Origin of the sequence: Lelliottia wanjuensis (genome assembly GCF_030238365.1) — a bacterium.
Lineage (GTDB): Bacteria > Pseudomonadota > Gammaproteobacteria > Enterobacterales > Enterobacteriaceae > Enterobacter > Enterobacter wanjuensis.
Genome location: NZ_JASSOT010000073.1, coordinates 1 through 44,345 on the forward strand (window position 1 = coordinate 1; position 44,345 = coordinate 44,345).

Genomic DNA, 44,345 nt, shown 5'->3' on the forward strand with positions numbered 1-44,345 from the left:
GGGAAGGAACGCGTATGTGCCGGGATGAGAAAACTGCTCCAGCTGGCCTATGGCGTGGTGAAATCCGGACGAGAATTTAATGCTGAAATACCGCTTGCCGGATAACCGACAAGACGGTATCTCTCCCTGTGGGAGAGGGAGTCCGAGTCCCCTCTCCCTGTGGGAGAGGGTTAGGGTGAGGGCAACAGCGCGCACTTACCCCAAAATCCCCTTCAACACCGGCCCAATCTGCTCGAACGCCTGCGGCGAAATAATGTCCACGTGGGCGCAATCCTGAGAATAGACCTCTAACTCTCCCACCCACGGGGCCCACGCCTGATGCGGGTCCATGGTTCGCGTGCGTTCGGCGACGAACAGCGTCGCTTTGCCGCCAAACCGCGAGCTGTGCGCCGTGGTCAGCAGGCGCACCGCATCGGCGTAGTTCCCTTCGATGGCGGTAAACAGCTCGCCCGACGCCTGCCCCTGCTGGGCCGCCATGAAAGCTTCCCGCTCGCGTTCGATCTCCGCCAGCACTTCCGGGTCCAGCCCGTTGGCCTCTTTTTCCGCCCAGTTTTGTGTCTCCGGCGGCCAGGTATCCAGCAGGCCGAGGAACGCAACCTCTTCACCCTGCTCGCGCAGCCGCGCGGCGATGCCCTGCGCTAAGGTCCCGCCAAGCGAATAACCAAACAGATAGTACGGCCCCTGCGCCTGCTGCGCGCGAAGGGTGTGCAGATGATGTTTGATCACCGCATCCAGCGTCGCGCCCTGCGCCATCGGGCCTTCCGGGCGAGGAGACTGAATCCCGGTAATCGACCAGCGCGGGCTGAGATAGCGCGCCAACACGCTGAACTGCCAGGCAAAACCGGACGCCGGATGGAAGCAGAACAGCGTCGGTCCGTTGCTTTGACGCAGGGGGAGGATCGCTTCATAACCCAGACGCAGCGCCTGTTCGTCGCTCATTGAAGAATCCAGCAGCGTGCTCAGTTGGTTCACCGTCGAAGCGACCATGATCTGCCCCGGCGTGACTTTGCGGGAGAACGCGCGGCTAAGCTGCGCCGCGAGACGCATCGCCAGCAGCGAGTGGCCGCCGAGGGCGAAGAAATCCGCTTCAATGTCGTTCACCTCGCAGCCAAGCAGCGCCGAGAACGCCTGCGCCACCGCGATTTCGGTTTCGGTTTCCGGCGCGCGGCCCGAGGCTTTGCTGGAAAGTATAGGCAGCGGCAGCGCTTTGCGATCCAGCTTGCCGTTGGCGCTCAGCGGCAGCTCGCTGATTTGCAGCAGCACCACCGGCACCATGTGCGGCGGAAGCTGTGCTTTCAGGGCGTCGAGCAGCGCATCGCGGTCCAGCGGTAAACCGGAGTCCGACACCACGTAGCCCACCAGCTGGCGCGCATCGCCGCCGGTCGCTGCCGCCTGATTGAAGACACAGGCATGGGCCACCGCCTGCGCCACGTCAGGCAAGGCCTGCATCGCGCGGTCGATTTCGCCAAGCTCTATGCGCTGACCGCGAATTTTGAGCTGATCGTCGCTGCGACCGAGATACTCCACCGCGCCGTTGTCCAGCCAGCGGGCGACGTCGCCGGTGCGATACATGCGCTCACCCGGCGCAAAAGGATCGGCGATAAAGCGGCTGGCGGTCAGATCCGGTCGGCCCAGATACCCCTGCGCCAGCTGAATGCCGGTCAGATAGAGATCGCCCGCCACGCCAAACGGCACCGGGCGCATCATTGCGTCCAGAATACGCAGCCCGGTATTCCACACCGGGAAACCAATCGGCACGCTGTTGCCGGACACCGCCGCCAGCGCGTCGCCGAAGGCCGGATACCAGCTCACGTCTACCGCCGCTTCCGTCGGGCCATATAAATTGTGTAGCGGCGCGTGAGTAAGCACTTCCCACTCGCGGCACAGCTCGGTTGGCAGCGCCTCGCCGCTACAGAACACCTGTTTCAGGCTGGTGCAGCAGTGGGCGTTTTCCGGCGTTAAGGAGGCGACAAACGCCGCCAGCATCGACGGGACAAAGTGCGTGGTGGTGACGCCGTAGCGGGCGAAGAACTGCTGCATCGCCAGCGGATCGCGATGGGCGTCCGGCTCGGCCATCACCAGTTTTGCCCCGGCGATAAACGGCCACCAGAACTCCCACACCGAGACGTCAAAACTGCACGGCGTTTTCTGCGCCACCACGTCGCGCGCATCCAGCGGATAGTGGTTTTGCATCCACAGCAGGCGGTTGACGATGGCGGTTTGCCCGACCATCACCCCTTTCGGGCGCCCGGTCGAGCCGGAGGTAAAGATGATGTAGGCGGTCTGCTCAGGCGTGCTCAGATTCAGCGGTTCGCTGCCATGTGCAGGCAGCAGTTCGCCGTAGCACAGGGTCGTAAGATCCGGCACGTCGCTAAAGCGCGGGAGCTGATCGTCGGTGGTAATGAGTAAAGAAGGACGCGCATCTTCCAGCATCATGTGCAGGCGATCGTCGGGATAGCCCGTATCGAGCGGCAGCCAGGCGGCTCCGGCTTCGACAATCGCGTGGAGCGCCAGGGTCAGGAACACCGAGCGCGGCAATGCCACCGCCACGCTGTCGCCGGGTTTGACGCCGCGTTCGCGCAGGAGATTTGCCAGAGCGATCACCTGCTCGCGCATCTGGCGATAGGTCAGTTCAATATGCGCATCTGCCAGCGCCGGGGCGTCCGGCGTTTTGTGCGCCTGCTCCGCCACCAGCGCGCTCAGGGTAGTCGCTTCGAGCATCACGCCGGTGTCGTTGATCTGCGCCAGCTGGTCATACTCCTCTTCGGAGACGGTTTCCGCCTCGCCGCAGGCCAGCGCAGGATTGGCGGCAAACTGCGCCAGCAGCGCGTTCAGGCGCGCCACGTGGCGGGTGAGCGTCGCCTCATCGTAGCGCTGTTTGTTCGCCAGAATTTCAATGCTCAGCCCGCCCTGCTCGTCCGGGAACAGAGCCAGTTCGAGATCGTTCACCGGGCCGGTCGCCAGGGTATGCGTTATCGCCTCGACGCCGTCAATATCCAGCTGATAATCAAAGACCTTCACGTTCAGCACCGGGCCAAACAGCGCTTCGTCTCCGGCCACACGGCCGCTGTCACGCACAATCTGCTCGGCGTCGTAACGCTGGTGACGGCGCATCTTTTTCAGCTGATTTGCCAGGCGCAGGGCCAGCTCCGGCAAGGTCTCCTGCGGGCTGATGTTAACCGCCATCGGCAGGACGTTGAGCACCGGGCCGGTGGCGGTGAGCGCCGCCGATCCCATGCGACGCATGAAGATAAAGCCCGCCGCGAAGTCCAGCCGACCAGTTAAGCGGCCCAGCCACAGGGCCACCAGCGCGAGGGCCAGATCCGTGCGCTGCACCTGCGCGCAGGCGGCGGTCAGCTGGCTGAACACGCGGCGATCGGCCACCAGCTTGAGACGCAAAATATCGGTGGTCGCGGCGCGACCCGGCAGCGGCGCGGGTGACAGTGAAACCGGAGGCGGGAGCTGTTTGCGCTGCTCGGCCCAGAACGCGCCGTCGCGCTGATACGCCTCGCTGTCGCGATAGCGCTGATACTCTTCCACCACCTCCGCAAACGGCGTAAACGGCGACGCGGGCGTCGGTTCGCCTTTCGCCCACGCGGCATAAATGGCGGCGATCTGGCGGGTAATGGCCGGGAAACTAAAGCCATCGACCACTAAATGGTGATAGCGCTGATACCAGTACCAGCGATTGTCTTCGACCTGAATCAGGAGCTGAAATGCCAGCGGCTGACCGCTGTCGACGCGCAGGTTTTGCGCAAGATCGGCCTCCATCAGCGCCACGGCGGCGGCGTGCGGATCGGCGCTGTCGCGCAGATCGACACGCTTTGGCTCGGCGAGCGTCATCGATTCGTCGATCCACTGCCACACCTCGCCGTTGTCTTCGCTAAAGCGCGTGCGCAGCGTGTCGGCCTGCATCATGCCTTCGACGATGGCTTTCGCCAGCAGCGGGGCGTTGATTTCGCCTTTCAGTTCAACGTAGTGCGCCACGCTCCAGGCGTTCGGCAGGGTCGAGAGCTGTTCTGCCATCCAGATTCCCGGCTGGGCGGCGACGAGAGGAAGATGTGCGCTCATGCGTTCTCCCCCGCGAAATGTGAAGGGAGAAGCGTCTGCCAGTTTTCGCTAAGCCACTGCTGGCAGGCTTCCTGAGACTGCGGCTCGCAGACCTGTCGCCAGCCCGCAGGCTGCGCGCACTGGGCGGGCCATAGGCTGTACTGACCGTTTTCGTTTTGCAAAATGGCGAATCGCCCTTGCGGATTGTCGAAGGGATTACTGAATTCCATACCTAACTCCTGTCGAAAAAAATCGCCTGCCTGGCGTTAGTGAATGAGTGGCTGCCAGAGGGTAATAAGCCCCTGCGTCAGCCCGCCACGCCAGCAAAGCGCATCATGTCCGCCGTCAACCTGACGCCAGAAAATCGACTGCTGTGTGTGTTGTAGTTGGGCGTAAATGGCCTGATTGGCCCGGAAAATCAGCGGCTCGCGCTGGCCCGCTTCAAGAACGATGCGAAGGTGTTCGGCGGATTTTTCACCCGCTTTGAGTTGTTCGATCAGCAGCCCGTCCTGCTGCGCGCCGCGGTGCGGCCACCAGTAGGAGCCCGACTGACTGAGCACGCAGCCAAAGCGCTGCGGCCAGTTGAGACCGGCGTACAGAGACGCCAGACCGCCGAAGCTTTGCCCGGCGACAACCGTGCGATCGGGCTGAGAGCTAAAAGGCGTAACGGCGTGGATCTGCGGGAGTAATTCCTCCTGCACCGCCTGCCAGAAATCGGGATTGCAGGGCAGCTCGCGGCTGCGATGGGCGGTGTCGATCACATCAATGAGTACGTAGACCGCAGGCGGCAGCTGCCCCTCGTTGGTGAGCGCCGTCAGCGCGGGCCAGACGGGCATACTTTCAGCCCAGAACTGCCCGTCGAGGAGGATCGCCAGCGGGCGCTCGGTCGGGTTTTCCTCGCCAGTGGTAAAGACCCATACCCGGCGCGAATTCCCCAGCCGCGGGCTGTGCCACTCAATGCAGTGTGGCGGTAAATGTGGCGTATCGGGATGATTCCAGCCCGGCTGCACCGGCGCATTCGGCATCTCAAGTGCAGAGACCGGATGGCCGCGTCCGCCGCGCCAGCTCTGGCGGTTTAGCGGATCGGCGATCGCTTTCGGCAGCAGTTTGCGCCAGCCCTCGCGCAGGGCCATGCGGTCCGGCGCGTCGGCGGTGAAGACGATCTCGTCGAAATCCTGAGGATTATCGGAGGGGATAAAACAGTAGCTGCCGCGCCACTCGGGGCTGAACTCCCCCTGCCATTGCCAGACGTCGGTGCCGGGAAGGCGGGTTAAGGATTGTGGTCGGGCATTTTGATGGTGGTCGGTCACGCCGGTGATGTAGATCCACACCCGCTGTACCGGCGATGTGCGCTCTGTCCCTGCCGGATCGCGCCACCAGAACGTGACACGATATTGTTCGCCTTCGCGGACCCATTCCGGACCTGTTTTGGACTGCCACCAGGCTTCACTTCCCGTTGTTAGCGCCGTCACCCGTTTAACCTCATGTTTTTCGCGTCTTTTTTGATACACGGTAAAAATTATTGATAATATTATTGATAACTATTTGCATTTGCAATAGCGTAGTGCCCGCGCTGTGGGAAGCGCGCTCATAAAATAACCATGCCACGCATTGTGTGCGCTCGAGGACAGGGCTGCTTACGCAACGTGCCGGTGATAAGTCATGCCGCCTCCTCTCCCGTTAGGGAATGGAGCCAAGGGGACGCGGCAACGAAAAGCAGGACGTACAATGAATAAGAAGATTCACTCCCTGGCCTTGCTGGTCAATCTGGGGATTTACGGCGTAGCCATGCCAGCGATGGCAGAGGACAAAACCACCAGCAGCGCCGCGCACGAAGACACCATGGTGATCACCGCCGCCGAGCAGAACCTGCAGGCGCCGGGCGTTTCCACCATCACTGCCGATGAAATCCGTAAAAATCCTCCCGCTCGCGACGTGGCCGAAATCATTCGTACCATGCCGGGCGTGAACCTCACCGGGAACTCCACCAGCGGCCAGCGCGGCAACAACCGCCAGATCGACATTCGCGGCATGGGCCCGGAAAACACCCTGATTCTGATCGACGGCAAACCGGTCACCAGCCGCAACTCCATCCGTCTGGGCTGGCGCGGCGAGCGTGATACCCGCGGCGACACCGGCTGGGTGCCGCCAGAGATGATCGAGCGCATCGAAGTGATTCGTGGCCCGGCGGCGGCACGCTACGGTAACGGCGCGGCGGGCGGCGTGGTGAACATCATCACCAAGAAATTCGACAACCAGTGGCATGGTTCGTGGAACACCTATCTGAACGCGCCGGAGCATAAAGACGAAGGCTCCACCAAGCGCACCAACTTCAGCCTGAGCGGGCCGCTGGGCGGCGATTTCAGCTTCCGCATGTTCGGTAATCTGGACAAAACCCAGGCCGACGCATGGGACATCAACCAGGGCCATCAGTCTGAGCGTACCGGGATGTATTCCAGCACCCTGCCTGCGGGCCGTGAGGGGGTGGAAAACAAAGACATCAACGGCGTCGTGCGCTGGGACTTTGCCCCGATGCAGTCCCTGGAGTTTGAAGCGGGCTACAGCCGCCAGAACAACCTCTACGCGGGCGATACGCAGAACACCAACAACGACGACAGCTCCAATGGGCTGGTGAAGAAGAACTACGGCAAAGAGACCAACCGTATCTACCGCCAGAACTGGGCGGTAACCTGGAACGGCGGCTGGGATAACGGCGTGACCACCAGCAACTGGGCGCAGTACGAGCACACCCGCAACTCGCGTCTCGGCGAAGGGCTGGCGGGCGGTCTGGAAGGGCTGTTCAACAGCGACAAGTTTACCGATACGGATCTGTCCGACGTCACGCTGCACAGCGAAGTCAGCCTGCCGTTCGACTTCCTCGTCAATCAGAACCTGACGCTGGGCACCGAGTGGAACCAGCAGCGCATGAAGGATTACGCCTCGAATTCCCAGACCCAACAGGGCGGCGCGATCCCGGGCATGAGCGACGACCGTAGCCCGTACTCTCAGGCGGAAATCTTCTCCCTGTTCGCTGAAAACAACATGGAGCTGACCGACAGCACCATGCTGACCCCGGCGCTGCGCTTCGATCATCACACTATCGTCGGCAACAACTGGAGCCCGTCCCTGAACCTGTCGCAAGGTCTGGGTGATGACTTCACGCTGAAAATGGGTATCGCCCGGGCGTACAAAGCACCGAGCCTGTACCAGACCAACCCGAACTATCTGCTCTACAGCAAAGGTCAGGGTTGTTACGCCAGCGGTGACGGCGTCGGCTGTTACATGATGGGTAACGACGACCTGAAAGCCGAAACCAGCATCAACAAAGAGATCGGCCTCGAGTGGAAACGCGACGGCTGGCTGGCGGGCGCGACCTGGTTCCGTAACGACTACCGCGACAAAATCGAAGCAGGCTATGCGCCAATCGGCCAGACCTCTTCCGGCAAAGTCACCACCGATATTTATCAGTGGGAAAACGTGCCGAAAGCCGTGGTAGAAGGGCTGGAAGGGACACTGAACGTGCCGGTGACGGATGCGGTCAACTGGACCAACAACATCACCTACATGCTGCAAAGTAAGAACAAAGAGACCGGCGACCGTCTGTCGATCATCCCGGAGTACACGCTGAACTCAACCCTGAGCTGGCAGGTACAGCAGGATGTTTCTGTGCAGTCGACCTTCACCTGGTACGGCAAGCAGCAGCCGAAGAAATACAACTACAAAGGTCAGCCGGTGACCGGGTCTGAGAAAGACGAAGTCAGCCCGTACAGCATCGTCGGCCTGAGCGCGACCTGGGACGTGACTAAGTACGTCAGCCTGACCGGCGGCGTGGACAACGTCTTCGACAAACGCCAGTGGCGCGCGGGTAATGCCCAGACCACCGGGAACGCCACCACCGGCGCGTACATGTACGGTGCAGGTGCTTACACCTACAACGAACCGGGACGCACCTGGTACATGAGCGTAAACACCCACTTCTGATAGACTGTAAGCCCCCTTCCACCGAAGGGGGCTTTGTTCAATCAGGGGGACCGATGCAAACCACTCACAGCCTGCTGACACTCGGCGGCGTCTCGCTTCACCGCATTGATTTCGATCCCACCACGTTCGACAACGCCGATCTCCTCTGGCTACCCCATCACGCCGCCCTGAGCCATGCCGCCACTAAACGTAAAGCCGACCATCTGGCCGGACGCATCGCCGCCGCGCATGCGCTACAGGATTTGGCGATCGCGACAGTGCCGGGTATTGGCCCTAACGGCGAACCCCTGTGGCCAGAAGGAATAGCAGGCAGTATTTCTCACAGCGACACCCAGGCATTCGCCCTGGCGGTGCGTGGCGATAGCACGCTGGTGGGCATCGACGGCGAGCAGCTTATCGATGAACAGGAAGCCGTGGAGATTCAGGACGGGATCATCTGTGCAGAGGAAAAATCTGTGCTGCTCAGCACGGGATATCCGTTTGCCCTCGCCCTGACGCTGGCTTTCAGCGCCAAAGAGAGCCTGTTTAAAGCCCTTTTCCCGCGCGAGAACGCCTTTATGGGCTTTGACAGCGCCTGCGTAACAGCGATATCAGACAGCACGCTGACCCTCTCTCTTACCCGCCCTCTGGCCGGTTTTTCGCAAAACCACGCTTTTATTCTTCACTGGTGTCAACAAAACAACAGCGTAATAACCCTGCTCTGCGAATAAATCGTCATACCATTAAGCTTCTCTGCGGATTAATCTTAAAAAACCGCTCTGTTTTATTTTCCCGCTCTTTAATGATTTATTTCGTTTATTTTCGTTTATTTTCGTTAATTTTCGTTAATTATCTGTAATCGATTACTTTGAATTATCCATAAAGCACCCACGATTATTAATGTAGACAAAGTCAAAACCATCTATAAAAAACAACAACTGGATAACAACGCGGATGACGAAAGTTTTTATTCTTTAAATTCATACAAATAAAACAACAGATAACACCAGGTCGGACCTCTTTATTTTAGTTTCAGAACTCCCTATGATGCTTTCACGGACAGATAATCCCCGTTGAAAATGCCGCTTGAGTAAGGAACCCGACTATTTAAAACGGAATAATACTGCGGCTAATGAAATGCATAACCCCAAGACAGGAATACCGGAATGAATAAAGTTCTTATGGCACTCACTATTGCTGGCGCAACGCTGATGTTATCCGGCTGTATTATTGCCCCGCCGAGAAATGAACATCATCACCACAATAAAGATCACATGATTACCCGCGACGGCGTTTCCCTGCCGGATTGTGAAACCTTAGCAGACGCCAGCCAGGCCGATAACGGCTCACGCTGCTGGTATCGTTAACAGAGCAGATGATCATGAAAACAAACTATTGGATCTTACTCGCCGTGATTGGCGGCATATTTTCTCAGCCTGTGTTTGCTATCAGCGAAGCCTATCGCGCACAGCTGGAACAATCGGGCTGTACACAGGTTGATGAAGCTAACGGAACGTGCCACGTCGGACATACCCGGCATCACCATCGGGACGATGAGTCTACGGGTAACATAGCGCGTGAAATCGATTCCAACATCGCGGGCAAATACCAGGGTGAAGCCGTTGATTATATGGAAGATGCAGGATGGCACTCCACCAACGGCGAGCGCACCCGCTGGCGTAAAAACGGTTACACCGCCGAGTTTGACATGACGTCGTCCGGCAAGCTGGAAGGCGTGTCGGTCCGCTAATGATAAAGGAGTGATGACAGCAGACAGGGATGTCTCCCCCACGGGTCAAAAACAGCGCGCCGGATGCGCGCGCAAAAAAAATTTTATTTTTCCTGCATCCAGTTCCCCCCCTCCCTCGTATATCAGTACGTGAGCAAATCCTGAGCTCCCTACTACGAGGATGTATGATGAAAAAGTTCATTAAGATCGCATTCGTATCCAGCGCCTTACTCTTCACCGCAGGCTCATTTGCCGCCATGGATTCCGGTTCGGTCATGGTCGGCGGCGCGGCGATGTTCCCGCAAAAAAATATCGTCGAAAATGCCATGAACTCAAAAGATCACACCACCCTGGTCGCCGCCGTTAAGGCTGCCGGTCTGGTGGATACGTTGCAGAGCAAAGGGCCGTTCACCGTCTTCGCCCCGACCGATGCGGCGTTCGCCAAGCTGCCTGCCGGAACGGTCGACAACCTGGTGAAACCGGAGAACAAAGCGACGCTCACCAGCATCCTGACCTATCACGTGGTGGCCGGGAATTACGATATGAAAGCCCTGGAAGCGAAAATTAAACAGGGCGGCGGCCACGCGGAACTCAAAACTGTCAACGGCCAGCCCCTGTGGATCATGAGCAATGGCCCGCACAACATTCAGCTTAAAGACGGCAAAGGCAACGTGGCGAACATCAGCACCTACGACGTCCACCAGAAAAACGGCGTGATTGACGTGATCGACACCGTTCTGATGCCTAAGTAATTGTCTATACTTCGGATGGGAAAATAAGCATCCGGAAAACAGATGGATAATGCGCTGGCAGAACAGCACCTTAGATTAATGCAGGCGGTCGCCACGGGCGATCGCCGCGCATTTGAACAGCTCTACCGACTGACGTCACCGCATCTTTTTGCCGTTGCCCTGCGCATGTTGCGCCAGCACGCCTGGGCGGAAGAGGTGCTGCACGACTGCTTCATCACCGTCTGGAGCAAGGCCGACGCTTATGATCCTGCCCTCAGCTCCCCCATGACCTGGCTGACACATATTGTCCGTAACCGCTGCATTGACTGGCTCCGGGGTGGGCAAGCCCGCGCGGCCAGCCGTGAAGAGGAGTACACCGACTTACTCCAGGTTGCCGACGGCGACGATCGCAATAACTGGCATGATGAAGACCAGGCGGAGCGTTTGCGCCACTGCCTCGGTCATCTCAGCCACGATCAGCGCCAGAGCATTACGCTCGCGTATTATCAGGGAATGTCTCATAGCGATATCGCCGACTGGCTCAAACAGCCGGTTGGCTCGGTCAAAAGCTGGATCCGCCGCGCGATGGAACATCTCCGGGAATGTATAGGCCTATGAACGATAACGAAAAACGCGATGATGCGCTGGCAGCAGAGTACGCCCTCGGTACGCTGCGGGGCAACGCGCGGCTCCGTTTCCAGAAGAGGCTTTTGCATGAACGCGAGTTGGCCGAGCGGGTTGCGCGCTGGGAAACCACGTTCAGTACCCTCGACAGCCATCTGGCCCCGATTTTGCCGCCCGAAAAAGTGTGGAAAAAAATCCTGCTCGACCTCCCGGCGCAAACCCCGGCGCGCCGCACCCGCCCTTATCTCGGCTGGATGGTGGCGGCAGGTTTAGCGGCCATCACGCTGACGACCTGGTATGCCGTGCGTGAACCTGAACTTTCTCCGCTGGTGGTGCTGAACGATGCACAGCAGCAGGGACAATGGCTGGTGAGTGCAGACAGCCAGCGCCAGCAGCTGAGCATCTCCCCGCTGCGCCCTGCCGCGCTGACCACTAATAACAGCCTGCAGCTGTGGCTGATCCCCGCCGGGAAAACGCCGGTGTCGCTGGGCCTGGTCAACAGCCAGGCGCCGACTCAGGTGAGGCTCAACAAACTGACCCTCGCCGCCGACGCCGTGATTGCGATAAGCCTCGAACCGAAAGGTGGATCGCCAACCGGACAACCGACCGGACCGGTGCTGTTCAGCGGCAAGATCTAGCGCGCTATCGGAAAGATTGCAGGCGAAAAGCGGTGGTTTGCGCCGCCGCTTAATAGCCAATCTGCATGCGTTATATCCTGAGGGCATAAGCAAAGCAGAATTTAGACTTTGAGGATTTTCCCGCCCGGCCTAACGTAGCGATGCCAAAAACAATCACAACACATTTCATTTTCAGGGATCGCTATGACGAAAAAACTGCTGCCGTTACTGGTATTGGCCGTGCTGTCCGCCGCCGCCAACGCCACTACTCCGCCGAATACGCTGGTTGTCGCTCAGGGGCTGGATGATATCGTGAGCCTCGATCCCGCCGAAGCCAACGAGCTTTCCAGCATCCAGACCGTGCCGAGCCTGTACCAGCGCCTGGTGCAGCCGGACCGCGATAACCCGGCCAAAATCTCGCCGATTCTGGCAGAAAGCTGGGAAGCCAACGCAGCAGCGAAAACCCTGACGATCAAACTCAAGCCTGACGCCAAATTTGCCTCCGGCAATCCGCTGCGCCCGGAAGATGTGATTTTCTCTTACACCCGCGCCATCACCCTCAACAAATCACCGGCCTTTATTCTCAACGTGCTGGGCTGGGAGCCGGGCAATATCGCCAGCCAGCTGAAAAAAGTGGATGACCACACGCTGGAACTGCGCTGGACCGCTGACGTCAGCCCGGCGGTGGCGCTGAATATTCTCTCCACGCCTATCGCCTCCATCGTCGATGAAAAGCTGGTTGCGGCGAATGTGAAAGACAACGACTTCGGTAACGCCTGGCTAAAAATGCACTCGGCGGGCAGCGGCGCGTACAAAATGCGCGTCTATCAGTCGCATCAGGCGATTGTGCTGGAAGCCAACGACAGCGCCCCTGGCGGCGCGCCGAAGCTTAAAAGCATCATTATTAAAAACGTCCCGGACCCGGCCTCTCGCCGCCTGCTGATCCAGCAGGGTGACGCCGACGTGGCCCGCGATCTGGGCGCGGACCAAATCAGCGCCCTCGAAGGCAAAGCGGGTGTGAAAGTGCTGAGCATTCCGTCGGCCGAACAGAACTACCTGGTGTTTAACGCCGGAAACAGCGCCAACCCACTGCTGAACAACCCGGCGTTCTGGGAAGCATCGCGCTGGCTGGTGGATTACGAGGGCATTACCAAAGATCTGCTGAAGGGCCAGTATTTTGTCCATCAGAGCTTCCTGCCGGTCGGTCTGCCGGGCGCGCTGGAAGAGAATCCGTTTAAATTCGATCCGGCCAAAGCGAAAGAGATCCTCGCCAAAGCGGGCATTAAAGACGCACATTTCACGCTGGACGTGGAGAACAAACCGCCGTTTATCACCATCGCTCAGTCGATGCAGGCAAGCTTCGCCCAGGGCGGTGTGAAGGTCGATCTGCTGCCAGCCGCGGGCAGCCAGGTGTACGCTCGCGTGCGTGCCAAGCAGCATCAGGCGGCGATTCGCCTGTGGATCCCGGACTACTTTGACGCGCACTCTAACGCCAGCGCCTTTGCGTGGAATGACGGTAAATCCAGCACGGTGGCGGGTCTTAACGGCTGGAAAATCCCGGAGCTGAATAAAGCGACGCTGGCCGCCGTGGCCGAGCCAGACCCGGCCAAACGCCTGGATCTGTACACCAAAATGCAGCAGGAGTTACAGCACAACTCGCCTTACGTGTTCGTCGATCAGGGCAAAACCCAGATCGTGGTGCGCGATAACGTGAAGGGTTACCAGCAGGGGCTGAACGCCGATATGGTCTGGTACGATAAAGTGACGAAATAATTCACCCTGACTGCCGGGTGGCGCTGCGCTTACCCGGCCTACATTTACGGTTTTGTAGGCCGGGTAAGGCGTAGCCGCCACCCGGCATTGAAGGCCAGCTCAGGAATAACGCTCTCCCCATGCCACATCTATCCACCCACGTGATGCGTGTTTTACAGGGGCTTCTCACCCTGCTGCTCACCCTGTTCGGGCTCCTGCTCGTCACCTTTGCGCTCTCTGCTTTCTCCCCCGTCGATCGCGTTCTGCAGATCGTCGGCGATCACGCCAGCCAGTCGACCTACGATCAGGTCCGCCACCAGCTCGGGCTGGATCAGCCTGTCGCCGTCCAGTTCTGGCACTACCTGCTGAACCTGTTCCACGGCGATCTCGGTACCGCCAGCGCCACCGGGCAGCCCGTATTGCAGGATCTGCTGCACGCCTTTCCGGCCACGCTGGAACTCGCCACGCTGGCGCTGATCATCGGCTCCGTACTCGGGGTGATCGCAGGCGTACTCTGCGCACGCTTTGCCGGTTCGCCGCTGGATCTGATCATCCGCACCCTCACCCTGCTGGGTAACTCGGTGCCCATTTTCTGGCTCGGACTGTTAATGCTAGCGCTGTTCTACGCCAAGCTGCAGTGGAGCGCCGGGCCGGGGCGGCTGGATGATATCTGGCAATACACCGTTGAACCGCGCACCGGTTTTGCGCTGATCGACACCTGGCTTTCCGGCGACCGGGAGGCGTTTAAAAACGCCGTCAGCCATCTGGTGCTGCCGGTGCTGCTGCTGGCCTACTATTCGCTGGCGAGCATCACCCGCCTGACGCGTTCGGCATGCCTGAGCGAAATGAACAAAGAGTACATCCTGCTCGCCCGCGCCAAGGGTGCCGGAGAGATGACGATCCTGCTGCGTCACGTGCTGCCGAACATTCGCAGCACGCTGCTGACGGTGATCGCCCTGGCCTACACCAGCATGCTCGAAGGGGCGGTGCTGACCGAAACCGTCTTCTCATGGCCGGGCATTGGCCGCTACCTCACCACCGCGCTGTTTGCGGGCGATACCACCGCCATCATGGGCGGTACACTGGTGATTGGCGTCTGTTTTGTGCTGATTAATAATCTGACCGACCTGCTTGTGCGGGCCACCGACCCCAGGGTGCGCTGATGCCTTTTTCTCTTTTCCTGCGCCGACTGCGCCGCTCTCCCGCTGCGTTCTGCGGGCTTATTGCCATCAGCCTGTTGCTGCTGATCGCCCTGTTTGCCCCGTGGCTCGCCCCGCTCGATCCCAACTGGCAGAACGCCGCGGCACGTTTGCAGGCCCCGAACGCCGAACACTGGCTGGGCACCGACAGCTATGGTCGCGACCTACTCTCGCGCCTGATCTACGGCAGCCGCCCCGCCCTTGGGCTGGTGGCTCTGGTCACCGTCATTACGCTGCCCGCCGGGCTTGCGATCGGGATTTTATCCGGGTATTACGGCGGCTGGCTGGAGCGCGTGTTGATGCGTTTTACCGACGTGGTGATGTCGATGCCACGCCTGATCCTCGCCTTTGCCTTTGTCGCCATGCTCGGTCCGGGACTGGTGAACGGCGCGCTGGCCCTGGCGCTCACCACCTGGCCGGCCTATGCGCGTCAGGCCCGGAGTGAAATTCAGCGTCTGCGCCACAGCGATTATCTCGCTGCCGCCGAGATGATGGGCATTCGCGGCGGGCGGCTGTTGCTCGGACATATTCTGCCGCTCTGTCTGCCGTCAGCCATTGTGCGCCTGGCGCTGGATCTGGCGGGGATTATTCTGGCCGCCGCCGGGCTTGGGTTCCTCGGTCTCGGGGCGCGTCCGCCGATGGCCGAATGGGGCGCGATGATCGCCGACGGGATGCAGGTGATTTTCGATCAGTGGTGGATTGCCGCCATTCCCGGCGGGGCGATTCTGTTCGCCAGCCTGGCCTTTAACCTGCTGGGCGACGGCCTGCGCGACATTCTGGAGCCACAGCATGACTAAACCTCGCGTCATCGTCGATGCGCTGAATATCGACTACCCCGCCGCGCGCGTGGTGAACAACCTGAGCTTTACGCTCGGCAACGAACGGCTGGCGCTGGTGGGCGAATCCGGCTCCGGTAAATCCATGTCCGCCCGCGCGCTGATGGGCCTGGTACGCAAGCCCGGCACGGTGAGCGCCCGCCAGCTTAATGTGCTGGGCAACGATCTGCTGACGATGAACAACCGCGGCTGGCAACAGCTTCGCGGCAACGGAATTGCGATGGTGCTTCAGGATCCGCGCTATGCGCTCAATCCGGTCAACAGCGTTTCCGCGCAGCTCGAGGAGTCGCTCACCCTGCATCAGTCCCTTCCTCGTAAGGAGCGCGTTGAGCGTATCCGCGACATCATCCACGCCGTCGGGCTGGAGCAGAGCGTGCTGACGCGCTATCCCGGCGAACTCTCCGGCGGGATGGGCCAGCGGGTGATGATCGCCATTGCACTGATTAACAATCCGCAGGTGCTGATTGCCGATGAGCCCACGTCGGCTCTCGACGCCCGTCTGCGCAACCAAATCCTCGAACTGCTGGTGCAGCAGTGTGAAGAACGCCAGATGGCGATGTTACTGATTAGCCACGATTTGCCCCTGGTGGCGGAGCATTGCGACCGCGTGCTGGTGATGTATCAGGGCGAAAAAGTTGATGAAATGGCCGCGCGCGATCTGCCGCAGGCCACCCATCCCTACACCCGTACGCTCTGGACCTGTCGCCCGAAAGCCAGCACTTACGGGCAGATGTTACCGACGCTGGATCGCAAGGAGTTACAGCATGGCCCTCGTTGAAGTCCGTCAGCTACAGGTGGCATTTGGCGAGAAAACGGCGGTGTCAGCGGCCAGTTTTGCCATCGAAAAAGGGGAAACGTTCAGCCTGATTGGTGAATCCGGCTGCGGGAAATCGACCATTCTGCGCGTGCTGGCCGGGCTGCAGCGTCAGTGGCGCGGCGAGGTATCGCTGCTGGGGGAAAAACTTTCCTCCGGGGAGCGATTCACCGGTGCGCTACGGCGCAACGTGCAGATGGTGTTTCAGGATCCGTGGGCGTCCCTGCATCCGAACCATACCATCTCACGCACGCTGACCGAGCCGCTCAAAATCCACGGCGCAACGCAGGTCACGCAGAAAGTGGCCGATGCGTTGCAGCAGGTGGGATTGTCGGCGGACGCGGGCCAGCGCTATCCGCATCAGCTTTCCGGCGGCCAGCGTCAGCGCGTGGCGATTGCCCGCGCGTTGCTGCTGCGCCCGCAGCTTCTGTTGCTCGACGAGCCGACCTCGGCGCTGGATATGTCGGTGCAGGCGGAGATCCTCAACCTGCTCAACCGCCTGAAACAGCAGCACGGTATGACCTATCTGCTGGTGAGCCACGACGCAGACGTGATTGCGCATATGTCGGATCGCGCGGCGTTTATGGCGCATGGACAGATTCAGCGGGTGTTTGACCGGGAAGCGATGCAACACGGCGAGCACCGGATGGGGTAGGTTTTTTTGCAGCATAGGTATCGCTTTTGTAGGCCGGGTAAGGCGCAGCCGCCACCCGGCGGGCCTTTTCTGGAAAGCGCCTCGCAAAACGAAAAGTAACCTCGTGAAACTCAGGGTTAAGACTTTTATTTGCCATTTCTCAGTCGTAAAGTGCGTCCGTTGCGGCACATCCGCAACCGGGCGTAGGAACCCGTTGGCATAAAGCGATTACTTTTGTCGCGACAGCGCATATCCCGTTACTATCACGGTGGCGCTGGCGGAGCAGCCGAAAAGCTGGCCGTTTTCTTTGTGCACGGTATTCCTACCTCCGTCAGCGCTACCCCCCCTGAGCGTAGGAACTCACAGGGTGGTTAATTCATTTATCGCATAAAGAGGATGCCAAATGGCTACTATCCCTACCCTGTCTTACGCGCAATCTGAAGAAAGCGTTATTCAGCAACTCCTTAACGCCCCACTCCCCCAAAAGGCGGATTTATTCCAGGTGGCCGATCTCTGCGCGACCTTTGTCTGCGTACTGGTCGAGACCGACGACAGCAAAACGCGCGCGGCCCTGTGTGAACGCCTGTTGCAAACGCTCAACCAGTTGCGCGCGCTCTGTGATAAAGACCTTCCGCCGTACCTGATTGAGCAGCTGATAAAAGGCGAAAAAATCAGCTCAAACGTGCCGGATCTGTGGCAGGAAACCGCCACGCTGGTGGACTATGCTCAGGCGCTGGCGCAAGCCGTGCAGGGAGAAACGCTCCCGCCAGTTGTAGCGAAAGAGTTGACGGGACTGCTGCATGATATGGTCTGGTTGCTGGCGGATTTCGTGAAGGAGCCGTATATCACGGCGCACTGAGGCAGCCGAGAGGCCGAAATTCTGCTGAGGATGGCGCAGAATTTCGGCACAAGATCACTTGAGGAGTTTAACCGTCGCCTCGATGTCGATCTCGTCTTCTGTGAAGATCAGCGTCGCCCCCTGGAAGGTGGTGATCGCCAGTTTCTTCATCGAGCGCATTTCGCCCGGTTTGGTCGCGGATTTCGGACGGATATTGCTCAGCAGAGCACCCACTGACAGCACGGCATTTTCTTTATCGATACCGGCATCCGCAGGCACTTCTTCGCTGTACACCAGGAAAGATTTAATCGATGTCAGCTTCAGGCGCTCGCCCGCGATATAGATATACTTGCTTTCCGGCACGACTTTCACCGCATAAGCGGACAAGCCTTTGTTGTTGGTCGTCGGTTCAAAAGTGACCGCCGCATCTTTCTTAATCAGCTCAGGATTAGCAACCTTGATCACATGAAAATAGCGGTTATCGCCGTTCTCATCTTTGATAAATCCAAAGCCTTTATCTTTAAACCACGTTGTGATCGTTCCGTTCATCGCCATTACCGCCTGGTTAATCGTTTATCAACTCAAATTTTGCAGCGCGCAGTGTAAATCACAATCCCTGCGCAGACTATGCCTTTGGGTTAAGTCTGGACGATAAATTTGCCAGATGCGAGGTCATCGCCCGGCGGCGCTAACGCTTGCACGGTCCTGGAAAGAGCCTGACCGTAGGCCGGGTAAGGCGCAGCCGCCACCCGGAATCTCATAGACTCCGCAGCATGTCTATACTCAACACATCCCCGCAACCGGAGCGCGCCATGCCCCTACCTGACTTCCATGTATCCGACCCTTTCACGCTGGGTATTGAACTCGAACTGCAGGTGGTGAATCCGCCGGGGTACGATCTCAGCCAGGACTCTTCGGCGCTGATTGCCGCGGTCAAAAACGAGATCAAAGCCGGTGAGGTGAAGCACGACATCACCGAGAGCATGCTCGAAATCGCCACTGGCGTGTGTCAGGACATCCACCAGGCGGCAGCGCAGTTTTCGGCGATGCAGCAGGCGATCCTGCACGCGGCGGCGGATCAGCATATTCAGATCTGCGGCGGCGGCACGCATCCGTTTCAGAAGTGGCAGCGTCAGGAGGTGTGCGACGACGAGCGCTACAACCGCACGCTGCAGATGTTCGGCTACCTGATTTTGCAGGCGACGGTCTTCGGCCAACACGTGCACGTCGGCTGCCGCAACGGTGATGAGGCGATTTATCTTCTGCACGGCCTGTCGCGCTTTGTCCCGCACTTTATCGCCCTCTCCGCCTCGTCGCCCTACATGCAGGGCAGCGATACCCAGTTTGCCTCCTCGCGGCTCAATATTTTCTCGGCGTTCCCGGATAACGGCAAAATGCCGTGGGTGAGCAACTGGCAGGAGTTCGAAGGGCTGTTTCGCCGCCTGAGCTACACCAGCACCATCGACAGCATCAAAGATCTGCACTGGGATATTCGACCGAGCCCGCATTTTGGCACCGTCGAGGTGCGGGTGATGGATACGCCCCTGACCCTCGCGCATGCGATTAATATCGCCGGGCTGATTCAGGCGACTTCGCACTGGCTGCTGACCGAGCGACCCTACAAACACCAGCCGCAGGATACGCTGCTGTACAACTTCAACCGTTTTCAGGCGTGTCGTTACGGGCTGGACGGTCTGCTGACCGACGTCAACACCGGAGAGCAAAAAACCATTGCCGAGGATCTTGCGTGGCTGCTTGAGCGGGTTGCGCCCTCCGCGGAAAAACTGGGTGCAGAAAGCGCGATTGTGGAAATTGGCCTGATGTTGAAACAGGGCAAAAGCGAGGCGCAGCGCATGCGGGATTTTATCGCCGACGGCGGTTCGCTGACCTCGCTGGTGCAAAAACACTGCGAACTGTGGACTACTCACCCGTAAGTGAGTGCCCCCACTCGCGCAGACGCTGGAACAGCACAAACAGCGCCGGAATAAACACGATGCCAATCACGGTAGCGACCAGCATCCCGCTGAACACCGTGGTCCCGATGATGCGACGGCTCTGCGCCCCCGCACCGGAGGCTAGCATCATCGGCAGGACGCCGATAATAAAGGAGACAGCGGTCATCATCACAGCCCGGAATCGTCGCGAAGCGCCTTCACGGGCGGCATCGATAATCTCCATTCCGTCGATGCGCCGCGCGCGGGCAAACTCGACGATCAGAATGGCGTTTTTGGCCGCCAGCGCGATGAGCAACACCAGTCCGATCTGCACATACACATCGTTGGCGAAGCCCGCCACCCACAGCCAGACCAGCGCGCCGCCGATGGCAAACAGCACCGAGAGCATCACGCTCGCCGGCAGCGTCCAGCTTTCGTACTGCGCCACGAGGAACAGCCACGCCATCACCACCGCCGCCAGCACGATCCACACCGCCTGGTTGCCCGTCTGCTGCTCCTGATAGGACATGCCGCTCCACGCGTAGTCATATCCGGCAGGCAGATTTTCGCTCAGCAGTTCGCCCATCGCCGCCATCGCCGTGCTGCTGCTCACGCCCGGTGCCGCCGATCCGCTGACCGACACGGACGGGAACTGGTTGTACTGCTGCAAAAACGGCGCGCCGACGGTTGGGGTGATGGTCACCAGATTGCTCAGGCGCACGCGCTCCCCGTTGTTGCTGCGCACGTACAGCTCTGAAATCTGCTCCGCGCGCTCACGCCACTGCATCTCGTTTTGCATCACCACGTGGTAAACGCGGTTGTTGATGCTGAAATCCCCGGCGCGCGTGCCGCCAAAGGCGGTTTGCAGGCTGCTGAAGATGCGGCTCACGGGCACGTCCAGCCGTGCCGCGCGCTCGCGATCGACCTCAAGCGTCAGCTGTGGCACGTTGCTGCTCCAGGTAGTAAACACGCGGTTAAGCTGCGGATGCTGGTTGGCTTTCGCCAGCACCTCGCGGGTAACGCGCTCCAGCTCCGCCGGGCTTTGCCCCGCCTGCGCCTGAATGCGCAGATCGAAACCGGAGGCGTTGCCGAGGCCCGGTAGCGTCGGCGGCGCGAAGGTCATGATGGTCGCTTCCGGCAGGGCCAAAAGCTGGCGTTGCAGCACGCCCATCACCTCATCCAGCGGGGGACGCTCGCTCCAGTCTTTCAGCATCACCGAGATAAACCCGCCGTTCGAGGCGCTGGTGCCGTTGAGAATATTAAACCCGGAGACCTGAATCACATCCGCCACCGCCGGATTAGCGGCAATCAGCTCGCGCGCCGTCGTCATTACCGCTTCGGTGCGCTCCAGCGAAGCCGCCTCCGGCAGTTGGACGCTGGCGAAGAAGTAGCCCTGATCTTCCTGCGGCAGGAAGCCTTTCGGCATGGCGGTAAAACTCAGCGCGACCACAGCCGCCGCGCCCGCGGTTGCCAGCAATGCCACCAGCGGACGGCGGTTAAAGACGTCGACCAGCTTTGTATAGCCGTTGCGCGTGGCGTCCAGCCCACGGTTAAATCCGCGGAAGATCGCCGCCGGGCGACCCACGCGTGGGCGCAACAACAGGGCGCACAGCGCGGGAGTGAGCGTCAGCGCCACGAGGCTTGAGAGCGTCACGGCGGTGGAAAGTGTTACTGCAAACTGGCGATACAGCTCGCCGACAATTCCCGGCAGCAGCGCCACCGGCACGAACACCGCCAGCAGCACCAGGGTGGTGGCGATCACCGGCCCGGCAATCTGGCGCAGGGCGTTGGCCGTCGCCTCGGTGCGGCTCTGCCCTTCTGCCATCAGGGTTTCGACGCTTTCGACCACGACGATCGCGTCATCCACTACCATGGTCAGCGCCAGAATAATGGCGAACAGACTCAGGGTATTGGCGGAATAACCCAGCGTGTAGAGCACCGCAAAGGTGCCGATCAACGACACCGGGATCGCCAGCGCCACGATCAGCGTCGCGCGCCAGCTTTGCAGGAACAGAGACACCACCACCACGACGGCGAGCAGCGTCAGGGCCAGCGAGGTGCCGATCTCTTTGATGGTCGCCGCCACGAACTCGGTGGTGTCGAACTTCACTTCCCAGGTCAGGTCCGCCGGGAAACGGGTGGAGAGGCGCTCAAGCTCGCCGCGCACCGCGTCGGCCACGCGCAGGGCGTTGGCGGATGGCGTCGGGTAGATCCCTAAGTAGGCGGAATCGTGACCGTTAAGCTGCGCGCCGGAACTGTAGCTGCGCGAACCCAGCTCAATCGTCGCCACGTCTTTCAGCCGCACCAGTTGCCCCATTTCCCCGGCGCGAATAATGATATCGCCGAAAGCTTCGGCCTCGTTGAGACGACCCAGTCCGTTGATCGTGAGCGTTTGCTGTTGTCCGCTGAAGACCGGCGGCGTGCCGACCTGGCCCGCCGCGCCCTGCACGTTTTGCTCGCGCAGCGCCTGGGCGACATCGTCCGTGGTCACATTCAGGGCGTTCATGCGATCCGGTCGCAGCCAGATGCGCATGCTGTAGTCGCGTGCGCCAAACAGCTGGACCTGCCCGACGCCCGGCAGACGCGCCAGCGCCTCGCGCACCTGGGTGCTCGCATAGTTGCTGACAAACAGCGGCGAGTGAGTGCCTTCGGGTGAGTAAAGACTTACCCCCATCATCAGGTTGGTGGCGCGCTTGCGTACCTGGACGCCATTCTGCTGCGCCTCGGCGGGCAGCTGGGCGACGGCCTGCGCCACGCGGTTTTGCACGTCGATCGCCGCCAGATCCGCGTCGGTGCCGGCGGCAAAGGTGATGTTCAGGCTGTACGCCCCTTCATCGGAGCTGGTGGATTCCATGTAGAGCATGTGGTCCACGCCGTTGAGCTGCGTTTCCAGCGGGGTTGCGATGGCTTCCGCCACGTCACCTGCGCTCGCACCCGGCCAGCTGGCGCTCACATTCACCACCGGGGGGGTGATCTGCGGGTACTGCTCCACCGGGATCAGCTTCAGGGCGATGGCCCCGAGCATAGTGATCACCAGGGCAATGACCATCGCAAAGCGCGGGCGTTTAATAAACAACGTCAGCATGATGGCTCCTTAATTGAGGATCTGGACAGTCGCACCGGGCTGTAAGCGTGGCGCACCGTCGGTGACCACGCGCTCGTTGGCTTTGATGCCGCTTTTTACCGCCAGCATTTGGCCGACCTGACCGCCGAGCGTCAGGGTGCGTTTTTCCGCTTTTCCGTCGTCATTCACTACCCAGGTGAAAAACCCGAAGCCGTTTTGCTGAACCGCCGCGGCCGGGATCACCAGCGCCTCGTGTTCACTCTGCGGACGCAGCCAGAGATTTACATTCCCGCCCGGCAGCAGGCGGTGCTGAGGATTGGCAAACTCGGCGCGCAGCATGACGCTGGCGGTGCGGGGATCGATGCGGTTATCCACCGAGACCAGAGTGCCGTTTTCCCGCTGTTCCCCGTTCTGAATTTGCGGAAGCCAGGCCTGTTTCAGGGAGGTGATATCCGCATGCAGCCCGGCTTTGGCGGCAAACGCCCGCTCTTCGAGAGCGAACGCGATACGGATCGGGTCGAGTTGCACCACTTCCACCAGCGTGCCGCTGGCTGGATTCACCACGCTGCCTTCGTGGAAGTTGCTGTGCCCCATGCGGCCCGTGATGGGGGATGTGATGCGGGTAAACCCGAGTGTGACGTTGCGCGCCTCGAGGCGGGCGTTGGCCTGGGCCAGCGCGGCGCGGGCCACGTCGCGTTGCATCTGGGCGTTGTCCACGTCGTTGCGGCTGATAGCGTTTCCGGTTTTCAGGCTTTGAAAGCGCGTGAGCTGCTGCTGCGCCTGGCGCAGGGTGGCTTCGGCGCTTTTCACTTCGGCCTCGGCCAGACGCACCGCCGCGCGCGCTTCGGCGTCATCGAGTTCGAACAGCAGGTCGCCCTGTTTGACATATTGCCCGTCGCGGAAATGGATTTTGGCGATGGCCCCTTCCGTGCGCGCCCGCAGTTCTACCGTGTGGATCGCCTCAACGCGACCAGGGATCTGGCGCTCGGCGGCGTGGGTGGTCTCTTCAATCACGGCGACACGCACCGGAATAGCGGCAGCCATGGCGGTTTGCAGGGTGCAGGTAAGGAGTGCGACCGCCAGAGCGGTGCGCAGGAAGGTGGATTTCATGGGGGATCCTCGGTGTTTGTGCCCCTCACCCCGGCCCTCTCCCCAGGGGAGAGGGAGGTCAGAGTCCCTTCCCCAAGTGAGAAGGAGGTTAGAGTCCCCTCTCCCTGTGGGAGAGGGTTAGGGTGAGGGCAAAAGTTATGCAGCCTTACGGAACCTGCGAGTCAGTCGCTTCTCAATCTCGACGATGAAGAACATCACGCCAGCCATCGCCAGGGTAATCCCCCAGTAGCGCAGCGGCAGGGCTTCGGTGCCGAACAGCATCTGCATAAACGGCAGGTAGATGATCGCCACCTGCAGCAGGAACAGCACGCCCGTCACCAGCCAGATGCCTTTGTTCGCCAGCAGACCACGGTTCAGGGAGAAGCCGTTGCTGTTGCGGCAGTTAATCATGTAGACCCACTGGGCACACACCAGCATCTGCAGCAGCACGGTGCGGATGAACTCGGCGCTGTGGCCGCGCGGCGCGAGCCAGGCTTCGAGCGCAAAGGCCGCAATCGCAATCATGGTGCCGACGAAGGCCACGCGCCAGACGGCGAAGGCATCCATCACGTGCTGGCCGGTCTGACGCGGCGGACGCTTCATGATGTTGCGCTCGGCGGCTTCAAAGGCCAGGCCGAAGGAGAGCGTGGCGGAGGTCGCCATGTTCATCCACAGAATCAGCACCGGCGTCAGCGGAATAATGTTCCCCGCCAGCAGCGCAATCACAATCAGCAAACCCTGCGCCAGGTTGGTTGGCATGATGAACAGAATCGTTTTCTTCAGGTTGTCGTAGACGCGACGCCCCTCTTTCACCGAACTCGCGATAGTGGCGAAGTTGTCGTCCGTCAGAACCATATCGGCGGCTTCTTTGGTCACTTCCGTGCCTTTGATGCCCATCGCGATCCCGACATCCGCCTGACGCAGCGCGGGTGCGTCGTTCACGCCGTCGCCGGTCATGCCGACGATCTCGCCCTTCTCCTGCAAGGCTTTCACCAGGCGCAGCTTATGCTCCGGGCTGGTACGGGCAAAGATGTCGAACTCGACTGCCGCCTCTGCCAGCTCGGCGTCGTCCATCTTCTCCAGCTGATAGCCGGTGACGGCCTGGGCGCTGTTAGTGATGCCCAGCATCTGACCGATGCTCATTGCGGTCTGCGGGTGATCCCCGGTGATCATCTTCACGCGGATCCCGGCCTGCTGACAGGCGTGGATGGCGTCGATGGCCTCCGGACGCGGTGGGTCCATCATCCCGGCGATACCGAGGAAGATCAGCCCGCTGCTCAGGTCGTCGTGGCTCAGACCCTGCTGATCCGCAGCCGCAGGTTTGAAGGCGGCAGCGACCATGCGCAGGCCCTGACGCGCATAGCGCTCCATCTCGGCTTCCCAGTACGCGCGGTCAAAGGCGGCGGTACCGTGGCGGGTCTCCTGCTGGTCGCACAGGGCGAAAATCACGTCCGGCGCACCGGTGACCAGGATCTGCTCCTCACTGCCAATCTGATAGTGGGTGCTCATGTACTTGTACTGCGAGTCGAACGGGATCTTGTTAACCAGAGTGGTCATGACCGGCGCGAGATTCGCTTTGGCGGCCAGCACTTTCAGCGCCCCTTCCGTCGGCCCGCCGGTGATGCCCCACAGGCCGCGCTCGTCCTGAATAATCTGGCTGTCGTTGCACAGGTCGATGGTGCGCAGGTAGTGCTCCAGCACCGTACCCTGCTGAATGTGCACCGGCTCGTCGCTGCCCTCCAGATAGATGTGGCCCACTGGCTCATAGCTGTTGCCTTCCACGCGGTAGCAGCTGTCGGCGGTGATGATCGCTTTGACCGTCATTTCGTTCATGGTCAGGGTGCCGGTTTTATCCGAGCAGACCACGGTCATCGCCCCCAGGGTTTCAACGGTGGGCAGCTTGCGGATAATCGCTTTTTTGCGCGCCATCGCCTGAACGCCCAGCGACAGGATAATCGAGATAATCGCTGGCAGACCTTCCGGCACGGAGGCCACCGCCAGGCTAATCAGGGAGAGCAGCAGCTCGCCCATCGGAATGTCGCGGAACACCAGGCTGAAGATAAACAGCGCCGCCATCATCGCCAGAATAATGGCGAAGATCGCTTTACCGAGCTTGTCCATCTGCACCAGCAGCGGCGTGCGGTGCTTTTCAATCCCGGCCATCATCTGGTTGATGTGGCCCAGCTCCGTATCCTGACCGGTGGCAATAACCACGCCCACGCCACTACCGGCGCTCACGGTGGTCCCTGAGAACACCAGGTTGGTGCGATCGCCCAGCGATAAGTCGCCGGATAACGGATTGGTGTGTTTATCCACGACGGTGGATTCACCGGTCAGAATCGCCTCTTCGACGCGTAAATTATGTGCCTCAATCAGACGCATATCCGCCGGAATACGATCCCCGGCGCGCAGGACAATAATATCGCCCGGTACAATATCCGTCGTTGGAATCGTCTCATGGGCACCGTTACGAATGACGCGCGCATCGCTTGAGAGCATATTGCGAATACTCTGCAGTGATTTTTCCGCATTACTTTCCTGAACGTGACCAATTAAGGCATTGATAACGGCCACGCCGAGAATGACCAGCGTATCGACCCAGTGGCCCATCACGGCGGTTAATACCGCGGCGGCGAGCAGAACATAAATCAGCACATCGTTAAAATGGGCGAGAAAACGTAACCAGGCCGGTTTGCCTTTTTTCTCAGGAAGGGCGTTGGGGCCATACTGCTGCAAACGGGCCTGCGCTTCGGCACGGTCCAGCCCGTTAGCCTGGCTCTTTTTTTGCGCCAGTACCTGCTCGACGGTCTGCTGGTATGGCCGGTTCTGGGAGTGAGTCATTTTGGTCATGGAGGCATTTCCTTCAATTTCCGGTGGACGGAAGCCTGAATTCCTTTCTGGCTTTAATAAATTCGTTTTTGCTGGTGTTAATTCTTGCGGTGGAAATATTTCTACCGCAATATAATTAGCGCCGGGTGATTCAAAACAGATATTCAATATTTCGATGAGATGATTTTTACAAAATATTTCTAAACGCAATCTAAACGAGGAGAGAGCATGTTTGGGATTTATCGCGGGCGCCGCCTGGCTTTGTACATAGTTGTTGCCATTGTTATTGCGACGTTAATTGGATATAGCACTTATACATTTGTAAAATTACTTGCCTGATGATGACAGTTATTTACATAACCAGAGAATAATTGAATTCATTCATTGCAGGTTTAATTAAACACGGAATATTCCCGGAATATTTATTGTTTTGTTCTCCGGGAAGTCTATTTCGGGATGATATTGCTTTACGTTGCAGGATGCCGGACAATAACTTTTTTAACTGACAATTAACATTGATATGAAACACCCACTGGAATCGCTGTTGACGGCAGGAGGCATTTTGCTGATGGCGCTGCTCTCCTGCCTGCTGCTGCCCGCGCCGTCGTTTGGACTGGCGCTGGCGCAAAAACTGGTCGCGCTGTTTCACCTCATGGATCTGAACCAGCTCTACACTCTGGTGTTCTGCCTGTGGTTTATCCTGCTCGGCGCTATTGAATTTTTCGTCCTGCGTTTCATCTGGCGCCGCTGGTTCTCACTTGCTGCGTAAGCCCGTGAAATCGCGCATCCCGTGAATGAGCGCTTCGCACCAGGCCGCGTAATCGTGGCCGCTCGACCACGGGTGGAAGCTCACGCGGTAACCTTTCTCGCGTAACACCTGCTCGAACGTTTCGGTGTTGCGATAGATCCCGCCCCCCGGCCCGGAGGTTTCGAACCGACCGGCCTGTAGCCAGAAGTGAATCGGATACGACGGCGAGTGCTGATACTGACGCGTGAGCCAGCCCGGCGCCTCCTCTTTCGGTGCCCACCAGTAGGATCCCGACAAACTCAGCACGTTGCCGAACAGGTGCGGATAGCGCAGCGCCACCCACGACGACGCAATCCCGCCGTAGCTCGACCCCGCCAGCACCGTCTTTTTCCGCTGCAGCGCTATCCCCTGCCCGCGCAGCCACGGCAATAATTCCTGCCCCATAAAATCGGCGTAATCCGGGTTCGGCGGCAGCTCTTTGCCGCGACGGGGGTGATCGAGGCTGTCGATAAACACCACGTTGATCGGCGGAAGATGGTGACGGGCAATCAGTCCGTCGAGCACGTTGGCAAAATGGTACTCATCCTGATAAATCTGCCCGTCAAACAGGATCAGCGTCCAGCGCGCGGGCTGTGCGCCGCGCGGTTTGTAAATCATCACTTCCCGGGAGTTACCGAGGATCTTGCTGGCAAAGGGCTGACGCGTGAGCGAACCGTGGGTCAGCGGCTGCGCAGCGGCCTGGGCCATGCAATAGCGCGCCGGGCTGAGATCGAGCAGCGAATAGCGGTTCCAGCGATCGGCCTGTTGATTGCCGTAGGTTTGCGGATTGAGCGGATCGGCCTGGGCGCTCACCAGAATGGCGCGGCGCTGATCGCGCGAGCTGCCTTCCACGCGCGGCACGTCCGGGGCCAGTTTGTACTGCATGAGCGTGTCCGCAGGCACCACGTAGCTGCGGAACCAGACGTCGGTTTTGCCGAGGCGAAACAGCGGATCGTGATCGCCCGCGGGCGAGCCGAGAAGAAAGACGTTATCCCGCGCGCCGCGCCACAAAAAAGTGACGCGCTTGTGGCCAGCATCGACCGGCTCCACCATCGGCGTTCCCTGCCGAATTTGCGTCTGCCAGAACGCATCAGTACTCCCACCGGCAGCAATCGTCTGAGCCAGTTTTTGCAGCGTCGGGCTTTCGGGCTCGAGCATCTGCGTGCGTGCGAGCGGCGAGGTCTCTTTCATCCGCCACGTAAAGCGCCACGGTTTGCCCTCTTCCCCGTGCAACACCAGCGAGGTGCTTTGCTGCACCGGGAGCGCAAACAGCAGTGAGTGCTCGCCATCGCTGGGGCCCTTATCAATCAGCGTGCGAATCCGGCGGTTTTGTCCGTCCAGCAGCTTCGCATCCGTTACGCCGCTGAGCGTCGCAGAGACGTAGTTTTCATCGAGCGCAGGCAGGACAAAACAGACCTCGCCGCTGGCATCAAATTTCCCGTTCTGTTCACCCTGAATGGAAGGATGCTCGCACGTTGCCGCCAGCGCTGGCAGCGTACTTATCCCTAACAGCAACCCACTCCACGCCCTTTTCATGCCGACTCGTTCCCTTGCGAAATTTGTTAACAACGCTAATGCAAATGGTAATAATTTGCAATATCATCTACGCCGTTATTAGGGTGTTTTTATGGCGATAGCAATTAAGGGATTTTAATAAAAATGTTTAAAAAGAATAAGATAATGCAACTCTGGCTGCTGAGCCTTGCTACCGTCAGCGTGGCGGCTCAGGCAGAAACAAAAGAAGAAACCGTGGTGGTGACGGCGAGTGCCAGTCAGGAACCGACCGCACCGGTGAAGGGGATCGTGGCGACGAAAACCCTTTCCGCGACCAAAACCAGCGCCGAGCTCGTGAAAACGCCGCAGTCGGTTTCGGTGATCACCCGCGATCAGATGGAGCAGCTCGATGTCACGTCCGTGTCACAGGCGCTACGCTACTCCGCCGGGGTGTTTACGGAATACCGCGGGTCGTCGAACCGTAACGATGAAGTGTTCGTCCGCGGCTTTAGCTACGTGCCGAAATTCCTCGACGGGCTGAGCTTCGGCGCGACCGCCTCCTCGCAAACCGGCACGGTCGATCCCTGGCTGCTGGAGCGCGTCGAACTGGTGCGCGGCCCGGCCTCGGTGCTGTTTGGTCAGGTGAATCCTGGCGGATTGATCAGCATGACCAGCAAGCGCCCGACCAGCGAGCCGATTCACAACGTGCAGTTCCGCACCGGGAATCACGATTTGGCCGAAGGGGCATTTGATTTCGGCGGGCCGCTGAGCGACGACGGCCGCGTGCTGTACCGCGTGAACGGGATTGCACGCACCCAGCACAACCAGGTGGAAGATTACAAAGAGACGCGGATGGCGATTGCCCCGGCGATCACCTGGTATCCGAACGATCAGACGCGCTTCACCCTGCTGACCAGCTACCAGAAAGATCCTGACGCGGGCTATCGCAACTTCCTGCCCGCCTACGGCACCGTGACCAGCGCCAACGGGCGTTACATCCCGCGCGACTTTAACGTCAGCGACCCGAATTACAACCAGTCCTGGCGCGAACAGACCATGATCGGCTACGAGCTGGAGCATCAGCTTGCCGATAACCTCACCTTCCGCCAGAACGCCCGTTACGCCTCTATTAAACAGAAATATCGTTATCTGGTGTACGCCAACAGCGCCGCTGACAGCACGGTGCTGACCCGTCGCGCCCAGCACGAAGAGCGCACCACCAACGAGTTTGGCATTGATAACCAGCTGGAATCCCTGTTTGCGACCGGCGAGGTGAACCACACGCTGCTCGGCGGACTGGATTACAAGACCAGCAAAGACAAACAGCTGCTGGAGCGCGGGATGGGGACGCAGTATGACCTCGACTGGACGAAGCCGGTGTATGGCATCAACGTCGATGAGAGTACCTTCAGTAAAGCGACGGACGAGCAGCAAAACCTTGACCAGATGGGCGTCTATTTACAGGATCAGCTGAGCTGGAATAACTGGGAGTGGCTGGTGTCCGGGCGTTACGACTGGGCCGAAGTGCGTACCACTGATTTCACCGGCGGCGCGCCAACGCAGCAGAACGATAATAAGTTCACCTGGCGTACCGGCCTGCTGTACGCGTTCGATTTTGGTCTGTCGCCGTACGTCAGCTACAGCACCTCTTTCGAGCCGAGCCTGCAAACCAACCGCGCGCCGGGCGTGGCACCGTTTAAACCGACCACCGGGAAACAGACCGAAATCGGCCTGAAGTATCAGCCGGTGGATTCGACGCTGATGACCCTGGCGCTGTACGATCTGACCCAGAGCAACGTGGCGACCTACAACAGCGCCCAGGGCTGGTTCGAAAACGCGGGCGAAGTGCGCTCCAAAGGGGTGGAGGCGGAGATTCATTCGACGCTGATGGAGAGCATCAACCTGATTGGTTCTTATACCTACACCGACGCGGAAACCCAGAGCACCACGGTGGCGGGCACCGAAGGTAAGACCCCGGCGCGCATTCCGGCGCACATGGCGTCGGCCTTCGCCAGCTATACGGTACCGGGCGGCGCGCTGAAAAGCCTGACCGCTGGCGTGGGGATGCGCTACATCGGCACCAGCTATGGCGATGCGAAAAATACCTTTAAGGTGGCGTCGGTGGATCTGTATGACGCGATGATGAGCTATGAGCTGGGCGAACTGAGCAGCAGCCTGAAAGGGGCGAGCGTGCAGTTCAACGTCAATAACGTGGCAGATACCAAGTATGTGGCGTCCTGCGCCAGCGATACGGCGTGCTTCTACGGGATTGGTCGTACGGTGACGGCGACGGTGAATTATCGCTGGTAGTGAGTGATTGCCGGGTGGCGGCTTCGCCTTACCCGGCCTACGATGCAGGCAGTTGTAGGCCCGGTAAGCGCAGCGCCACCGGGCATGAGGCCGCACCCCGGCCGCAAAAATCAATGCGTCCGACTATGATTCTCTTTGCGGTACGCACCCGGCGGCTGATTGAACGTGCGGGTAAAAATCCGCGTAAAGGTCTGCTGGGAATCAAACCCGTAGCGCAGACAAATGTCATACACCCGCTCGTCCGACTCACGCAGATCCTTCGCCGCCAGCAGCAGTTTGCGCTCGCGAATATACCGTCCCAGACTTTCTCCTTTGTACTGCATAAACAACCGCTGCAGATGCCATTTGGAATACCCCGCGTGGCGAGCGATCTCCTCGATGCGCAGCGGCTGATGAAGATTGTCGTCGATCCACTCGACGATGGTGTCGATGACCTGAGCGGAAATAGTCATGCTGCTCTCCCCCTCTGATACCTGTCGGTTAAACATTATTTCCACCACTCACGAAATTGCTGCGTCGCATCATTCACCCGGACCGGCTCGCCCAGCTCCGGCGTCAGCAGACGGTAATTTTTATCGGCACTCGCGCGCGTCAGCTGTATCACCGGGTCGTTCCAGCTGTGTTTCGCCAGCACAAAACGTCCGTAATGACCCGGCACCACCGCTTTCGCATTGATATCCGCGGCGGCCTGAGCGGTCTCTTCCGGCAACATATGAATGTATTTCCAGTCCTGGTCGTACTGACCGTTCTCCATGATCGCCAGATCCACCTCGCCGAACTGCTCGCCAATCGCTTTGAAGTGCGGACCATAGCCGGAATCACCGCTGTAGTAGACCTTCTGCTCCGGCGTGACGAACATAAAACTGCCCCACAGGGTCTGATTACGTTTCAGGCCCCGGCCCGAGAAATGACGCGCGGGTAACACATGCACGGTCAGGCCATCGCTGATGCGTACCGACTGATTCCAGTCGCGTTCGTCGATGATCTCCGGGTTCATGCCCCAGTAGCGCAGGTGCGATCCGACACCGAGCGGCGTCACCACGCGTTTCACTTTCGGCATCAGCGCTTTGATGGTGGCGTAATCGAGGTGATCGTAGTGATCGTGCGAAATGATCAGCAGGTCGATCTCCGGCATCGTTTCCGCGCGCCACGGGTATTCCCCGGCAAAGGCTTTGTTGAGGAATGAAAACGGTGCGGCGAAGTTGCTAAAGACCGGATCGATCAGAATGCGTTTTCCCGCCAGCTGCAAATACCAGGACGAGTGCCCGAGCCAGACCAGCGTGTCCTGCTCCAGCGGAATCGCCGCCAGATCGGTTTTCACCAGCGGCAGGGGCTGAGCGGGACGGGCGTTTTCCGTTTTACTGACCAGAAACTCCCACATCGCCACCAGCATATTTTTGTCGCCGTTATAGCCCGGCGTCGGCAGCGTATTGTGGAACTGACCGTCGCGATAATGAGGAGAGGCCTCCACTTCACTGAGCTGCGCGCCCTGCGGCGGCTGGCCAAAACCGGCGTTTAAAACAAAGGGCAAACTGGCAGCTGTTGCGATAATCATGACAAACACCACGCTAAGAAAAAGAGGCTTCTTCATATCCTGACCCGAATACGCGCCCCCTTCCGATGGTTTGCGCGGGTTGAACTTGATTATGAGTGAGTAAGCACTCATTATAGATATGATGATAAAGTCGTCAAGACGTTTTCGATCTTTGACATTCCGCGTTGCAGCGTGGCAAAGAGCATGTTTCAATCAGGGTTTTACACATTGACAGGAGGGGAATTTTAGTGGCACGTCCGAAGAGTGAAGATAAAAGACAGGCGTTACTGGAAGCAGCAACCGCTGCATTTGCGCAGTCAGGGATTGCGGCATCGACGGCGTTGATCGCCCGTAACGCGGGCGTCGCGGAAGGGACCCTGTTTCGTTATTTTGCCACCAAAGACGACCTGCTGAACGCCCTCTATCTGCACCTGAAACAGGATCTTTGCCAGACCATGCTGGCGAACCTGGACCGCGCCATTAGCACCCCGAAAGAACATACCCGCAATATCTGGAACAGCTACGTGGACTGGGGCATTCGCAACCCCGTTGCCCACGGCGCGATCCGCCAGCTCGGCGTGAGCGAGAAGATCAACGCCGAAACCGAACAGGCGGTACATGAGATGTTCCCGGAACTGCACGAGCTGTGCCGCCGATCCGTGCGTCAGGTGTTTATGTCCGATGAGTTTCGCACCTTCGGCGATGCGATTTTCTTATCGCTGGCCGAAACGACGATGGAATTCGCCACCCGCGATCCGTCCCGCGCCGCGGATTTTAAATCTCTCGGCTTTGAATCCATGTGGCGCGCGCTCGCCATTGAGGACGTGAATGGACAGTAAATCATTGCAGGAGCACGCAAAAAGCGTCGCGCTGGAGTTGCCTTTCACCGAGCACTGCTGGCCGTTTGGCCCGGAGTACGACGTGTTTAAGGTCAACGGCAAGATGTTCATGATTATGGCGGTCGCCCACGGGCGGGCGCACGTCAGCCTGAAATCCGATCCGGAAAAATCGCTGCTCAACCAGCAGATCTATCGCGGCATCGAACCGGGCTATCACCTGAATAAGAAGCACTGGATTTCCCTCTACGCCGCCGACGATATCACGCCAGAACTGGTGGCGGATCTGGTGCTCGACTCGTGGAATCTGGTGGTGGACAAGCTGCCGAAAAAAAATCAGAAGCGTATCCGCCCGGTCTGATTGTTCGTCTCAGACGAACGGTTTAAGCGCATTAATGGCACTTATCTTTTCCCATTCTCCCTTGTAATCTGCTTCCCTTTCTCGCCTGTGAACGGCGATTTTATTCACCAGGAGTCGTTATGGATATTATTGAAGTTGCCCTGAAGCGTCACTCGACCAAGGCATTCGATCCCGCTAAAAAACTGACCGCAGAGCAGGCCGAAAAAATCAAAACCCTGCTGCAGTTCAGCCCGTCCAGCACCAACTCACAGCCATGGCATTTCATCGTGGCCAGCACCGAAGAGGGCAAAGCGCGCGTGGCGAAATCCGCGTCAGGCACTTATGTCTTTAACGAACGCAAAATGCTGGATGCCTCCCACGTGGTGGTGTTCTGCGCGAAAACGGCGATGGACGATGCGTGGCTGGAGCGCGTGGTGGATCAGGAAGAAGCCGATGGCCGTTTTGCGACGCCAGAAGCGAAAGCCGCGAACCACAAGGGCCGCTGCTACTTTGCCGACATGCACCGCGTCGATCTGAAAGATGACGATCAGTGGATGGCGAAACAGGTTTACCTGAACGTCGGTAACTTCCTGCTCGGCGTGGGTGCGCTGGGTCTGGATGCGGTGCCGATCGAAGGCTTTGACGCCGCGATCCTCGACGAAGAGTTCGGCCTGAAAGCACAGGGCTTCACCAGCCTGGTGGTGGTGCCGGTGGGACACCACAGCGTGGAAGACTTCAACGCGTCCCTGCCAAAATCCCGTCTGCCGTTGAGCACGATTATTACTGAGTGCTAATCGACGCTGGCACGCTGGGTTCCAGCGTGCCAAATCCTCTCCGCATACCGCCCTATCACTGCCAGTGACGCCGCCAGGATCAGGAAGAAGATCACCTTATTCATGCCGTCCCAGAAGTATTCGAAATAGCGGGTATAGAGGTTGATGGCGAGGAACGTCAGGCCAAAACCGCGCAGCATGCCGTCGTCGGTTTTGAGGCTGATGTAGATGCAGACAATGGCGGCGACCGCGAAAAGCAACGCCCACGGCAGCAGCGCGGCGCGGGTGACGCCGTACCAGTTGTCGATATCGTAATTGCCAAAAATCGACATGATCCACAGGGCGACAAACAGGTAGGTCAGCCCCATCGCTTTACTGGTGGTGTACAGGTTGCGTTTGATGAGCATGGTGCGAAGCCACCAGCACAGCGCCAGCAGCGCCCCGCCGAAGAAGATAAAGCGCACCGGGTAGTTCATTCCCAGCCAGTAAGCACCCCAGCCAGACATATACCCGGTTTCAGCGCCAAACCAGTTGCCGAGCGACAGCAGGAAAAAGAGCCATACCAGCCCCGAACGCCCAAAGAACCCCACCAGCCCGTAAACGGCGCAGCCCGCAAGGAACAGCGGCGCGATGTGTCCGCTGCCGTTATCCAGCCGCTCGCCCAGTTGCCACAGGGCGATGGCGGTGAAGAGCACGCCCAGAAACAGGATCGCTTCGGTGCTGTAATGCCACTGGGTTTCCCGCCGCTGACGGCTGAATCCCCAGAGATAAAAGACCACAGCCAGCACGGCAGGCAGGCCGATACGGGCAACGGATGAGAAAGAGAAAAAGGCGATGATGCGTTCCATCAGCTCGCTGTCAGCAAACAGGCTGCCGAAGGCGATAATCACGCAGGCCAGCGCGGTCCAGAAGGCGTAACGGCTGAGCCGCTGCCAGTCCATCGCCACGCGTTTTAAGCTGCCCGCCAGCCGCTGATGCTCGTCGGCACTGAGCGCGCCTTCCTGCTCCCATTCGGCGAGCGCGCGTTTGAGCAGACGCTCCTGTTTGCGAGTCACGTTCATGTTCTGTCCCTGAATGAGTGAAATTTAACTGAGTATAACAGCCTGTTGCGCCAGCCAGCTGAGCGCATGTTCGCCGGCGTCGTCCACCGGGAGATAGACCAGCAGCCGCGAGCCATTGCGTGGGGCGGAGTACCAGTACATCTGCTGGAGCTGGAAATCCCCAAGATCGGGATGACTAAACAGTTTCAGCTGATTTTCCACGCCGCGCACGTCATAGCGCTGATGCCACAGGGCCTCGAACTCTTCGGAGACGGCAAAGAAGCGCGCCAGCTGCGCTTCCCACTGTGGGTCGCCGCGATGCTCAGCCATTGCTGCGCGGAAATAGGAGACAAAAATCGGCAGCACGTCGTCGCGTTTGCCGAGCCGACTGCGCCACGCCGGATGGGTCAGGAAGAGGTAGATGCAGTTACGATCTTCGGGCGGGATCGCATTAAAATCCACGCCCATCAGATGGCCGAAACTGTCGTTCCACGCCACGATATCGAAGTTAGGTTTCTGGATGCTGGCCGGTTTCGGCATCAGCGTATCCAGCAGACGCCGCGTCCCCTCGCTGATCCCCTCGCACGCCACCTGCTGCGGCGCTTCGCCCGGCGGCAGCCCCGCCAGCACAAACAGGTGCCGGGTTTCCGTCGCGGTGCACTGCAGGGCTTTCGCCACGGCGACCATCACCGCGCTGGAAGGGTTCACGTCCCTGCCCTGCTCAAGCCAGGTGTACCAGGTCACGCCGACATCCGCCAGCATCGCCACCTCTTCGCGGCGCAATCCCGGCGTGCGACGGCGACCGCTGCGCGGCAGGCCCAGGCGCTGCGGGTCGAGGCTTTCGCGGCGCGCGCGTAAAAAGGCTCCGAGCTGCTTGCGGTTATCGTCCTGTAAGGAGGAAGTGGGTTCAGTCATCAGCGTCATACGGCCCCCTGCGTGGTAGTGCCAGTACCAGTATAAGCAAGAACTGGTACCCGTTTTTGATATCAGTGATGCTACGTCCATCTGCTGAATGACGCAATGGAGTCACCATGAATACGTCTGTTGTTTCACCGGGTCGCGCAGGCCTGATATTGCTGCTCACGGGCCAGATGCTGCCGCTGATTGATACCTCAATCACCAACGTGGCGCTGGATTCGATCACCCATTCGCTGCACGCCACCGCCACCGAGCTGGAGCTGATTGTCGCCCTGTACGGCGTGGCCTTTGCCGTCTGTCTCGCCCTGGGGAGTAAGCTCGGCGATAACCTCGGTCGCCGTCGCCTGTTTATGTGGGGCGTGGCCGCCTTTGGTATCGCGTCGCTGCTGTGCGGCATGGCGGGAAGCGTGGAGCAGCTGCTCGGCGCTCGCGTGTTGCAGGGTGCGGGCGCGGCGCTGATCGTCCCGCAGATCCTCGCCACGCTGCACGTCACCCTGAAAGGGACGGCGCACGCCAAAGCCATCAGCCTGTTTGGCGGGATCGGCGGGATTGCCTTTATCGTCGGCCAGATGGGCGGCGGCTGGCTGGTATCGGCGGACATCGCCGGGCTGGGCTGGCGAAACGCGTTCTTTATTAACGTCCCGATTTGCCTGCTGGTGCTGGCCCTGAGCCGCCGCTACGTGCCGGAAACCCGCCGTGAAACCCCGTCGCGCATTGACTGGCAAGGCACCACGCTGCTGGCGGTGATCCTCTGCTGCCTGCTGTTCCCGATGGCGCTCGGGCCGGAGCTGCACTGGCCGTTGATGTTGCAAGTGGCACTGGTGGCGGTGATCCCGCTGATGCTGGGGATGCGCGCCAGCGCAATGCGGAAGCAGCAGCGAGGGGAGCATCCTCTGCTGCCGCCGCGTTTGCTGAAACTCACCAGCATTCGCTTCGGGATGGTGATCGCCCTGCTGTTCTTCAGCGCCTGGTCGGGCTTTATGTTCTGCATGGCGCTGACCATGCAGGCCGGGCTGGGGATGGCGCCGTGGCAGTCGGGGAATAGTTTTATCGCTCTCGGCGTGGCTTATTTTGTCTCCGCCTGGTATGCGCCGAAACTCATCGCTCGCTACAGCATGGGGCGCATTCTGATGACCGGCCTGACGGTGCAGATCGCCGGTCTGCTGCTGTTGATCGCCACCTTCTGGCGCTTCGGCCAGGCGAATACGGCGCTGACGCTCGCCCCGGCGACCATTCTTATTGGTTACGGCCAGGCACTGATCGTCAACAGTTTTTACCGGATCGGGATGCGCGATATCAGCAGCTGCGATGCGGGTGCCGGCAGCGCCATTCTGAGCACGCTGCAACAGGCCACGCTCGGACTTGGCCCGGCGATACTGGGCACGCTGTTCCTGACCTTTGCGCGGCACAACGGCGGACATTATCCGCAGGCGATGATCGGTTTTCTGAGCATTGAAGTGGTGATGATGCTGATGCTCGGCGGGATTGCCCTGTGGCTGCGCCACCGTCTGGAGGCAGGTCCGCTGCCTGCCGCGTCCTGAAAACGCCTGCATAGCGTCGCGGGTTGCATAATAAACACGCAGCCTGCATGATAAAAGGAGGATATTCAGGAGACGTTATGCAGGAATTAATTGCTCAGGTTGAAGAGCTTGGAATCGAAATTAATCACACCACCTCGCTGGTGTTAATCTTTGGCATCATTTTACTCACCGCCGTTATTGTCCATCTGATATTGCACAAAGTGGTGCTGCGTCTGTTTGAAAAACGGGCGCAGGCCAGTTCCCATTTGTGGCTGCAAATCATTACCCAGAATAAATTATTTCACCGTCTGGCCTTTACCCTGCAGGGGATTATCGTCAACGTTCAGGCGGCGCTGTGGCTACAAAAAGGCAGCGAAGCGGCTGAAATATTAACCACCTGTGCCCGACTGTGGGTGATGGTGTATGCCCTTCTCTCCTTCTTCTCGTTATTAGATGTGATCTTTAATCTGTCGCAAAAGCTGGCAACCGCCTCTCAGCTTCCGCTTAAGGGAATATTCCAGGGCGTGAAGTTAGTGAGTGCGATTCTGGTTGGGATCCTGATGATCTCGTTGCTGATTGGGCAGTCACCGGCGATTCTGATCAGCGGCCTGGGCGCGATGGCCGCCGTGTTAATGTTGGTGTTTAAAGACCCCATTCTTGGACTGGTCGCCGGGATCCAGCTCTCGGCGAACGATATGCTCAAGCTCGGCGACTGGCTGGAGATGCCGAAATACGGCGCGGATGGCGCGGTGACGGACATCGGCTTAACCACCGTCAAAGTGCGTAACTGGGACAATACCATCAGCACCATTCCCACCTGGGCGCTGGTGTCGGATTCGTTTAAAAACTGGAGCGGGATGTCGGCGTCCGGCGGGCGGCGAATTAAGCGCAGCCTGAGCATTGACACCACCAGCATTCATTTCCTCGATGAGAACGAGCAGCAGCGCTTAATTCAGGCCAAACTGCTCAAGCCTTATATGGCGGCGCGTCACGAAGAGATTCATCTCTGGAATCAGGAAAATGGTGAAGGGGAATCGGTATTAAATCTGCGCAAAATGACCAATATTGGAACGTTTCGCGCGTACCTGAACGAATATCTGCGTAATCATCCGCGCATTCGTAAAGATATGACCCTGATGGTGCGTCAGCTGGCACCGGACGCGAACGGTCTGCCCATTGAGATATATGCGTTTACCAACACCGTTGTCTGGGCAGAATATGAAACCATTCAGGCGGATATTTTCGACCATATTTATGCGGTGGTCGAGGAATTTGGTCTGCGTATTCACCAGTCGCCCACCGGGAACGATATTCGCTCCCTGGCGGACGCGTTCGCGAAATAATCCTCAGGTACTGGCGCGCGCCACGTAGCGCCAGTCCATCATCACCCTCTCCGTCGGCGCATCCGGGTTATCGATCTTATTCAGCAGCAGATTGACCGCTTTGCGCCCGATATCCCGCGACGGCTGCTCGATGGTGCTGAGCGGTGGGGAGACCATTTCCGAGAGTTCTGTACCGTCGAAACCCACCACCGCGATATCCTGCGGCACCCGCAGCCCGGCCTGCTCGATGGCGCGCAGTGCGCCCGCCGCCAGGGTGTCCGACACCGCAAACACCGCGTCCGGCGGGTTATCCGCCAGCAGTTTTTTCATCGCCGCCATGCCCGCGCCGGAGCTGAGATCGCTCGCGTACTCCACCACCTGATACTCCAGATCGCGCAGATGTAGCACGCTTTTATACCCGCGCTCGCGCAGGCGAGCATATTTGTAGCTGAGATCGTGGTTGATGAGCGCGATGCGCTGACGACCGCCGTCTGCCAGCTGGCTGACCACGTGCTGCGAGGCGTCCACATCGTTAATGCCCACGCAGGAGACCGTCCCGGAATCGGCGTATTCCGCGCACTGCACCCAGGGCGCGCTGCCGATCAGAGCCGAGAGTTCCGGCAGTTTCGAGAAGGCGTCCATGGTGATGATCCCGTCGACGATTTTGCCCGACAGCAGGCTCAGGCCGGAGCGAGAACGTTCCAGATCCGAGCCGGAGTTACAGAGAAGGATGCGATAGCCGTTTTTCTCGGCCTCCTCTTCGATGCCCTTCACCACTTCGCCGCAGAACGGGTTAGCAATGTTAGAGACCATCACGAGGATCATGTAGCTGCGCGCGGTGCGGAGCTGGCGCGCCAGCAGATTGGGCTGGTAATTACTCTCTTTAATCGCCTGCAAGACGCGCTCGCGGTTCTTCGCTTTTACCGAGTCGCTGTTATTAAGCACGCGCGACACGGTCGCCACCGAAACCCCGGCGAGCTGAGCGATTTTCTGAATTGACATAACGACGACACATCCTGCAGTTAGCGTTTTTATCAGGCTAACATAAATTTGCTGCCCGGCGAACCGGGCAACAGGTCAAGCCTCAACGCGTACCCAGCGCTGCTGTTGATGGCTTTTGACAATCGCATCAATGATATACATCACGTTCGCCCCGTCGTGGAAGGTGGCAAATAAGGGCTTCTCGGGCATGGCGTTTGCCTGCACGGCGCGATAAAACTGCGCCATCATGTTCTTAAAAGCGTCGGGCCAGCCTTCGATATGCCCGCCGGGGAAGTGGGCGCTGTCGGCGGCATCTTTGTTCATCAGGCCCGGATCGTCCGTCAGAATCTGATTCGCCTGCGCGCGATGGCCGATCCACAGCTGCTGCGGGACTTCCTGATCCCAGGCCAGCGAACGTTCGCTGCCGTTGATCTCAAAGCTGAGGCGGTTTTTGCGCCCGGCGCTGACCTGCGAGACGCTAAAGCTGCCTTTGCTGCCGTCGTCAAAACGGAACAGGACCGAGCCGAAATCCTCGGTGGTGACGGGTTTGTCCTCGTAAACTGCGGCGGACTCCTGGGTGAAGGTCTGGTTGCCCGCCACGTTAGCTTTGCGCGTCGGCCAGACGACCGAAAGATCGGCCATCACCTCGACGATCCGCCGCCCGGTGACAAACTGCACCGTGTCGCACCAGTGCGAACCGATATCTGCCACCGCCCGCGACGCCCCGCCCAGCGCGGCATCGACGCGCCAGTTGTAGTCGGTCTCGTGCAACATCCAGTCCTGCAAATAGCTGCCGTGCGCGGCGAACAGTCGCCCGACGCTTCCGGCGCGCAGCATGCTCGCCGCCTGGCGCACCATCGCGAACTGGCGATAGACAAAGCTCACGCCGTGGATGACGCCCGCCCGTTCGGCCAGGGCCACCAGCTCTCTTGCCTCTTCCGGCGTCATGCACAGCGGTTTTTCCGAGAACAGATGTTTGCCCGCCGCCAGGATTTGCCGGTTGATCTGGGCATGGAGATGATTCGGCGTGCAGTTGTGAACCACCTGCAAACCGGGATGGGCGAGCAGTTCTTCGACGTTGCCGTAGGCGTGAGGCACATTCAGCGCCCGCGCCTTTTCCTGCGCCTGGTCGAGCGTGCCGTCGCACAGGGCGACGACCTGTACGAAACCGAGGCGACGCAGCGCCTCGATGTGTGCCGGGCCGATAAATCCGCTCCCGACGATCCCGACGTTAATCATTCGCGCCCCCTGCGGCAAAATCGTCAAAGGCGCGGCCCGAAACCGGAATGATGTGGCGGCGGATAAACTCGCTGCCCTCGCTCGCGCCCACGTCGCCGTCCTTCATGCAGCACTCCCACTCCAGCACCGCCCAGCCGTCGTAGTCGTACTGCGTGAGCTTGCTGAAGATCCCTTTGAAGTCGATCTGCCCGTCGCCCAGGGAGCGAAAACGCCCGGCGCGGTTGATCCACGGCTGATAGCCGCCGTACACGCCGCTGCGCCCGTTGGGGCGAAACTCAGCGTCTTTGACGTGAAACGCTTTGATTCGGGCGTGATAAATATCGATAAACGACAGGTAATCCATGTGTTGCAATAGCATATGGCTCGGATCGTAGAGAATGTTGCAGCGCGGATGGTTGTCGACCAGCGCGAGGAAACGCTCGAAGGTCACGCCGTCGTGCAGGTCTTCGCCCGGATGCAGCTCAAAGCAGAGATCGACCCCGTGCTCGTCGAAACAATCAAGAACCGGACGCCAGCGCCTGGCGAGCTCTGCAAACGCCTCGCGAAAACGCGTCTCGTTATGTGGCGGCCAGGGGTAGAAAAACGGCCACGCCAACGAGCCCGAAAAGGTCGCGTGGGCGGTTAATCCAAGCTTCGCCGATGCCGCGGCGGCCTGCTTCACTTTGGCGGTCGCCCACGCCTGGCGCGCCGCGTCGTTACCGCGCACGTCGGGCGGCGCGAAGTGGTCAAACGCCTCGCCGTACACCGGATTCACCGCCACCAGCTGGCCTTCCAGATGGGTCGACAGTTCGCTAATCACCAGCCCGTGCTCGGCCAGTTTTCCGCTGATTTCGTCGCAATACGTCTGGCTAACAGCCGCCTGCTCCAGATCGAATATCTGCGGGTGATTGCACGGAATTTGCAGCGCTTTGTAGCCTTTGCTCGCCGCCCAGCCCGCCAGCCCGTCGAGGGAGTTAAACGGCGCTTGTGCGCCAATAAACTGCGACAGAAAAATCCCCGGTCCCTTAATCGTCCTCATAACACCTCCAGAAAATTACGCCTTGTCGTCGTCATACTTGAACGAGAACAGGAAAATCAGCGCGATCGCCGCGGCGGCGACCGCCGGGATCCACCAGAATGTCACCCACGCCTGCGGCACGGTCTGTCCCGCCACCAGGCTGTTGTACAACGCGCCAGAAATTTGCGAGCCGAGCAGCATCCCGATGCCGTAGGTGAACATCACGATCATGCTCTGCGCCTGGCCTTTGACCTTTTCGCCCGCCACGCGGTCGGTGTAGATAAAGCCGACGACAAAGAAGAAGTCATAGCATACGCCGTGGAGCAAAATGCCGAGATAGAGCAGGAAGCGCCCCTCTTCGCTGACGCCCAGCGCAAAGAAGGCGTAACGCACGAACCACGCCAGCATGCCGATCAGCAGCATATATTTCACACCGAGGCGGCGGAACAGCAGCGGGATGACCAGCATAAAGACGATCTCAGACATCTGCCCGAAGGACATGGCGGTGCTGACATCCTGAATCCCGGCATCTGCCAGATACGACGCGGTGTAGGCGTAATAGGTGCCGAGCGGCACGGAGATCAGCATCGCGCACAGAGAGAAGATAAAGAAGTGGCGCGTTTTGAGGAGCGCAAAAGCATCCGCGCAGAACAGATCGCGCACGGCGACGGGCAGCCCTTTGGCCGGAGCTGGCGTGTGCGGCAGCGTCAGACTGTAAATTGCCAGCAGCACCGAGCTCACCGCCGCCACCTGGAAAATGGTCACACTGGCGGAAACGCCGGTCACACCGATGAAAATCCCGGCGACGATCCAGCCGATGGTGCCAAAGACGCGCACTACCGGGAAGGTTTTGTCGACGTTCGCCAGACTGTGAAACGCGATGTTGTTGGTCAGCGCCAGCGTCGGCATGTAGCAGAGCGTGTAGCCAAACAGCAGGCCAATCAGCAGCGCGCCGTTTTGAGCGATCAGCGCCCCCGGCACGAACCACAGAATCGCCGCCCCGGCCAGGTGCATCACCGCCATCACCTTTTGCGAAGGGAAGAAACGGTCCACCAGCATCCCGAGCACAAACGGCGAGAGAATGGACGCAATGGGCCCTGCGGAAAACGCATCGCCAATCAGAAGCGACATGTTGTGCTGAGTCATCACCAGCCCGAGCGTGACCGACCAGCTACCCCAGATAAAAAACTGTAAAAACATCATCAGCGACAGCCGTGGAACCAGCAGCCGGTGCTGCCCTATCGCCTTTCCACTACTTTCAGTTGTTGACACCATGATGAGCCTCACCCTTAAAAAGTAATCGATTACAAATACCGTCAAATAAAAAGTAATCGATTACAAAATAAAGATCCTGTGGATCAAAACAGAAGTGGGAGAAGGGTCACGAACTAAATATTTGCTGTGGAAGTGTTGCCGGGTGGCGCTGCGGTATGAACCGGAAACATGGGTAACACTTTAGACCGGATACATGGGTAACAGTTATAACTGGCATAGAAGAGGAGACTCACTATGCCCTGGACTGAGACCCGACCTATGCAACGCCTTGAATTTATC

The 44,345-nt window shown here is 59.3% G+C and carries 37 protein-coding genes; 21 read left to right on the forward strand and 16 right to left on the reverse strand.

Annotated features, from left to right (window positions below; genetic code table 11):
- Positions 1 to 195: 195 nt before the first annotated feature.
- Genes entF through fes form a run of 3 tightly spaced genes read right to left on the reverse strand, consistent with a single transcriptional unit; the run spans position 196 to position 5,561 of the window.
- The gene (gene entF / locus QQF33_RS22325) at positions 196 to 4,071 is read right to left on the reverse strand and encodes an enterobactin non-ribosomal peptide synthetase EntF (protein ID WP_285158627.1); all 3,876 of its coding nucleotides are present in this window, start codon (positions 4,069 to 4,071) and stop codon (positions 196 to 198) included.
- A complete protein-coding gene (locus tag QQF33_RS22330; RefSeq protein WP_285158628.1) occupies positions 4,068 to 4,280 on the reverse strand; it encodes an MbtH family protein in 213 nt (70 codons plus the stop codon). The genes entF and QQF33_RS22330 overlap by 4 nt, the downstream gene beginning before the upstream one ends.
- Positions 4,281 to 4,316: 36 nt before the next feature.
- Positions 4,317 to 5,561, reverse strand: coding sequence for an enterochelin esterase (fes, locus tag QQF33_RS22335; protein WP_285158629.1), 1,245 nt, complete (start codon positions 5,559 to 5,561; stop codon positions 4,317 to 4,319).
- 217 nt (positions 5,562 to 5,778) lie between these two features.
- On the opposite strand from fes, the gene QQF33_RS22340 reads away from it, so the two are divergent.
- The 13 genes from QQF33_RS22340 (at position 5,779) to QQF33_RS22400 (ending at position 17,805) form a co-directional block, all read left to right on the forward strand.
- Positions 5,779 to 8,031 carry a TonB-dependent siderophore receptor gene (locus QQF33_RS22340; RefSeq protein WP_282493840.1) on the forward strand — a complete coding sequence of 751 codons (2,253 nt, stop codon included), beginning with the start codon at positions 5,779 to 5,781 and terminating at the stop codon, positions 8,029 to 8,031.
- Positions 8,032 to 8,084: 53 nt separating this feature from the next.
- Positions 8,085 to 8,741, forward strand: a complete 657-nt coding sequence (gene entD / locus QQF33_RS22345) for an enterobactin synthase subunit EntD (protein WP_285158630.1) — start codon at positions 8,085 to 8,087, stop codon at positions 8,739 to 8,741.
- A 435-nt stretch (positions 8,742 to 9,176) separates the two neighbouring features.
- Positions 9,177 to 9,377, forward strand: a complete 201-nt coding sequence (locus QQF33_RS22350; protein ID WP_285158631.1) for a hypothetical protein — start codon at positions 9,177 to 9,179, stop codon at positions 9,375 to 9,377.
- A gap of 14 nt (positions 9,378 to 9,391) precedes the next feature.
- Positions 9,392 to 9,760 carry a hypothetical protein gene (locus QQF33_RS22355; RefSeq protein ID WP_285146682.1) on the forward strand — a complete coding sequence of 123 codons (369 nt, stop codon included), beginning with the start codon at positions 9,392 to 9,394 and terminating at the stop codon, positions 9,758 to 9,760.
- Positions 9,761 to 9,927: 167 nt separating this feature from the next.
- The gene (locus QQF33_RS22360) at positions 9,928 to 10,491 is read left to right on the forward strand and encodes a fasciclin domain-containing protein (RefSeq protein ID WP_285146684.1); all 564 of its coding nucleotides are present in this window, start codon (positions 9,928 to 9,930) and stop codon (positions 10,489 to 10,491) included.
- Between the two features lie 42 nt (positions 10,492 to 10,533).
- Positions 10,534 to 11,088: a sigma-70 family RNA polymerase sigma factor gene (locus QQF33_RS22365; RefSeq protein ID WP_282493845.1), complete on the forward strand. Its 555-nt coding sequence runs from the start codon at positions 10,534 to 10,536 to the stop codon at positions 11,086 to 11,088.
- Complete coding sequence (locus QQF33_RS22370; protein ID WP_285158632.1) at positions 11,085 to 11,732, forward strand: anti-sigma factor; 648 nt, start codon at positions 11,085 to 11,087, stop codon at positions 11,730 to 11,732. The genes QQF33_RS22365 and QQF33_RS22370 overlap by 4 nt, the downstream gene beginning before the upstream one ends.
- Positions 11,733 to 11,915: 183 nt before the next feature.
- Positions 11,916 to 13,484: an ABC transporter substrate-binding protein gene (locus QQF33_RS22375; RefSeq protein ID WP_285158633.1), complete on the forward strand. Its 1,569-nt coding sequence runs from the start codon at positions 11,916 to 11,918 to the stop codon at positions 13,482 to 13,484.
- Positions 13,485 to 13,603: 119 nt separating this feature from the next.
- Positions 13,604 to 14,626, forward strand: a complete 1,023-nt coding sequence (locus tag QQF33_RS22380) for an ABC transporter permease (protein WP_285158634.1) — start codon at positions 13,604 to 13,606, stop codon at positions 14,624 to 14,626.
- On the forward strand, positions 14,626 to 15,459 hold the full coding sequence (locus tag QQF33_RS22385) for an ABC transporter permease (RefSeq protein WP_285158635.1): 834 nt from the start codon (positions 14,626 to 14,628) through the stop codon (positions 15,457 to 15,459). Before QQF33_RS22380 ends, QQF33_RS22385 begins: the two co-directional genes overlap by 1 nt.
- Complete coding sequence (locus tag QQF33_RS22390; protein WP_285158636.1) at positions 15,452 to 16,276, forward strand: ABC transporter ATP-binding protein; 825 nt, start codon at positions 15,452 to 15,454, stop codon at positions 16,274 to 16,276. The genes QQF33_RS22385 and QQF33_RS22390 overlap by 8 nt, the downstream gene beginning before the upstream one ends.
- Positions 16,263 to 16,967, forward strand: coding sequence for an ABC transporter ATP-binding protein (locus QQF33_RS22395; RefSeq protein ID WP_285158637.1), 705 nt, complete (start codon positions 16,263 to 16,265; stop codon positions 16,965 to 16,967). The genes QQF33_RS22390 and QQF33_RS22395 overlap by 14 nt, the downstream gene beginning before the upstream one ends.
- A 382-nt stretch (positions 16,968 to 17,349) precedes the next feature.
- Positions 17,350 to 17,805 (forward strand): hypothetical protein, encoded by a 456-nt coding sequence (locus QQF33_RS22400; protein WP_285150004.1) that lies wholly within the window; start codon positions 17,350 to 17,352, stop codon positions 17,803 to 17,805.
- 54 nt (positions 17,806 to 17,859) lie between these two features.
- Here the strand turns inward: QQF33_RS22400 and QQF33_RS22405 are convergent, their stop codons facing one another.
- A complete protein-coding gene (locus QQF33_RS22405) occupies positions 17,860 to 18,339 on the reverse strand; it encodes a cold-shock protein (protein ID WP_282493853.1) in 480 nt (159 codons plus the stop codon).
- Positions 18,340 to 18,596: 257 nt separating this feature from the next.
- Between QQF33_RS22405 and QQF33_RS22410 the strand changes: the two genes are divergently transcribed.
- The gene (locus tag QQF33_RS22410) at positions 18,597 to 19,718 is read left to right on the forward strand and encodes a YbdK family carboxylate-amine ligase (RefSeq protein WP_285150002.1); all 1,122 of its coding nucleotides are present in this window, start codon (positions 18,597 to 18,599) and stop codon (positions 19,716 to 19,718) included.
- On the opposite strand, the gene QQF33_RS22415 is transcribed toward QQF33_RS22410, so the two are convergent.
- The 3 genes from QQF33_RS22415 to QQF33_RS22425 all read right to left on the reverse strand — a co-directional run bounded on the left by QQF33_RS22415 (position 19,705) and on the right by QQF33_RS22425 (position 26,721).
- Complete coding sequence (locus QQF33_RS22415; RefSeq protein ID WP_285150000.1) at positions 19,705 to 22,803, reverse strand: efflux RND transporter permease subunit; 3,099 nt, start codon at positions 22,801 to 22,803, stop codon at positions 19,705 to 19,707. The genes QQF33_RS22410 and QQF33_RS22415 overlap by 14 nt on opposite strands.
- A 9-nt stretch (positions 22,804 to 22,812) precedes the next feature.
- Entirely contained in the window at positions 22,813 to 23,892 is a 1,080-nt protein-coding gene (locus tag QQF33_RS22420) for an efflux RND transporter periplasmic adaptor subunit (RefSeq protein ID WP_390888488.1), read from the reverse strand.
- Between the two features lie 135 nt (positions 23,893 to 24,027).
- Positions 24,028 to 26,721 (reverse strand): cation-transporting P-type ATPase, encoded by a 2,694-nt coding sequence (locus QQF33_RS22425; protein ID WP_285149999.1) that lies wholly within the window; start codon positions 26,719 to 26,721, stop codon positions 24,028 to 24,030.
- A 499-nt stretch (positions 26,722 to 27,220) separates the two neighbouring features.
- Here QQF33_RS22425 and QQF33_RS22430 point away from each other — a divergent pair, with 499 nt between their 5' ends.
- Positions 27,221 to 27,469, forward strand: coding sequence for a DUF1158 domain-containing protein (locus QQF33_RS22430; RefSeq protein ID WP_102104226.1), 249 nt, complete (start codon positions 27,221 to 27,223; stop codon positions 27,467 to 27,469).
- Here the strand turns inward: QQF33_RS22430 and QQF33_RS22435 are convergent.
- Positions 27,455 to 29,023, reverse strand: a complete 1,569-nt coding sequence (locus tag QQF33_RS22435; RefSeq protein WP_285149997.1) for an alpha/beta hydrolase-fold protein — start codon at positions 29,021 to 29,023, stop codon at positions 27,455 to 27,457. The genes QQF33_RS22430 and QQF33_RS22435 overlap by 15 nt on opposite strands.
- 123 nt (positions 29,024 to 29,146) lie before the next feature.
- On the opposite strand from QQF33_RS22435, the gene QQF33_RS22440 reads away from it, so the two are divergent.
- Complete coding sequence (locus QQF33_RS22440; RefSeq protein ID WP_285149995.1) at positions 29,147 to 31,291, forward strand: TonB-dependent siderophore receptor; 2,145 nt, start codon at positions 29,147 to 29,149, stop codon at positions 31,289 to 31,291.
- Positions 31,292 to 31,401: 110 nt separating this feature from the next.
- Here QQF33_RS22440 and QQF33_RS22445 read toward each other — a convergent pair whose 3' ends face one another.
- Both QQF33_RS22445 and QQF33_RS22450 read right to left on the reverse strand, forming a co-directional pair.
- Complete coding sequence (locus QQF33_RS22445; protein ID WP_095284206.1) at positions 31,402 to 31,743, reverse strand: RamA family antibiotic efflux transcriptional regulator; 342 nt, start codon at positions 31,741 to 31,743, stop codon at positions 31,402 to 31,404.
- Between the two features lie 35 nt (positions 31,744 to 31,778).
- A complete protein-coding gene (locus QQF33_RS22450; protein ID WP_285149993.1) occupies positions 31,779 to 32,882 on the reverse strand; it encodes an MBL fold metallo-hydrolase in 1,104 nt (367 codons plus the stop codon).
- 191 nt (positions 32,883 to 33,073) lie between these two features.
- Here QQF33_RS22450 and QQF33_RS22455 point away from each other — a divergent pair, with 191 nt between their 5' ends.
- The 3 genes from QQF33_RS22455 to nfsB all read left to right on the forward strand — a co-directional run bounded on the left by QQF33_RS22455 (position 33,074) and on the right by nfsB (position 34,795).
- Positions 33,074 to 33,664, forward strand: a complete 591-nt coding sequence (locus QQF33_RS22455) for a TetR/AcrR family transcriptional regulator (RefSeq protein WP_282493860.1) — start codon at positions 33,074 to 33,076, stop codon at positions 33,662 to 33,664.
- Positions 33,654 to 34,022, forward strand: a complete 369-nt coding sequence (locus tag QQF33_RS22460; RefSeq protein ID WP_285149992.1) for an MmcQ/YjbR family DNA-binding protein — start codon at positions 33,654 to 33,656, stop codon at positions 34,020 to 34,022. The genes QQF33_RS22455 and QQF33_RS22460 overlap by 11 nt, the downstream gene beginning before the upstream one ends.
- Positions 34,023 to 34,141: 119 nt before the next feature.
- Positions 34,142 to 34,795, forward strand: a complete 654-nt coding sequence (nfsB, locus tag QQF33_RS22465; RefSeq protein ID WP_285146702.1) for an oxygen-insensitive NAD(P)H nitroreductase — start codon at positions 34,142 to 34,144, stop codon at positions 34,793 to 34,795.
- Here nfsB and QQF33_RS22470 read toward each other — a convergent pair.
- Together QQF33_RS22470 and QQF33_RS22475 are read right to left on the reverse strand one after the other, a co-directional pair.
- Entirely contained in the window at positions 34,792 to 35,835 is a 1,044-nt protein-coding gene (locus tag QQF33_RS22470) for a DUF2157 domain-containing protein (protein ID WP_285149991.1), read from the reverse strand. The two genes, nfsB and QQF33_RS22470, sit on opposite strands and share 4 nt — an antisense overlap.
- Before the next feature lie 24 nt (positions 35,836 to 35,859).
- Positions 35,860 to 36,738, reverse strand: a complete 879-nt coding sequence (locus tag QQF33_RS22475; protein WP_285153431.1) for a helix-turn-helix transcriptional regulator — start codon at positions 36,736 to 36,738, stop codon at positions 35,860 to 35,862.
- Positions 36,739 to 36,845: 107 nt separating this feature from the next.
- Between QQF33_RS22475 and QQF33_RS22480 the strand changes: the two genes are divergently transcribed.
- Both QQF33_RS22480 and QQF33_RS22485 read left to right on the forward strand, forming a co-directional pair.
- Positions 36,846 to 38,273, forward strand: coding sequence for an MFS transporter (locus tag QQF33_RS22480; protein ID WP_285158638.1), 1,428 nt, complete (start codon positions 36,846 to 36,848; stop codon positions 38,271 to 38,273).
- Positions 38,274 to 38,350: 77 nt separating this feature from the next.
- Positions 38,351 to 39,595, forward strand: a complete 1,245-nt coding sequence (locus QQF33_RS22485) for a mechanosensitive ion channel family protein (RefSeq protein ID WP_285149989.1) — start codon at positions 38,351 to 38,353, stop codon at positions 39,593 to 39,595.
- A gap of 3 nt (positions 39,596 to 39,598) precedes the next feature.
- On the opposite strand, the gene QQF33_RS22490 is transcribed toward QQF33_RS22485, so the two are convergent.
- From QQF33_RS22490 to QQF33_RS22505, 4 genes are all read right to left on the reverse strand, one after another.
- A complete protein-coding gene (locus QQF33_RS22490) occupies positions 39,599 to 40,576 on the reverse strand; it encodes a LacI family DNA-binding transcriptional regulator (protein WP_282493868.1) in 978 nt (325 codons plus the stop codon).
- A 75-nt stretch (positions 40,577 to 40,651) separates the two neighbouring features.
- On the reverse strand, positions 40,652 to 41,794 hold the full coding sequence (locus QQF33_RS22495; protein WP_285149985.1) for a Gfo/Idh/MocA family protein: 1,143 nt from the start codon (positions 41,792 to 41,794) through the stop codon (positions 40,652 to 40,654).
- Positions 41,787 to 42,812 carry a sugar phosphate isomerase/epimerase family protein gene (locus QQF33_RS22500; RefSeq protein ID WP_285149984.1) on the reverse strand — a complete coding sequence of 342 codons (1,026 nt, stop codon included), beginning with the start codon at positions 42,810 to 42,812 and terminating at the stop codon, positions 41,787 to 41,789. The genes QQF33_RS22495 and QQF33_RS22500 overlap by 8 nt, the downstream gene beginning before the upstream one ends.
- A gap of 15 nt (positions 42,813 to 42,827) precedes the next feature.
- Positions 42,828 to 44,066 carry an MFS transporter gene (locus QQF33_RS22505; RefSeq protein WP_285149982.1) on the reverse strand — a complete coding sequence of 413 codons (1,239 nt, stop codon included), beginning with the start codon at positions 44,064 to 44,066 and terminating at the stop codon, positions 42,828 to 42,830.
- Positions 44,067 to 44,345: the final 279 nt, after the last annotated feature.

Coding starts and splice junctions, on each gene's coding strand:
- QQF33_RS22420 (WP_390888488.1), bottom strand. CDS start 23,892: ATGAAATCCACCTTCCTGCGCACCGCTCTGGCGGTCGCACTCCTTACC.
- QQF33_RS22390 (WP_285158636.1), top strand. CDS start 15,452: ATGACTAAACCTCGCGTCATCGTCGATGCGCTGAATATCGACTACCCC.
- QQF33_RS22410 (WP_285150002.1), top strand. CDS start 18,597: ATGCCCCTACCTGACTTCCATGTATCCGACCCTTTCACGCTGGGTATT.
- QQF33_RS22385 (WP_285158635.1), top strand. CDS start 14,626: ATGCCTTTTTCTCTTTTCCTGCGCCGACTGCGCCGCTCTCCCGCTGCG.
- entF (WP_285158627.1), bottom strand. CDS start 4,071: ATGAGCGCACATCTTCCTCTCGTCGCCGCCCAGCCGGGAATCTGGATG.
- QQF33_RS22380 (WP_285158634.1), top strand. CDS start 13,604: ATGCCACATCTATCCACCCACGTGATGCGTGTTTTACAGGGGCTTCTC.
- QQF33_RS22425 (WP_285149999.1), bottom strand. CDS start 26,721: ATGACCAAAATGACTCACTCCCAGAACCGGCCATACCAGCAGACCGTC.
- QQF33_RS22360 (WP_285146684.1), top strand. CDS start 9,928: ATGAAAAAGTTCATTAAGATCGCATTCGTATCCAGCGCCTTACTCTTC.
- QQF33_RS22435 (WP_285149997.1), bottom strand. CDS start 29,023: ATGAAAAGGGCGTGGAGTGGGTTGCTGTTAGGGATAAGTACGCTGCCA.
- QQF33_RS22365 (WP_282493845.1), top strand. CDS start 10,534: ATGGATAATGCGCTGGCAGAACAGCACCTTAGATTAATGCAGGCGGTC.
- QQF33_RS22480 (WP_285158638.1), top strand. CDS start 36,846: ATGAATACGTCTGTTGTTTCACCGGGTCGCGCAGGCCTGATATTGCTG.
- QQF33_RS22490 (WP_282493868.1), bottom strand. CDS start 40,576: ATGTCAATTCAGAAAATCGCTCAGCTCGCCGGGGTTTCGGTGGCGACC.
- QQF33_RS22445 (WP_095284206.1), bottom strand. CDS start 31,743: ATGACTATTTCCGCTCAGGTCATCGACACCATCGTCGAGTGGATCGAC.
- QQF33_RS22340 (WP_282493840.1), top strand. CDS start 5,779: ATGAATAAGAAGATTCACTCCCTGGCCTTGCTGGTCAATCTGGGGATT.
- QQF33_RS22415 (WP_285150000.1), bottom strand. CDS start 22,803: ATGCTGACGTTGTTTATTAAACGCCCGCGCTTTGCGATGGTCATTGCC.
- QQF33_RS22470 (WP_285149991.1), bottom strand. CDS start 35,835: ATGAACGTGACTCGCAAACAGGAGCGTCTGCTCAAACGCGCGCTCGCC.
- QQF33_RS22330 (WP_285158628.1), bottom strand. CDS start 4,280: ATGGAATTCAGTAATCCCTTCGACAATCCGCAAGGGCGATTCGCCATT.
- QQF33_RS22440 (WP_285149995.1), top strand. CDS start 29,147: ATGTTTAAAAAGAATAAGATAATGCAACTCTGGCTGCTGAGCCTTGCT.
- QQF33_RS22500 (WP_285149984.1), bottom strand. CDS start 42,812: ATGAGGACGATTAAGGGACCGGGGATTTTTCTGTCGCAGTTTATTGGC.
- entD (WP_285158630.1), top strand. CDS start 8,085: ATGCAAACCACTCACAGCCTGCTGACACTCGGCGGCGTCTCGCTTCAC.
- QQF33_RS22450 (WP_285149993.1), bottom strand. CDS start 32,882: ATGAAGAAGCCTCTTTTTCTTAGCGTGGTGTTTGTCATGATTATCGCA.
- nfsB (WP_285146702.1), top strand. CDS start 34,142: ATGGATATTATTGAAGTTGCCCTGAAGCGTCACTCGACCAAGGCATTC.
- QQF33_RS22460 (WP_285149992.1), top strand. CDS start 33,654: ATGGACAGTAAATCATTGCAGGAGCACGCAAAAAGCGTCGCGCTGGAG.
- QQF33_RS22350 (WP_285158631.1), top strand. CDS start 9,177: ATGAATAAAGTTCTTATGGCACTCACTATTGCTGGCGCAACGCTGATG.
- QQF33_RS22375 (WP_285158633.1), top strand. CDS start 11,916: ATGACGAAAAAACTGCTGCCGTTACTGGTATTGGCCGTGCTGTCCGCC.
- QQF33_RS22395 (WP_285158637.1), top strand. CDS start 16,263: ATGGCCCTCGTTGAAGTCCGTCAGCTACAGGTGGCATTTGGCGAGAAA.
- QQF33_RS22430 (WP_102104226.1), top strand. CDS start 27,221: ATGAAACACCCACTGGAATCGCTGTTGACGGCAGGAGGCATTTTGCTG.
- QQF33_RS22405 (WP_282493853.1), bottom strand. CDS start 18,339: ATGGCGATGAACGGAACGATCACAACGTGGTTTAAAGATAAAGGCTTT.
- QQF33_RS22370 (WP_285158632.1), top strand. CDS start 11,085: ATGAACGATAACGAAAAACGCGATGATGCGCTGGCAGCAGAGTACGCC.
- QQF33_RS22485 (WP_285149989.1), top strand. CDS start 38,351: ATGCAGGAATTAATTGCTCAGGTTGAAGAGCTTGGAATCGAAATTAAT.
- QQF33_RS22475 (WP_285153431.1), bottom strand. CDS start 36,738: ATGACGCTGATGACTGAACCCACTTCCTCCTTACAGGACGATAACCGC.
- QQF33_RS22495 (WP_285149985.1), bottom strand. CDS start 41,794: ATGATTAACGTCGGGATCGTCGGGAGCGGATTTATCGGCCCGGCACAC.
- QQF33_RS22505 (WP_285149982.1), bottom strand. CDS start 44,066: ATGGTGTCAACAACTGAAAGTAGTGGAAAGGCGATAGGGCAGCACCGG.
- QQF33_RS22355 (WP_285146682.1), top strand. CDS start 9,392: ATGAAAACAAACTATTGGATCTTACTCGCCGTGATTGGCGGCATATTT.
- QQF33_RS22400 (WP_285150004.1), top strand. CDS start 17,350: ATGGCTACTATCCCTACCCTGTCTTACGCGCAATCTGAAGAAAGCGTT.